The organism is Pseudomonas sp. TYF_14, assembly GCF_043105275.1.
In the GTDB taxonomy this organism is placed as follows: domain Bacteria; phylum Pseudomonadota; class Gammaproteobacteria; order Pseudomonadales; family Pseudomonadaceae; genus Aquipseudomonas; species Aquipseudomonas alloputida.
Map to the genome: position 1 here is coordinate 57,672 of NZ_JBICLK010000027.1, position 57,671 is coordinate 115,342.

At 61.8% G+C, this 57,671-nt stretch carries 40 protein-coding genes and 1 pseudogene (1 of these 41 only partly in view); 18 read left to right on the top strand and 23 right to left on the bottom strand.

Features of this window, described 5'->3' with window-relative positions; all coding sequences use genetic code 11:
* Positions 1-231 carry the beginning of a histidine utilization repressor gene (gene hutC / locus ACF8O8_RS07235; protein WP_172830964.1) on the bottom strand. The gene continues 480 nt to the left of window position 1, outside the view, so the window shows 231 of its 711 coding nt (coding positions 1-231); the start codon lies at positions 229-231; its stop codon lies off the left edge, out of view.
* Between the two features lie 144 nt (positions 232-375).
* On the opposite strand from hutC, the gene ACF8O8_RS07240 reads away from it, so the two are divergent.
* The gene (locus ACF8O8_RS07240) at positions 376-1,740 is read left to right on the top strand and encodes a formimidoylglutamate deiminase (protein ID WP_392509443.1); all 1,365 of its coding nucleotides are present in this window, start codon (positions 376-378) and stop codon (positions 1,738-1,740) included.
* A 70-nt stretch (positions 1,741-1,810) separates the two neighbouring features.
* Here the strand turns inward: ACF8O8_RS07240 and ACF8O8_RS07245 are convergent, their stop codons facing one another.
* The 5 genes from ACF8O8_RS07245 to ACF8O8_RS07265 form a co-directional block, all read right to left on the bottom strand.
* On the bottom strand, positions 1,811-2,383 hold the full coding sequence (locus ACF8O8_RS07245) for a lipocalin family protein (protein ID WP_004576931.1): 573 nt from the start codon (positions 2,381-2,383) through the stop codon (positions 1,811-1,813).
* Entirely contained in the window at positions 2,380-2,634 is a 255-nt protein-coding gene (bamE, locus tag ACF8O8_RS07250; RefSeq protein WP_003249234.1) for an outer membrane protein assembly factor BamE, read from the bottom strand. The genes ACF8O8_RS07245 and bamE overlap by 4 nt, the downstream gene beginning before the upstream one ends.
* Before the next feature lie 227 nt (positions 2,635-2,861).
* Entirely contained in the window at positions 2,862-3,458 is a 597-nt protein-coding gene (locus tag ACF8O8_RS07255; protein ID WP_104886960.1) for a DUF924 family protein, read from the bottom strand.
* A gap of 3 nt (positions 3,459-3,461) precedes the next feature.
* Positions 3,462-4,472: a class 1 fructose-bisphosphatase gene (locus ACF8O8_RS07260; RefSeq protein WP_010955595.1), complete on the bottom strand. Its 1,011-nt coding sequence runs from the start codon at positions 4,470-4,472 to the stop codon at positions 3,462-3,464.
* 246 nt (positions 4,473-4,718) lie between these two features.
* Entirely contained in the window at positions 4,719-7,169 is a 2,451-nt protein-coding gene (locus tag ACF8O8_RS07265; protein ID WP_392509444.1) for a glycogen/starch/alpha-glucan phosphorylase, read from the bottom strand.
* 184 nt (positions 7,170-7,353) lie between these two features.
* Between ACF8O8_RS07265 and ACF8O8_RS07270 the strand changes: the two genes are divergently transcribed.
* The gene (locus ACF8O8_RS07270) at positions 7,354-7,758 is read left to right on the top strand and encodes a YkgJ family cysteine cluster protein (RefSeq protein ID WP_003249225.1); all 405 of its coding nucleotides are present in this window, start codon (positions 7,354-7,356) and stop codon (positions 7,756-7,758) included.
* Positions 7,759-7,856: 98 nt separating this feature from the next.
* Here the strand turns inward: ACF8O8_RS07270 and ACF8O8_RS07275 are convergent, their stop codons facing one another.
* The 3 genes from ACF8O8_RS07275 to thiI all read right to left on the bottom strand — a co-directional run bounded on the left by ACF8O8_RS07275 (position 7,857) and on the right by thiI (position 12,867).
* Complete coding sequence (locus ACF8O8_RS07275) at positions 7,857-9,278, bottom strand: PhoPQ-activated pathogenicity-related family protein (RefSeq protein ID WP_392509445.1); 1,422 nt, start codon at positions 9,276-9,278, stop codon at positions 7,857-7,859.
* A 185-nt stretch (positions 9,279-9,463) separates the two neighbouring features.
* On the bottom strand, positions 9,464-11,284 hold the full coding sequence (gene typA / locus ACF8O8_RS07280) for a translational GTPase TypA (RefSeq protein WP_010955599.1): 1,821 nt from the start codon (positions 11,282-11,284) through the stop codon (positions 9,464-9,466).
* A 128-nt stretch (positions 11,285-11,412) separates the two neighbouring features.
* Complete coding sequence (gene thiI, locus ACF8O8_RS07285) at positions 11,413-12,867, bottom strand: tRNA uracil 4-sulfurtransferase ThiI (protein WP_003249221.1); 1,455 nt, start codon at positions 12,865-12,867, stop codon at positions 11,413-11,415.
* A gap of 616 nt (positions 12,868-13,483) precedes the next feature.
* Between thiI and glnA the strand changes: the two genes are divergently transcribed.
* The 3 genes from glnA (at position 13,484) to ntrC (ending at position 17,774) form a co-directional block, all read left to right on the top strand.
* Entirely contained in the window at positions 13,484-14,890 is a 1,407-nt protein-coding gene (gene glnA / locus ACF8O8_RS07290) for a type I glutamate--ammonia ligase (RefSeq protein ID WP_003249219.1), read from the top strand.
* A 365-nt stretch (positions 14,891-15,255) separates the two neighbouring features.
* Positions 15,256-16,341, top strand: coding sequence for a nitrogen regulation protein NR(II) (gene glnL, locus ACF8O8_RS07295; protein WP_010955600.1), 1,086 nt, complete (start codon positions 15,256-15,258; stop codon positions 16,339-16,341).
* Positions 16,338-17,774, top strand: a complete 1,437-nt coding sequence (gene ntrC / locus ACF8O8_RS07300; RefSeq protein ID WP_010955601.1) for a nitrogen regulation protein NR(I) — start codon at positions 16,338-16,340, stop codon at positions 17,772-17,774. The genes glnL and ntrC overlap by 4 nt, the downstream gene beginning before the upstream one ends.
* Positions 17,775-18,232: 458 nt before the next feature.
* On the opposite strand, the gene ACF8O8_RS07305 is transcribed toward ntrC, so the two are convergent.
* The gene (locus ACF8O8_RS07305; protein WP_010955603.1) at positions 18,233-18,670 is read right to left on the bottom strand and encodes a hypothetical protein; all 438 of its coding nucleotides are present in this window, start codon (positions 18,668-18,670) and stop codon (positions 18,233-18,235) included.
* Here ACF8O8_RS07305 and trmL point away from each other — a divergent pair.
* Positions 18,669-19,130, top strand: a complete 462-nt coding sequence (gene trmL / locus ACF8O8_RS07310; RefSeq protein WP_392509446.1) for a tRNA (uridine(34)/cytosine(34)/5-carboxymethylaminomethyluridine(34)-2'-O)-methyltransferase TrmL — start codon at positions 18,669-18,671, stop codon at positions 19,128-19,130. The two genes, ACF8O8_RS07305 and trmL, sit on opposite strands and share 2 nt — an antisense overlap.
* 155 nt (positions 19,131-19,285) lie before the next feature.
* Here the strand turns inward: trmL and secB are convergent, their stop codons facing one another.
* Genes secB through ACF8O8_RS07325 form a run of 3 tightly spaced genes read right to left on the bottom strand, consistent with a single transcriptional unit; the run spans position 19,286 to position 20,480 of the window.
* Positions 19,286-19,771 carry a protein-export chaperone SecB gene (gene secB, locus ACF8O8_RS07315; protein ID WP_003249206.1) on the bottom strand — a complete coding sequence of 162 codons (486 nt, stop codon included), beginning with the start codon at positions 19,769-19,771 and terminating at the stop codon, positions 19,286-19,288.
* Between the two features lie 39 nt (positions 19,772-19,810).
* The gene (grxC, locus tag ACF8O8_RS07320) at positions 19,811-20,065 is read right to left on the bottom strand and encodes a glutaredoxin 3 (protein ID WP_003249204.1); all 255 of its coding nucleotides are present in this window, start codon (positions 20,063-20,065) and stop codon (positions 19,811-19,813) included.
* A gap of 1 nt (position 20,066) precedes the next feature.
* Complete coding sequence (locus ACF8O8_RS07325) at positions 20,067-20,480, bottom strand: rhodanese-like domain-containing protein (protein ID WP_010955605.1); 414 nt, start codon at positions 20,478-20,480, stop codon at positions 20,067-20,069.
* A gap of 207 nt (positions 20,481-20,687) precedes the next feature.
* Here ACF8O8_RS07325 and gpmI point away from each other — a divergent pair, with 207 nt between their 5' ends.
* The 4 genes from gpmI (at position 20,688) to ACF8O8_RS07345 (ending at position 25,851) form a co-directional block, all read left to right on the top strand.
* Entirely contained in the window at positions 20,688-22,223 is a 1,536-nt protein-coding gene (gene gpmI, locus ACF8O8_RS07330) for a 2,3-bisphosphoglycerate-independent phosphoglycerate mutase (protein WP_010955606.1), read from the top strand.
* 140 nt (positions 22,224-22,363) lie between these two features.
* A complete protein-coding gene (locus ACF8O8_RS07335) occupies positions 22,364-23,680 on the top strand; it encodes a murein hydrolase activator EnvC (RefSeq protein WP_014592693.1) in 1,317 nt (438 codons plus the stop codon).
* Positions 23,681-23,758: 78 nt separating this feature from the next.
* The gene (locus ACF8O8_RS07340) at positions 23,759-25,075 is read left to right on the top strand and encodes a S41 family peptidase (RefSeq protein WP_004576741.1); all 1,317 of its coding nucleotides are present in this window, start codon (positions 23,759-23,761) and stop codon (positions 25,073-25,075) included.
* 8 nt (positions 25,076-25,083) lie between these two features.
* On the top strand, positions 25,084-25,851 hold the full coding sequence (locus ACF8O8_RS07345; RefSeq protein ID WP_392509447.1) for a divergent polysaccharide deacetylase family protein: 768 nt from the start codon (positions 25,084-25,086) through the stop codon (positions 25,849-25,851).
* Positions 25,852-25,890: 39 nt separating this feature from the next.
* Here the strand turns inward: ACF8O8_RS07345 and ACF8O8_RS07350 are convergent, their stop codons facing one another.
* The 3 genes and pseudogenes from ACF8O8_RS07350 to ACF8O8_RS07360 all read right to left on the bottom strand — a co-directional run bounded on the left by ACF8O8_RS07350 (position 25,891) and on the right by ACF8O8_RS07360 (position 32,640).
* Complete coding sequence (locus ACF8O8_RS07350) at positions 25,891-30,576, bottom strand: dermonecrotic toxin domain-containing protein (RefSeq protein WP_392509448.1); 4,686 nt, start codon at positions 30,574-30,576, stop codon at positions 25,891-25,893.
* Between the two features lie 117 nt (positions 30,577-30,693).
* The gene (locus tag ACF8O8_RS07355; RefSeq protein WP_172830944.1) at positions 30,694-31,158 is read right to left on the bottom strand and encodes a hypothetical protein; all 465 of its coding nucleotides are present in this window, start codon (positions 31,156-31,158) and stop codon (positions 30,694-30,696) included.
* Positions 31,106-32,640 (bottom strand): annotated as a pseudogene (locus ACF8O8_RS07360) (BCCT family transporter). The gene ACF8O8_RS07355 and the pseudogene ACF8O8_RS07360 overlap by 53 nt, the downstream one beginning before the upstream one ends.
* Positions 32,641-33,172: 532 nt before the next feature.
* Here ACF8O8_RS07360 and betI point away from each other — a divergent pair.
* The 3 genes from betI (at position 33,173) to betA (ending at position 37,116) form a co-directional block, all read left to right on the top strand.
* Positions 33,173-33,829, top strand: a complete 657-nt coding sequence (gene betI, locus ACF8O8_RS07365) for a transcriptional regulator BetI (RefSeq protein WP_014859113.1) — start codon at positions 33,173-33,175, stop codon at positions 33,827-33,829.
* A gap of 39 nt (positions 33,830-33,868) precedes the next feature.
* Positions 33,869-35,341, top strand: a complete 1,473-nt coding sequence (gene betB, locus ACF8O8_RS07370; RefSeq protein WP_003249182.1) for a betaine-aldehyde dehydrogenase — start codon at positions 33,869-33,871, stop codon at positions 35,339-35,341.
* Positions 35,342-35,418: 77 nt separating this feature from the next.
* A complete protein-coding gene (gene betA, locus ACF8O8_RS07375; protein WP_010955611.1) occupies positions 35,419-37,116 on the top strand; it encodes a choline dehydrogenase in 1,698 nt (565 codons plus the stop codon).
* A 42-nt stretch (positions 37,117-37,158) separates the two neighbouring features.
* Here the strand turns inward: betA and ACF8O8_RS07380 are convergent, their stop codons facing one another.
* Complete coding sequence (locus ACF8O8_RS07380; RefSeq protein ID WP_392509449.1) at positions 37,159-39,309, bottom strand: dermonecrotic toxin domain-containing protein; 2,151 nt, start codon at positions 39,307-39,309, stop codon at positions 37,159-37,161.
* A gap of 177 nt (positions 39,310-39,486) precedes the next feature.
* Between ACF8O8_RS07380 and ACF8O8_RS07385 the strand changes: the two genes are divergently transcribed.
* From ACF8O8_RS07385 to trxC, 4 genes are all read left to right on the top strand, one after another.
* Positions 39,487-41,229, top strand: a complete 1,743-nt coding sequence (locus tag ACF8O8_RS07385) for a potassium/proton antiporter (RefSeq protein ID WP_003249176.1) — start codon at positions 39,487-39,489, stop codon at positions 41,227-41,229.
* 35 nt (positions 41,230-41,264) lie between these two features.
* Positions 41,265-44,573, top strand: a complete 3,309-nt coding sequence (gene mscK / locus ACF8O8_RS07390) for a mechanosensitive channel MscK (protein ID WP_392509450.1) — start codon at positions 41,265-41,267, stop codon at positions 44,571-44,573.
* Positions 44,574-44,735: 162 nt separating this feature from the next.
* Positions 44,736-46,196: a protein adenylyltransferase SelO gene (selO, locus tag ACF8O8_RS07395; protein WP_392509451.1), complete on the top strand. Its 1,461-nt coding sequence runs from the start codon at positions 44,736-44,738 to the stop codon at positions 46,194-46,196.
* A gap of 130 nt (positions 46,197-46,326) precedes the next feature.
* Positions 46,327-46,761: a thioredoxin TrxC gene (trxC, locus tag ACF8O8_RS07400; RefSeq protein WP_392509452.1), complete on the top strand. Its 435-nt coding sequence runs from the start codon at positions 46,327-46,329 to the stop codon at positions 46,759-46,761.
* On the opposite strand, the gene ACF8O8_RS07405 is transcribed toward trxC, so the two are convergent.
* Together ACF8O8_RS07405 and ACF8O8_RS07410 are read right to left on the bottom strand one after the other, a co-directional pair.
* Positions 46,758-47,531, bottom strand: coding sequence for a ParA family protein (locus ACF8O8_RS07405; protein WP_010955617.1), 774 nt, complete (start codon positions 47,529-47,531; stop codon positions 46,758-46,760). The genes trxC and ACF8O8_RS07405 overlap by 4 nt on opposite strands.
* A gap of 76 nt (positions 47,532-47,607) precedes the next feature.
* Entirely contained in the window at positions 47,608-48,507 is a 900-nt protein-coding gene (locus ACF8O8_RS07410) for a LysR family transcriptional regulator (protein WP_010955618.1), read from the bottom strand.
* Positions 48,508-48,672: 165 nt separating this feature from the next.
* On the opposite strand from ACF8O8_RS07410, the gene ACF8O8_RS07415 reads away from it, so the two are divergent.
* Complete coding sequence (locus ACF8O8_RS07415) at positions 48,673-49,860, top strand: MFS transporter (RefSeq protein ID WP_232014165.1); 1,188 nt, start codon at positions 48,673-48,675, stop codon at positions 49,858-49,860.
* A 67-nt stretch (positions 49,861-49,927) separates the two neighbouring features.
* Here the strand turns inward: ACF8O8_RS07415 and ACF8O8_RS07420 are convergent, their stop codons facing one another.
* The 4 genes from ACF8O8_RS07420 to gltB form a co-directional block, all read right to left on the bottom strand.
* A complete protein-coding gene (locus tag ACF8O8_RS07420) occupies positions 49,928-50,275 on the bottom strand; it encodes a YgiW/YdeI family stress tolerance OB fold protein (protein ID WP_014859120.1) in 348 nt (115 codons plus the stop codon).
* Positions 50,276-50,391: 116 nt separating this feature from the next.
* The gene (gene hemE / locus ACF8O8_RS07425; RefSeq protein ID WP_010955621.1) at positions 50,392-51,456 is read right to left on the bottom strand and encodes a uroporphyrinogen decarboxylase; all 1,065 of its coding nucleotides are present in this window, start codon (positions 51,454-51,456) and stop codon (positions 50,392-50,394) included.
* A gap of 194 nt (positions 51,457-51,650) precedes the next feature.
* A complete protein-coding gene (locus tag ACF8O8_RS07430; protein WP_392509453.1) occupies positions 51,651-53,069 on the bottom strand; it encodes an FAD-dependent oxidoreductase in 1,419 nt (472 codons plus the stop codon).
* A gap of 123 nt (positions 53,070-53,192) precedes the next feature.
* Positions 53,193-57,638 (bottom strand): glutamate synthase large subunit, encoded by a 4,446-nt coding sequence (gltB, locus tag ACF8O8_RS07435; protein ID WP_392509454.1) that lies wholly within the window; start codon positions 57,636-57,638, stop codon positions 53,193-53,195.
* Positions 57,639-57,671: the final 33 nt, after the last annotated feature.

Here is a 57,671-nt window from a genome sequence, read left to right on the forward strand (position 1 = left end):
ACGGCCCTTGGGCTCGGCCACGAAGGTGCCGACCCCTTGCATGCGCACCAGCAGGCCTTCTGCGGTGAGTTCACGCAGGGCGCGGTTGATGGTCATGCGGCTGAAGCCCAGCTCGTTGACCAGCTCGCTCTCGGAGGGTACCCGGTGATGCGGTGGCCAGCTGCCGTTGTCGATCTGCTGGATGATCATCTGTTTGACCCGGGCGTAGAGCGGCGCCGGGCCCTCGCCCATCTGGGCAACCAGCACGGAGACAGGAGGTGTCGGCACGGCGATGGATCCTTGTGCAAATGAAATGAGCGGTAGCTTGCCGCAGTTTACCCGGCAGGCAAACGCCTGTATATGTATATACAAGTTAACAATAACAGGATTCCACCGATGTCAGCCTACTTCGCCGAACGCGCCCTGCTACCTACGGGTTGGGCCAGCCATGTGCGTATCGAGGTCGCCAGCGATGGCCGTGTGGCCAGCATCGAGCCTGGCGCTTCGGCCGAAGACGCCGAGCGCCTGGCCGGCCCGCTGCTGCCCGGCATGCCCAACCTGCACTCGCATGCCTTCCAGCGCGCCATGGCAGGCCTGGCGGAAGTCGCCGGCAACCCCAACGACAGTTTCTGGACCTGGCGAGACCTGATGTACCGCCTGGTCGGGCAGATCAGCCCAGAGCAGCTTCAGGTCATCGCCCGCCAGCTGTACATCGAGATGCTCAAGGCCGGCTACACCTCAGTGGCCGAATTCCATTACGTGCACCACGACCAGGCCGGCAAGCCTTACGCCGACCCGGCCGAGCTGTCGCGACGCATTAGCGCGGCTGCAGCCGACAGCGGCATCGGCCTGACCTTGCTACCGGTGCTGTACAGCCATGCAGGCTTTGGCGGCCAGGCGCCGAACGACGGGCAGCGGCGCTTCATCAACTCCACTGAACAGTACCTGCAACTGCAAGCGCAACTCTTCCCGTTGCTGGCCGCGCAACCCGCGCAGCACCTGGGCCTGTGCTTCCACTCGCTGCGGGCGGTGAGGCCTGGGCAGATCGCCGAAGTGCTGGCGGCCAGCGACAGGCAGTGCCCGGTGCATATCCACATCGCCGAACAGCAGAAGGAAGTCGACGACTGCCTGGCCTGGAGCGGCCTGCGCCCGCTGCAGTGGCTGTACGAGCACGTGGACGTGGACCGCCGCTGGTGCCTGGTACACGCTACCCATGCCGAACCGGACGAAGTGACTGCCATGGCCCGCAGCGGCGCGGTCGCCGGGTTGTGCCTGACCACCGAAGCCAACCTGGGCGATGGGATCTTCCCGGCAGTGGATTTCCTGGCACAGGGCGGGCGCATGGGCATTGGTTCGGACAGCCATGTGTCGTTAAGCGTGGTGGAGGAGCTGCGCTGGCTGGAATATGGCCAGCGCCTGCGGGACCAGCGACGCAACCGCCTGTATCGCGGCGACCAGCCGATGGTCGGGCGCACGCTGTATGACGCGGCGCTGAGCGGTGGTGCGCAGGCGCTGGGGCAGGCGATCGGCGAGTTGGCGGTGGGCAAGCGTGCCGACTGGCTGGTGCTCGATGGGCAGGACCCCTACATCGCCATGGCGGAGGGTGATGCCATTCTCAACCGTTGGCTGTTTGCCGGTGGCGATCGCCAGGTGCGCGATGTGATGGTGAATGGGCAATGGGTGGTGCGCCAGGGGCGGCATGCCCAGGAAGAAGAAAGCGGGCGGGCGTTTGCCAAGGTGTTGCGCCAGCTTTTGGGCTGAGCGTACCGGGGCTGCGTTGCAGCCCTTCGCGTGCAAGCCCGCGAAGGGTTGCAACGCAACCCCAAAAAACTCAGTGCATTTTTACTATTTGCTGATCGGACGCCCGCCAGATCAAGCGGCTGGTGTCATACCCCTGCTGCCGCGCCCTGGACAGCAGGTTCTCACGCTCCCAGGCCGGCAGTGTCGGTGTGCGCGACAGAATCCAAAGGTACTTGCGGTCCGGGCTGCCGACGATGGCCGTGCGGTAGTGGTCGTCCACATAAAGAATCCAGTACTCACCCCGCGCCACGCCTGGCACCAGCCTGGTGAACCAGTTATCGAACTCGACCCACAGCTTGTCGGTGTGCCCCGGCTCCTGGATATTCGCATGCCCTTCGGCGCGAAGCCATTCATCACCCATGGTGCGGCAGCGGTTGAGCACGCCATAACTGCCATCAGGCCTGAGGTTGTAATGGGCCTCGGACTGCTCGCAGCCTTCCTGGAAGCGCATGGGCAGGCGCGCCAGCTCGTACCATTTGCCCTGGTAGCGCTTGAGGTCGACATGGCCGGCGGTTTTCGGCGCCAGCGGGTCGTGCACGGAACCTGCACAACCGCCCAGCAGCAACGCCAGGCATACCCCCATCAGCAGGTACGCACGCCTCATTTGAGGCCCTGCCCGGAATACATCAGCACCTTGTCAGCTGCGTACTGCACGCTGATGAAGCTCTTCTCGTCCCCCCAGGTGCAGCTGCTCATGCCCAACGCGCCAGAACACTCGGTCGGCGTGCCGAGCAACTGCTCGACCTCGGCCTTGTTCATACCGGCCTTGATCTTGGAATAGTTTTCCTGATTGATCTTGCTGCAGGCAGTCAGCACGACGCACAGCGACAACAGGGCGAGGGAACGCAACGACATGAAGGGACACTCCTGAAAGATGATACAGGCGAGTGGCCTGCAGTGACCTTCGACGTGAAAATCCCTCCCAGGTTCCCTGCCCCACCCCCTATGTCCCTACACCATTGGTCGGATGGCCACTACTGTGCGATTAATCACAAAGCATTAATCATGCGCCCAATAAAAAAGGCCGCCCCCAATGGGAGCGGCCTTGCGTCGCGATGCCTGCACAGCAGGCCCCTTGGGCCTCAGAACCGGGACCCAGGCTCCAGCAAAAAGTCCATCTCTTCGCTGGTGCTCGGCCGCTCCAGCACCAGGTTGCGGTGCGGGAAGCGCCCGAAGCGGGCAATTACCCGCTGGTGCTGCTCGGCATAGTCGAGGAAGCCTTCGAACAGCCGGCGGTTGGCCTCGGGCTGTTCGTCCAGCAGCATTCGATAACGCTCCACGCACAGGTTCTGCCAGTCCAGCACTTCGGCATGCTCCAGTACCAGCAGCACGAACACGCGCTGGATCGGCAGCAGCTGGTAGTCCCAGCCCTTCTGCAGCCCCTGCATGGCGACTACCTGGGCACGCCGGTCGCCGTCGAAGGCACGCGGCGTGTCGCGGTAGATCATGCGTGGCAGCTGGTCGAGCAAAATCAGCAGGCCCAGCCAGCCCTGCGGGGTTTGCTGCCACTCTTCGAGCCCACCCGCCAGGGCGTGCTCGACCAGGTCGCCAAACAGCGCATGGGCGTCGGCATCGTAATGCTTGCCGAACCACAGCGTGCTCTTCTCGTCAGCCACGGCCTGGGCACTGGTGCCCCAACCGAACCACCATTCCAGCAACGGCTGCCAAGGTGCGAGCATGACTTACTCCTTGTGGTAAGCGGTGACGCGCTCGACCTCTTCCTTCGAGCCGAGAATCACCGACACGCGCTGGTGCAGGCTTTCTGGCTTGATGTCGAGGATGCGATCGTAACCGTTGGTGGAAGCGCCACCGGCCTGTTCGATGATGAACGACATCGGGTTGGCTTCGTACATCAGGCGCAGCTTGCCCGGCTTGCTTGGTTCGCGGGCGTCACGTGGGTACATGAACAGGCCGCCACGGGTCAGGATGCGGTGCACGTCGGCCACCATCGAGGCGATCCAGCGCATGTTGTAGTTCTTCTTCAGCGGGCCGGTCTCGCCTGCCAGCAGTTCGCCCACATAGCGCTGTACCGGGGCTTCCCAGTGACGCTGGTTGGACATGTTGATGGCGAACTCGGCGGTGGTCTCCGGTACGCGGATGTTTTCGTGGGTCAGCACGAAGCTGCCCAGTTCGCGATCCAGGGTGAAGCCCTTGACGCCGTTGCCCAGGGTCAGGATCAGCATGGTCTGCGGGCCGTAGATGGCATAACCGGCAGCAACCTGCTCGGTACCTGGCTGCAGGAACGCTTCTTCGTTGAGGCTTTCGTTCTGGCTCAGGTACTGGTTAGGGCAACGCAGAACCGAGAAGATGGTACCGACCGACACGTTGACGTCGATGTTCGACGAACCGTCCAGCGGGTCGAAGACCAGCAGGTAGGCGCCTTTCGGGTACCTGCCCGGGATCTGGTACGCGTTGTCCATTTCTTCGGAAGCCATGCCAGCCAGGTGACCGCCCCACTCGTTGGCTTCCAGCAGGATATCGTTGGAAATCACGTCCAGTTTCTTCTGGACCTCGCCCTGCACGTTTTCAGTGCCCATGCTGCCCAGCACACCACCGAGGGCGCCTTTGGACACGTGGTGGCTGATTTCCTTGCACGCACGCGCTACCACTTCGATCAGGAAGCGCAGATCGGCAGGGGTATTGTTGCTGCGGGTCTGCTCAATCAGATAGCGACTCAGGGTAACGCGGGACATGTATGGCTCCGAACGGATTGGGGGGATGAAAAACCCACGCAGTTTACAGGGAGAGTGACGGGCTAGCGAGTGATGAGACTCGCCACGGCTCTCAGACGGCACAATAGGTCGGTAGTTCAGCCTTCGCCAGGCCGGTGGTCTGGTTGTGTGTCCATTCGCGGGCGCGCTCGCTCCCACAGGTACAGCGCAAGCCTTGAAGCTTGCGAGACACCTGTGGGAGCGGGCGTGCCCGCGAACGGCCTCACCTCAATCCAATGCCTTCCAGATCTCGGTGGCATATTCGCGAATGGTGCGGTCCGACGAGAACCAGCCCATCCGCGCGGTATTGAGCACCGCCTTGCGCCACCACTCCTGCGGTGTGTGCCACAGATCCTCGACCCGGCGCTGAGCATCCCAGTAGTCATCGAAATCGGCACACACCAGGAAGCGATCATAGGCCACCAGGCCGTCGATCAACCCGGTGTACCGGGAAGGGTCGTCTGGCGAGAACACACCACTACGAATGGCCTGCAACACATCGGTCAAGCGGTTGGAAGCGGCTATGGCAGCATTTGCGCCAAAATCACCGGCACGCTTGCGCGCTTCAACCTGCTGCGAGGTCAGGCCAAAGATGAACATGTTGTCGGCCCCCACCTGTTCGCACATCTCCACGTTGGCGCCATCCAGGGTGCCAATGGTCAACGCACCATTGAGGCCGAACTTCATGTTGCTGGTACCGGAAGCTTCGTAACCCGCGGTGGATATCTGCTCGGAAAGGTCCGCCGCCGGGATGATGCTCTCGGCCAGGCTGACGTTGTAGTTGGGCAGGAACACCACCTTCAGCAGGCCGCGCACTGTCGGGTCGTTGTTCACCACCCGGGCGATGTCGTTGGCCAGTTTGATGATCAGTTTGGCCTGATGGTAACTGGCCGCAGCCTTGCCAGCGAAGATCTTCACCCGCGGCACCCAGTTGGTGCCAGGTTCGTTGCGTATGGCCTGGTACAGTGCAACGGTGTGCATCAGGTTGAGCAACTGGCGCTTGTATTCGTGAATACGTTTAACCTGAACGTCGAATAGCGCCTCGGGGTTGACCGTGACGCCGATGCGATCCTGAATGATGCTGGCCAGGGCACGCTTGCTGTGCAGCCGCTGGGCAGCGAACTGCTTGCGGAAACCGGGTTTGTCGGCGAACGGCACCAGGCCCGCCAGAAGCGTCTGCGGGTCGTCCTTGAGTTCCGGCCCAAGCGCCTCGACCAGCATCTCGGTCAGCTGAGGGTTGGACTGGTACAACCAGCGGCGGAAGGTAATGCCGTTGGTCTTGTTGTTGATCCGTTGCGGGTAGAGCTTGTGCAGCTCGGAGAACACCGTGCTCTTCATCAACTTGCTGTGCAGCGCCGACACGCCGTTGACGCTGTGCGAGCCGAGAAACGCCAGATTGCCCATGCGCACCCGTCGGCCGTTGTCTTCCTCGATCAGCGAAACTGCGCGCAGCACGTCGAAATCGTGCAGGCCTTTGGCCCGCAACGCATCGATATGGTAGGCATTGATCAGGTAGATGATCTGCATGTGCCGCGGCAGCATGCGCTCCATCAGCGCTACCGGCCAGGTTTCCAGGGCTTCTGGCAACAGAGTATGGTTGGTGTAGGCGAGCGTGCCGACGGTCAGCTCCCATGCCTTTTCCCAAGGCACTTCGTGCTGATCCACCAGCAACCGCATCAGCTCCGCCACCGCAATCGAAGGGTGGGTGTCGTTTAGCTGGATCGCCGCTGCATCAGGCAGGTTGAGCAGGTCCTTGTGCATGTTCAGGTGGCGCCGCAGCAAGTCCTGCAGCGAAGCCGAGACGAAAAAGTACTCCTGGCGAAGGCGCAGTTCCTGGCCGGCCTCGGTACTGTCGGCGGGGTAAAGCACACGCGAAATGCTCTCGGCACGCGCCACTTCAGCCACAGCCCCCAAATGGTCACCGGCGTTGAAGCGCTCCAGGTGCAGCTCTTCCAGCGCCCGCGCGCGCCACAGGCGCAGGGTGTTGACGCTGGATCCACGCCAGCCGACTACCGGCGTGTCGTAGGCCACCGCCCGCACCGTCTCGCCCGGCCACCATACCTGGCGCTGGGTACCGCTTGCATCGTGCACCGTTTCGACACTGCCGCCAAAGCTGATCGGGTAGATCACCTCGGCGCGCTCGAACTCCCAGGGGTTGCCGAAATCCAGCCAGTTCTCGGTCTGTTCCTGCTGCCAGCCATCGACCACGGCCTGACGGAACAGCCCGTGCTCGTAGCGGATGCCGTAACCATGGGCAGCGATACCCAGGGTAGACATGCTCTCCATGAAGCACGCCGCCAGACGGCCAAGGCCACCATTGCCCAGCGCGGCGTCCGGTTCGAGCAGGCGAATGCGTTCGAGGTCCACATTCAGCCCTTCCAGGGCATCGCGGGCGACGTCCAGCAGGCCCAGGTTGCTCAGGCTGTCGTACAGCAAGCGGCCGATGAGAAACTCCAGGGAAAGGTAGTAGACACGCTTCTGGCTGCGCCGATAGGCCTGCCGGGTGTGATCCATCCAGTGGTCGACCATGTGATCGCGCGCGGCCAGGGCAATGGCTTCGAACCAGTCATGGTCGAAGGCGTGCTCGGGGTCCTTGCCGACCGCATAGGTCAGCTTGTTCAGTACAGCAGCGCGAAAATCCGCGACTTCGGCGTCACGTGCTTTAGGTTCCTGGGACATGCGGCATCCTCGGGCAAGTTGACGAAAGCGGAGGGAGAGTGTTGAGACTAGACCCTTCGACAGAGAGCGACAGTTACGGTTCGCAGTTTTCATGCCCACTCTGCGATTCCGGCAAAAGGTTGTTCATAAATTGAACAATTCCGGTATCATCGCGCGCCCCAAGACCGTGATCCACCCTATAAAGATGAAAACGACCCTGATCGCCGCGGCCGAAGTCGACCGCCTGGAGACCTGGCAGCGCTACACCAGCAACATGTGCCATGGCTGCCATTCGACCTGCTGCACCCTGCCGGTGGAGGTGAAGATCAAGGATCTGATCCGTATCGGCGTGGTCGACGAGTTCGAAAAAGACGAACCACCCAAGAACGTGGCCAAGCGCCTGCAAAAAGAAGGCATCATCGAGCGCTTCAACCAGAAGTCCGGGATCTTCACCCTGACCCGGATGAGCAACGACGACTGCATGTACCTGGATCGTAAAAGCCGGCTGTGCACCATTTATGACAAGCGCCCGGATACCTGCCGCAACCACCCCAAGGTCGGGCCACGGCCGGGGTATTGCGCCTACAAGCCCAAGGTGGTTGGGCGTTGAGTCTTGCGCCGGGGCATAAATCGAGCGCCGCGCGGGCGGCGCTCGATTCTGTGGCGATGCCGAGCTGGGCATGAAGCACTGAACCCACCGCTCCCATTTCAGCCAGCGGGGAAGCTCCGGCAAGCACCCCCCTGATCCGCTGGTGGATGCTCAGGATAAGTCTGCGGCAAAACGCTGACCGGGCTGGTGACAACGAAACCATCAGCAAACCGCGCCTCTACGAACCGCGCCTGCCAGCCTTGCGCCGGCGGCGCCCAGTCAAGGCTGAACGCCTCACTGGGGATGATCGTCTGCGATGTGTAGCGTACCCCGCAGGCATGGCGGAAGTCCCGATCCAAGGGGTTAGCCGCAGTCCATACCTTCACTGCTACAGGCATTTCCGAAAGCCGTACCAGCACATGCGCAGCTCCTTCGCCCGGAGCCACTTGCACGCGAGGCATCGGCAGGCTGGCCTGGATACGCTGAACCATCGGCACGAGGGTAGTGACAACATGCGCACGCACGCCCCCATGGTCCGAGTTCGGCAGCACCCTGAGGCTGGTCTGGCCAGGCAGGCGCTGCAGGTAGTCCGTGGCGTGATCAGGGGCGAAGAAATCATCCCCGCTGGCGGACACCAGGTATTTCGGTATCTTCAGGCGAGCACCCGGCTCATCCAGGTACTGCATCGGGTCCATCAGTGCCATCAACCGAGCGAAGGCCGGGCTGCCCAACTGCTGCAATACCTCCGCAGCCTGATAGGGCCAAAGCGCCAATGGCCATGAACCACCGTACCGCTTGCGCAAGCCCTCCAGCATGCTGGAAGTGTCGGCAACATCGATGACGCTGGGCACGATGGCAATTACCCGATCATCGGCCATGGCCGTCAGCCATGCACTCCAACCGCGTTTCGAGGCACCGGTGATGATGAACTGCTCGAGGCGTAGCTCGGGCAACGCGTCAGCCATGAGGTCCATGCCCCTGCTGGCGACAGCGGCCATTGGCACATGCAGCGGCAGCTCCGGGGCAGCCGCTTCGTTACGCAGCCAATGCGCCCAGGTGTGGGCCACGGCATCATCCTCGCGCATCGGCGCTTGTGCATCACGGAAGGTCACATACTGGTTGGGCACATCGCTGATCGACGCCACAACAGTCTGTGTCTGCACGGCAATGGCACTCAACGCCTCGGACGAGTAGTCAGGGATTTGTTGTTCCTCACCAAACCTCACACCGTTATTGACTACTACCAACGCTTTCTCCGCCAATGCCACGTCTGGCACGAACAGTTCGACGCGGTGCTCCCACAGGCGGGGCTCAACAACGGGCTCAGGCGACCAGGTCTGTGAGGTCATCCGGTATTGATACAGCGTATAGCCCTGTGCGGGTGTCTTCTGCTCCAACTGGTACTGCAAGGGTGCCTGTCTCACCTTCTCGACATGACAGCGGGCTATTTCCTGCGGTCGCAACGCGCTACACGCCTGCTGGGCACTGGCCTGAAAACTGACGGCGAGACACGGAATAAACAACAGGTAACGACAATTCATGTTCCAAGCTCCAAAGCAAGAGCCAGCCAACCTAAGCACGGCTTCTGATTGTCACAAGGCTCCTCGGTTTGCCGTCGAACAAGCACCTGCAAAACACAGTCGCTTCCTACTGGAGCTTTCCACAAGGCACACAAAAACGCCCCCGGCCTTTCGACCGGGGGCGTTTTCATTCAGCCTGAGCTAACTCAGTTCTTGGCTTTCTTGGCTGCGCGGGTACGCTCGCCTTCGTCCAGGATCTTCTTGCGCAGACGGATCGACTTAGGAGTCACTTCGCACAGCTCGTCGTCCTGGATGAATTCCAGGGCCTGCTCGAGGGTGTGGCGAACTGGCGGTACCAGGGCGATGACTTCGTCTTTGCCCGAAGCACGCATGTTGTCGAGCTTCTTGCCTTTGGTCGGGTTCACGCCCAGGTCGTTGTCACGGCTGTTCAGGCCGATGATCTGACCGTTGTAGATCTCCTGGCCGTGTTCAACGAACAGCTTGCCGCGAGCCTGCAGGGTTTCCAGCGAGTAGGTCAGTGCCTTGCCGGTCTCGACCGAAACCAGTACGCCGTTGAGGCGGCCGGACATCTGGCCCGACTTCATGGTGTCGTAGCGATCGAAGATCGAGGTCAGGATGCCTGCACCGTTGGTCAGGGTCAGGAACTGGTTACGGAAACCGATCAGACCACGGGCTGGAATGTTGTACTCCAGACGAACACGGCCCTTGCCATCCGGAACCATGTTGGTCAGGTCGCCTTTACGCAGACCCATCTCTTCCATGACCTTGCCCTGGGATTCTTCAGGGATGTCGATGGTGACGTTCTCGAACGGTTCCTGCTTCACGCCGTCGACTTCGCGGATGATCACTTCAGGACGGCCCACGGCCATTTCGAAGCCTTCACGACGCATGGTTTCGATCAGCACCGACAGGTGCAGCTCACCACGGCCCGAAACCTTGAACTTGTCAGGGGAGTCGGTCTCCTGAACGCGCAGAGCAACGTTGTACAGCAGCTCCTTGTCCAGACGGTCCTTGATGTTACGGCTGGTGACGAACTTGCCTTCTTTACCGCAGAACGGCGAGTCGTTGACCTGGAAGGTCATCGAAACGGTCGGCTCGTCAACGGTCAGCGGCTTCATCGCTTCTACCGCATCCGGGGCGCACAGGGTGTCGGAGATGAACAGCTCATCGAAACCGCTGATGCAGACGATATCGCCAGCCTGGGCTTCTTCGACGTCAACGCGGTGCAGACCGTGGTGACCCATCAGCTTCAGGATACGGCCGTTACGCTTCTTGCCGTTGGTGTCGATGGCGACAACCGGGGTGTTCGGCTTGACGCGGCCACGGGCGATGCGGCCAACACCGATAACGCCGAGGAAGCTGTTGTAGTCCAGTGCCGAGATCTGCATCTGGAACGGGCCGTCGCGGTCAACAGACGGTGCTGGTACGTTGTCGACGATCGACTGGTACAGCGGGGTCATGTCTTCGGCCATGGCAGTGTGGTCCAGGCCGGCAATGCCGTTCAGGGCCGAGGCGTAGACCACTTTGAAGTCCAGCTGTTCGTCGGTGGCACCGAGGTTGTCGAACAGGTCGAAGATCTGGTCCAGAACCCAGTCAGGACGTGCGCCCGGACGGTCAACCTTGTTGATCACGACGATTGGCTTCAGGCCGGCTTCGAAAGCCTTCTTGGTCACGAAGCGGGTTTGCGGCATCGGGCCGTCCTGGGCGTCGACCAGCAGCAGCACGGAGTCGACCATCGACATTACACGCTCAACCTCGCCACCGAAGTCGGCGTGGCCGGGGGTGTCGACGATGTTGATGTGGTAGCCGTTCCAGTTGATGGCGGTGTTTTTCGCCAGAATGGTAATACCGCGCTCTTTTTCCTGGTCGTTGGAGTCCATGACGCGCTCGTCGTTGAGCTCGTTACGCTCCAGAGTGCCGGACTGACGCAGGAGTTTGTCGACCAGAGTGGTTTTACCATGGTCAACGTGGGCGATGATGGCGATGTTACGCAGATTTTCGATCACAAGTGTATCTCGATCAGAGGATTCGGTTGCCGCCCAGTGTAGGCGGCCAATATGTACCGTTTAAGGCTCAGCGGGCCCGGCGGTCGGGAGGGCGATGGCGAATACTGCCGCCATACAGCCCCGGCGTCTTATGTCGGACGATAAACACGCACATTGGCATGTCCCTCACTGAGCAGATGGTGTGCGTGCAAACGGCTCATCACACCCTTGTCGCAATACAGCAAGTACTGGCGCGTGGGGTCCAGGTGCTTGAACTTGCTGTTGATGGCGTAGAACGGCATGGCCTGGACTTCGATACCTTCCAGCACCAGAGGTTCGTCTTCCTGGGCATCGGGGTGGCGAATGTCGATGACGATCTGGCCTGGCAGCGCCTCGGCCACTTCCTCGATTTCGATGTCCTTGCCCAGCTCATCGATCACATGATCGATGGAAATGAACTTGGCGCGCTCAAGAGCGCGCTCCAGCACGGCCATGTCGAACTGCTTTTCTTCGTGCTCCATGCGGTGACGCTTGGCATGGGTGGTCGGGTTTACCGAGATCACGCCGCAGTATTCCGGCATGTGCTTGGCAAAGTCCGCGGTGCCGATTTCGGTGGCCTGGTCGATGATGTCCTGCTTGTGGCTGGCCAGCAGCGGGCGCAGCACCAGCTTGTCGGTGGCCGAGTCGATGATCGACAGGTTCGGCAGGGTCTGGCTGGACACCTGGGAAATCGCTTCGCCGGTCACCAGCGCGTCAATCTGCAGGCGGTCGGCCATATGGGCGGCGCCGCGCAGCATCATGCGCTTGAGGGTCACGCCCATGTAGCTGTTGTCGACCTTGTTGAGGATCTCGCCAACCACTTCTTCGAACGGCACGCTGATGAACAGTACGCGCTGGCTGCTGCCGTATTTTTTCCACAGGTAATGGGCCACTTCCATTACGCCCAGCTCGTGGGCACGGCCGCCGAGGTTGAAGAAGCAGAAGTGGGTCATCAGGCCGCGGCGCATCATCTGGTAGGCCGCAACGGTGGAGTCGAAACCACCGGACATCAGCACCAGAGTCTGCTCCAGGGCACCCAGCGGATAACCGCCGATGCCATTGTGCTGGTTGTGGATCACGTACAGGCGCTGGTCGCGGATTTCGATGCGCACCAGCACTTCAGGCTTTTTCAGCTCGATCCCGGCGGCGCCACACTGCTGGCGCAACTGGCTGCCGACGTAACGGTCGACGTCCATCGAGGTGAAATCATGGTGGCCACCGCGTTTGCAGCGCACGGCGAAGTGCTTGCCGGCCAGCAGGTGGCCGAAGTGGTGCTTGCACTTGGCGACGATGTCGTCGAAGTCACCCAGCGGGTATTCCTCTACCTGCAGGAAGTGGGTGATACCCGGGGTGCAGGTGAGGCGTTCGATCATCTCGCGCTGGACTTTTTCGTCTTCGACGCGGGTGACCACCTCGAGATTGTCCCAGACACCATCGACCGCGAGCTCAGGGTCGAGATCCTTGAGCACGTTGCGGATGTTCTTGCCAAGCTGGCGGATGAAGCGCTTGCGCACCGGCCGGCTTTTGATGGTGATTTCTGGGAAGACTTTGACGATAAGTTTCATTGGTTAACAGCGCGCGCAGGGCCTGCCGAAAATGAGGGGCGCGAATTATATCGGAAATTGCTCAGGATTTGACCAACTTTTGATCAGAAGCTTTGAGATAAATGTCAGAGCCGGATTTTTTGGTGCCCGTTAGATCGAGCGCCGCCCGCGCGGCGCATCGCGAGCAAGCTCGCTCCTACGTCTGTTTCGGGCCTATATGCCTGTGGGATTTGCGCGCGAACGCCTTGGCGCATGGCGCAATATATTGCGTCGTACAAACAAGGCGGTCGCGCGCGCCTGTCACAGGCGTAACTGGCCCGAAACAGACGTAGGAGCGAGCTTGCTCGCGATGCGCCGCGCGGGCGGCGCTCGGTCTCACGGGCACCACAAAAACCAAGGCGTGCACCCTTATGGTGCGCCACCTCCAAAATTCGCATCTTAAGAGTGCACTTTCCCTGCCTGCCCCAACGCCAAATGCCCGCAAACGCCCCCTTTTATCCCACCCTCGCCATTTTCGGGCACTGGCATGCAATTTGCTCCCTTGTGAGGCAGGTAAGCTTGGCCGACTATCCGCGCCCGGCAACACCCTTTTTCCAGGGCAGCGGCCCACCGCGCTCTAGACCATCCGGAGGACAACATGTCGAAGTCGGTTCAACTCATCAAAGATCATGACGTCAAGTGGATTGATCTGCGTTTCACGGACACCAAAGGCATTCAGCACCACGTGACCATGCCGTCGCGTGATGCGCTGGACGAAGACTTCTTCGAAGTCGGCAAGATGTTCGACGGTTCCTCCATCGCTGGCTGGAAAGGCATCGAAGCTTCCGACATGATCCTGATGCCGGTCGACGAAACCGCCGTTCTGGACCCGTTCACCGAAGAACCAACCCTGATCATCACCTGCGACATCGTCGACCCGTCGAGCATGCAGGGCTACGACCGCGACCCACGTGCCATCGCCAAGCGTGCTGAAGAGTACCTGAAGAGCACCGGCATCGGTGACACCGTATTCGCCGGCCCAGAGCCTGAGTTCTTCATCTTCGACGAAGTGAAGTTCCACTCGGACATCTCCGGTTCGATGTTCAAGATCTTCTCCGAGCAGGGCTCGTGGATGACCGGCGCTGACGTGGAAGGCGGCAACAAAGGCCACCGTCCAGGCGTGAAAGGCGGCTACTTCCCGGTTCCGCCGTTCGACCACGACCACGAAATCCGTACTGCCATGTGCAACGCCCTGGAAGAAATGGGCCAGACCGTTGAAGTTCACCACCACGAAGTGGCGACTGCCGGCCAGAACGAAATCGGCGTCAAGTTCAACACCCTGGTGAAGAAGGCTGACGAAGTACAGGCGCTGAAATACGTCGTGCACAACGTTGCCGACGCTTACGGCCGTACCGCCACCTTCATGCCGAAGCCACTGTACGGCGACAACGGCTCGGGCATGCACGTGCACATGTCGATCTGGAAAGACGGCAAGAACACCTTCTCGGGTGAAGGCTATGCCGGCCTGTCCGACACCGCCCTGTACTTCATCGGCGGTATCATCAAGCACGGTAAGGCCCTGAACGGCTTCACCAACCCGTCGACCAACTCGTACAAGCGTCTGGTCCCAGGCTTCGAAGCCCCGGTAATGCTGGCCTACTCGGCTCGCAACCGTTCCGCCTCGATCCGTATTCCTTACGTTGGCAGCCCGAAAGCCCGCCGTATCGAAGCACGCTTCCCGGACCCATCGGCCAACCCGTACCTGGCGTTCGCGGCCCTGCTGATGGCTGGCCTGGACGGCATCCAGAACAAGATTCACCCAGGCGACGCGGCCGACAAGAACCTGTACGACCTGCCACCAGAAGAAGCCAAGAACATCCCGCAAGTGTGCGGCAGCCTGAAAGAAGCTCTGGAAGAGCTGGATAAAGGCCGTGCGTTCCTGACCAAGGGCGGCGTGTTCTCCGACGACTTCATCGATGCCTTCATCGAGCTGAAGAGCGAAGAAGAAATCAAGGTCCGTACCTTCGTACACCCGCTGGAATACGAGCTGTACTACAGCTGCTGATCTGATTGGCGCCTCGCGCCGATGACATGATCAAAACGGCCTCCCTCGGGAGGCCGTTTTTGTTTCTGCGCACCTTGCAGAAGCACCACTGATTCGCCTGCCACGCTATGCTCTATCTTGGTGCACTAATTCATGCCATGCCCTCAATTGCTCCCCAATCTGGTTCAGATTAAACGTTTCATCAAGACTTTCTGATCCGAATTTGCGCAGATTCAGGCCTTTATCGGTAAATCCCGCTTCTTTTCGGAGCTTTGGTTTGTTTCTTGCATTTTCTTATTCAGAGTCTCGCATCAGTGGATCCACCCCGCGTCCGGCCCTGACCAAAGCAGTGCCAGGCAAGCGCCAAACGAGGTCAACGACGCCTTATGACCATCAGCGATGCACAGCACCGTCTGCTTCTGGACAACCTGACCACCGCCACGTTGCTGCTCAACGCCGAGCTGCGCCTGGAGTACATGAACCCGGCCGCAGAAATGCTGCTGGCCGTCAGTGGCCAGCGCAGCCATGGGCAGTTCATCAGCGAGCTGTTCACCGAATCGACCGAGGCGCTCAGTTCGCTGCGCCAGGCGGTCGAGCAGGCGCACCCGTTCACCAAGCGTGAAGCGCAGCTTACATCGCTGACCGGGCAGACCATCACCGTCGACTACGCGGTAACGCCGATACTGCATCAAGGCCAGACCCTGCTGTTGCTCGAGGTGCACCCGCGTGACCGGTTGCTGCGCATCACCAAGGAAGAGGCCCAACTGAGCAAGCAGGAAACCACCAAGATGCTGGTGCGCGGCCTGGCCCACGAAATCAAGAACCCCCTTGGCGGCATCCGCGGAGCGGCCCAGCTACTGGCCCGCGAACTGCCCGAGGAAGGGCTGCGCGACTACACCAATGTGATCATCGAGGAGGCCGACCGCTTGCGTAACCTGGTCGACCGCATGCTCGGCTCGAACAAGCTGCCGTCGCTGGCCATGACCAATATTCACGAAGTGCTGGAGCGGGTGTGCAGCCTGGTCGATGCCGAAAGCCAGGGGTGCATCACTTTGGTGCGCGATTACGACCCAAGCCTGCCGGACGTGCTGATCGACCGAGAACAGATGATTCAGGCCGTACTCAACATCGTGCGCAACGCCATGCAGGCGATCAGCTCGCAGAATGAACTGCGCCTGGGTCGCATCACCTTGCGCAGCCGCGCCCTGCGCCAGTTCACCATCGGCCACGTGCGTCACCGCCTGGTAGCGCGGGTAGAGATCATCGACAACGGCCCGGGCATCCCGCCGGAACTGCAGGAAACCCTCTTCTATCCCATGGTCAGTGGCCGCCCGGACGGTACCGGGCTGGGCCTGGCCATTACCCAGAACATCATCAGCCAGCACCAGGGCCTGATCGAGTGTGAAAGCCACGCTGGCCATACCGCCTTCTCGATTTACCTGCCTCTGGAACAAGGAGCCACCGCCTCATGAGCCGAAGTGAAACCGTATGGATCGTCGACGATGATCGCTCCATCCGCTGGGTCCTGGAAAAAGCCCTGCAACAGGAAGGCATGACCACCCAGAGCTTCGACAGCGCAGACGGTGTCATGGGGCGCCTGGCACGTCAGCAACCCGACGTGATCATTTCCGACATTCGCATGCCTGGCACCAGCGGCCTCGACCTGCTGGCGCAGATCCGCGAGCAGCACCCGCGCCTGCCGGTCATCATCATGACCGCCCACTCCGACCTGGACAGCGCCGTGGCCTCGTACCAAGGCGGTGCCTTCGAGTACCTGCCCAAGCCATTCGACGTCGACGAAGCGGTATCGCTGGTCAAGCGCGCCAACCAGCACGCCCAGGAGCAGCAAGGCCTGGATGTGCCACAGAACCTGGCGCGCACCCCGGAAATCATTGGTGAAGCCCCGGCGATGCAGGAGGTGTTCCGCGCCATCGGCCGCCTCAGCCACTCCAACATCACCGTGCTGATCAACGGCGAGTCCGGCACCGGCAAAGAACTGGTGGCCCACGCCCTGCACCGGCACAGCCCACGCGCAGCATCCCCGTTCATTGCCCTGAACATGGCCGCCATCCCCAAGGACTTGATGGAGTCGGAGCTGTTCGGCCATGAGAAAGGCGCCTTCACAGGTGCTGCCAACTTGCGTCGCGGCCGTTTCGAGCAGGCCGATGGTGGCACGCTGTTTCTCGACGAAATCGGGGACATGCCTGCCGACACCCAGACCCGCCTGCTGCGTGTGCTGGCCGATGGCGAGTTCTACCGCGTGGGCGGCCATGTGCCGGTCAAGGTCGACGTGCGCATCATCGCCGCCACCCACCAGAACCTGGAGTCACTGGTGCAGGCCGGCAAGTTCCGTGAGGACTTGTTCCACCGCCTGAACGTGATCCGTATCCATATTCCGCGCCTGGCCGACCGCCGCGAGGATATCCCCGCCCTCGCCCGCCACTTCCTTGCCCGGGCGGCCCAGGAGCTGGCAGTCGAGCCGAAGATCCTCAAGCCGGAGACTGAAGAGTTCATCCGCAACCTGCCATGGCCGGGCAATGTGCGACAGATGGAGAACACCTGCCGCTGGATCACCGTGATGGCCTCCAGCCGCGAAGTGCTGATCGGCGACCTGCCACCAGAACTGCTGAACCTGCCACACGATGCCGCGCCGGTAACCAACTGGGAGCAGGCCCTGCGCCAGTGGGCCGACCAGGCCTTGGCGCGCGGGCAGACCAGCCTGCTGGACAGCGCAGTGCCGAGCTTTGAACGGATCATGATCGAGACGGCACTCAAGCACACCGCCGGCCGCCGTCGCGATGCTGCGCTGTTGCTGGGTTGGGGGCGCAATACCCTGACGCGCAAGATCAAGGAGCTGGGGATGAATGTGGCCGGGGGGGATGATGAGGAAGGTGATGACCACTGAGCTCTGAATTAGCTTTTTAGATTGCTGGGGCTGCTTTGCAGCCCATCGCGACACAAGGCCGCTCCCACAGGATCACCTCTGCCCCCTGGCTGATGCGATCCTGTGGGAGCGGCCTTGTGTCGCGATGGGGCGCAAAGCGGCCCCAGTCATTTCAGCCTTCTGAATGCACCGTTCCTGTGCCCGCTGCACCTCTGAAAGGCACAAATCCCCTCAAAATCCGGCCAAATCACCCGAAAAGCCCAGTATTCACGGCTTTTGCAAAACTGGCACGCCCCCTGCAATAAGCAATACATCTCCAGTTTCGGGGGCCCTGGTACAGGCAGGCCGGGTGAACCCCTCTTTTATTTGCAGCACCGCCGCTTTTGGGGACCTCGGTACAGGCAGGCCGGGTATCCCCCCTTTATACGCAGTACCCCTTTTGGGGACCCTGGTACAGGCAGGCCGGGATATCCCCTCTTTTATTCGTGCAGTTTCACTTGCACCCGCCAGCGCCCAGCGTCCTCTGCACCGGCCCATTCGCCGTGCAGGGGGCGCGCGGCCACCACCGTCAGCAACAAACCTTCCTTGCTGTGCTGTACCCGCCAGCTCACCGGCTTGCCCTGCAGGCTGAGCTGCCCTTGCTGAGCCTTGCCCTGGGCCTGGAACAGCAACGCCACCGTCCCTTCCACGTTCTCGCCATGCAGCTTGGGCTCTTCGTTGAACCACAGCTCCAGGCCATCCTGCATCACTTGCACCTGCTGCAGTTCACGCTCGTCCGGCGTAGTCAGGCGACCGATCATCAGCCCTACCATCAAGCCGACGATCGCCAACGACAGCATCACCCGTGGGAAGGCCTTCGAACGCACGTCCGGTTCAGGGGTAGAATGCCCGTCATCTTCACGTTTGGAGCCGTGCATGTTTCACGTCATCCTTTTTCAACCAGAAATTCCGCCGAATACCGGCAACATCATTCGTCTATGCGCCAACAGCGGCTGTGCCCTGCACCTGATCGAACCCATCAGCTTCGAACTGGATGACAAGCGCCTGCGCCGCGCAGGGCTGGACTACCACGAGTATGCCACGCTCAAGCGCCACGATAGCCTAGCCGGATGCCTGGAAAGCCTTGGCAACCCACGGTTGTTCGCCTTTACCACCAAGGGCTCGCACCCGTTCCACGAAGTGGCCTTCCAGCCGGGCGACGCCTTCCTGTTCGGGCCAGAGAGCCGCGGGTTGCCGGCCGAGGTGCTGGATAGCCTGCCGGCCGAGCATCGCCTGCGCCTGCCGATGCGGCCGGGGTGCCGTAGCCTGAACCTGTCCAATACCGTGGCGGTGACGGTGTATGAGGCGTGGCGGCAGAACGGGTTTGCCGGGAGCTGATGTGTTGCCTGTGCGGGCCTCTTCGCGGGTAAACCCGCTCCTACGCAGGCCGAGGGAACGGCGCAATCCCCTGTAGGAGCGGGTTTACCCGCGAAGAGGCCCGCGCCGGCAACAAAAAAGCGCCCCGAGAGGCGCTTTCTTGAAACCGGCAGTAATTACTGCACAGTAGGCGCTTCACCCGCTTCCTGCATACGCTGCATTTCTTGCGCGTACAGGGCGTCGAAGTTGACCGGCGACAGCATCAGCGCCGGGAACGAACCGCGGGTCACCAGGCTGTCCAGGGCCTCACGGGCATAAGGGAACAGGATGTTCGGGCAGAACGCACCCAAGGTGTGGCTCATCGAAGGCGCATCGAGGTTGGCGATCAGGAAGATACCGGCCTGCTGCACTTCAGCAATGAAGGCCACTTCGTCACCGTTCTTGACGGTAACCGACAGGGTCAGCACGACCTCGTGGAAGTCACCTTCCAGGGATTTCTGCTTGGTGTTCAGGTCCAGGGCAACGCTCGGTTCCCAGGTCTGACGGAAGATCTGCGGGCTTTTCGGGGCCTCGAACGACAGGTCACGCACATAGATGCGTTGCAGGGAGAACTGAGGGCTGTTGTCTTCTGCAGCAGCGCCGTTGGTCTGTTGGTCAGTCATGTCAGATCCTTATCCTAATGTTTTTGAATGCAGTGCAAATCAGGCCGCCAGCAACGCGTCGAGCTTGCCCGCGCGCTCCAGGGCATAGAGGTCATCGCATCCACCGACATGGGTGCTGCCGATCCAGATCTGCGGCACCGACGTGCGGCCGGCTTTCTGACTCATCTCGGCGCGAACCTGCGGCTTGCCGTCGACCTTGATTTCCTCGAAGGCCACGCCCTTGCTCTCGAGCAGGTACTTGGCGCGCATGCAGTAGGGGCAGTAGTCGCTGGAGTAGACGATGACAGGCTTCATATCACTTCACCAGGGGCAGGTTATCGGCTTTCCAGCTGGAAACGCCACCGCTCAGTTTGGCGGCGTTGTAACCAGCTTTGAGCAGCTCGCGGCAAATGGTGCCGGACTGCTGGCCCATCGCGTCGACGACGATCAAGGTCTTTTCTTTATGCTTGCCCAGCTCGGTCATGCGGTTGGCCAGCTTGTCCTGCGGGATGTTCACCGCGCCGACGATATGACCGGCGGAGTATTCCTTGGCCGGGCGAATGTCGATCACCAGGGCCTTCTCGGCATTGACCAGGGCTGTCAGTTGGCCGTTGGTCAGGCTTTGGCCACCACGACGGATTTCATTGATGAGCAGCAGGACCAGCAGAATGAGGAAGATCGCAACCAGGATGTAGTGATCTGTCGCGAATTGAATCAGGTGAGCAACCATCAGCGGTGTTCCAGGCGATTGAAAATGCCGGTCAGTATACACAGCCCCTTGGTGCCACCAAAGCCCGAGGGGCCGGCCACAAAACCACCTTCATGTTGCCACCACAGGTGCGCCGGTCGGTGGAATGGGACGAATATTCGCCGCAGGTGGCGTATTTGCCCTAAAATGCGTGTCTTTATCATCTTTGAACAACCGTGAGTTTGATTGATGACGAGCACGCCCAAACCCCTGGTCCTGATTATCCTGGATGGCTTCGGCCATAGCGATATCCCCGAACACAACGCCATCTTTGCCGCCAATAAACCGGTCTATGACCGCCTGTGCGCCACCCAGCCGCATGGCCTCATTTCCGGCTCGGGCATGGATGTCGGCCTGCCGGACGGGCAGATGGGCAACTCCGAAGTCGGTCATATGAACCTCGGCGCAGGTCGCGTCGTGTATCAGGACTTCACGCGGGTGACCAAGGCCATCCGCGACGGCGAGTTCTTCGAAAACCCGGTACTGACCGGTGCTGTGGACAAGGCAGTCGGTGCTGGCAAGGCCGTGCACATCCTGGGCCTGCTGTCCGATGGTGGTGTACACAGCCACCAGGACCACTTGGTGGCCATGGCCGAACTGGCCGCCCAGCGTGGCGCTGAAAAGATCTACCTGCACGCCTTCCTCGATGGCCGCGACACCCCGCCACGCAGCGCGCAGTCGTCCATCGAACTGCTCGACGCCACCTTCGCCAAACTGGGCAAGGGCCGTATCGCCAGCCTGATCGGCCGCTACTACGCCATGGACCGCGATAACCGCTGGGACCGCGTCAGCGCTGCCTACAACCTCATCGTCGACAGCGCTGCCGAGTACACCGCTGACACAGCCCTGGCAGGCCTTGAAGCAGCCTACGCCCGCGACGAAAGCGACGAATTCGTCAAGGCCACGCGCATTGGCGAAGCCGTCAAGGTCGAAGATGGCGATGCCGTGATTTTCATGAACTTCCGCGCCGACCGTGCTCGCGAGCTGTCGCGTGCATTCGTAGAGCCAGACTTCACGGAATTCGCCCGTGCGCGCCTGCCGAAGATGGCGGCGTACATCGGCCTGACCCAGTATTCGGCGAAGATCCCGGCACCAGCAGCCTTCGCTCCGTCCAGCCTGAACAACGTGCTGGGCGAATACCTTGCAAAAAACGGCAAGACCCAGCTGCGCATCGCCGAAACCGAGAAATACGCCCACGTCACCTTCTTCTTCTCGGGTGGCCGCGAAGAGCCGTTCGAAGGCGAAGAACGCATCCTGATCCCGTCGCCGAAGGTCGCCACCTATGACCTGCAACCGGAAATGAGCGCACCAGAGGTGACCGATCGCATCGTCGAAGCCATCGAACAGCAGCGCTTCGACGTCATCGTGGTCAACTACGCCAACGGCGACATGGTCGGCCACACCGGCGTGTTCGAGGCAGCGGTCAAGGCCGTCGAAGCACTGGATACCTGTGTAGGGCGCATTGTCGACGCACTGGACAAGGTCGGCGGCGAAGCGCTGATCACCGCTGACCACGGCAACGTCGAGCAGATGGAAGACGAGTGCACCGGCCAGGCGCACACCGCGCACACGACCGAGCCGGTACCGTTCATCTACGTGGGCAAGCGCAACGTGAAAGTGCGCGAGGGCGGCGTGCTGGCCGACGTGGCGCCAACCATGCTGAAGCTGCTGGGGCTGGAAAAGCCGGTGGAAATGACCGGTACCTCGATTCTGGTCGACGCCTGAATGTCGAAAGGGGCTGCGTTGCAGCCCCAATTGCACATGAATTCCAGACAAACGCCCCCCTGCATCCGCAGCGAGGCGTTTTTTTTGCCTGCCCAGGCGGGCATACTAGGCCAGTCTCCATCCTTGGTACGCCAAACCCCATGCTTCGCGCCCTGATCCTCCTAGCCCTGTCTTGCCTGCTCAGCCCGGCCTTCGCCGATGAGCGTGCGCAGACCCAGCAGCAACTGGATGCCACCCGCCAGGACATTGCCGAGCTCAAGAAAACGCTGAGCAAGCTCCAGGAAGAAAAGGCCGGTGTGCAAAAAGACCTCAAAGCCACCGAAACCGACATCGGCAACCTCGAAAAGCAGGTGGAGGCCCTGCAGCAAGAACTAAAAAAGACTGAAGGCGAGCTGGAGCGCCTTGATACCGAGAAAAAAAAACTCCAGAGCGCCCGCGTTGAACAACAACGACTGATCGCCATTCAGGCCCGTTCGGCCTACCAGAACAATGGTCGCGAGGAATACCTCAAGCTGCTGCTCAACCAGCAGAACCCCGAGAAATTCGCCCGCACCCTCACCTATTACGACTACCTGAGCAAGGCGCGCCTGGAGCAATTGCGCACCTTCAACGAGACCTTGCGCCAACTGGCCAACGTCGAACAGGAAATTTCCAGCCAGCAACAACAACTGCTGGCCCAGCGCACCGACCTCGACAGCCGCCGCCAGGCCCTGGAAACCGAGCGCGCCAAGCGCCAGCAGGTACTGGCAAAGCTCAACAGCGATGTGAAGGACCGCGATCAGAAGCTGCAAGCGCGCGAACAGGACCAGGCCGACCTGGCCAAGGTCTTGAAGACCATCGAGGAAACCCTCGCCCGCCAGGCCCGTGAAGCTGAAGAGGCACGCAAGAAGGCCCTGCTGGCGCAGCAGGAAGCGGAAAAACGCCGCCAGCAGGAAGCGCTGGCCGCCGCCGCTGCCCGCGACCGGGCCCGTGAGCCTGCAGAGCCAGTGGAACCTCCGAAAAAGGCCCGTACCACCCTCGGGCCGATGGTTTCCAGCGATGGCGCCAACTACGGCGGCGCATTTTCTGCTGCGCGGGGCAAACTTCCATGGCCAGTCAATGGTCGATTGCTGGCACGTTTCGGTGATGCCCGCGGTAGCGACGCCCGTGCCAAGTGGGACGGGGTTATGATCAGCGCCAACCCAGGCACCCAGGTACGTGCCGTGCACGGCGGGCGTGTGGTATTCGCGGACTGGTTGCGCGGTGCCGGGCTTCTGGTCATTCTCGACCATGGCAACGGTTACCTGAGCCTGTACGGCCACAACCAGAGCCTGCTCAAGAATGCCGGTGATATCGTCAAGGCCGGTGAAGCCATTTCCACCGTTGGCGACAGCGGTGGTCAGGACGCGGCAGGCTTGTATTTCGCTATCCGCCAGCAGGGCCGGCCTACCGACCCTTCGCAGTGGTGCCGGGGCTAGTCAAATTTCTACGGCGCAGCCTGAGTGCTGCGCCGATGCTCCCCAGGGAGCGCTTACAGGATCAGGAGTTCGTTCGACATGCTGCACTCGCCTCGTCTCACCCAGCTGGCCCTGTCCATCGCCCTGGCGGTCGGCGCGCCCCTGGCCACCGCCGCAGAGCCGGCCAAGGCCGCTGCAGTGCCAGCCACCGAGGTGACCGCCAAGGCGCCACTGCCGCTGGAAGAACTGCGCACCTTTGCCGAGGTCCTGGACCGCATCAAAGCTGCCTACGTCGAACCGGTAGACGACAAGACCCTGCTGGAAAACGCCATCAAGGGCATGCTTAGCAACCTTGACCCGCATTCGGCCTACCTCGGCCCCGAGGACTTCCAGGAGCTGCAGGAAAGCACCAGCGGCGAGTTCGGCGGGCTGGGCATTGAAGTAGGCCAGGAAGACGGCTTCATCAAGGTAGTTTCGCCAATCGACGACACCCCAGCCTCGCGTGCCGGCGTGCAGGCTGGTGACCTGATCGTCAAGATCAACGGCGCCCCGACCCGCGGCCAGACCATGACCGAAGCCGTCGACAAGATGCGCGGCAAGGTCGGCGAGAAAATCACCCTGACCTTGGTGCGCGACGGCGGCAACCCGTTCGACGTGAACCTGACCCGTGCAGTCATTCAGGTCAAGAGCGTGAAGAGCCAGCTACTGGAGAACGACTACGGCTACATCCGTATCACCCAGTTCCAGGTCAAGACCGGTGACGAAGTGGGCAAGGCCCTGGCCAAGCTGCGCAAGGACAACGGCAAGAAGCTGCGCGGGGTGGTGCTGGACCTGCGCAACAACCCAGGCGGCGTGCTGCAATCGGCAGTGGAAGTGGCCGACCACTTCCTGACCAAAGGCCTGATCGTCTACACCAAAGGCCGCATCGCCAACTCCGAGCTGCGTTTCTCGGCCGACCCGGCCGATGCCAGCGCAGGCGTGCCGCTGGTGGTACTGATCAACGGTGGCAGTGCATCGGCATCGGAAATTGTCGCCGGCGCCCTGCAGGACCAGAAGCGTGCCGTGCTGATGGGCACCGACAGCTTCGGCAAAGGCTCGGTGCAGACCGTGCTGCCACTGGCCAACGACCGCGCCCTGAAGCTCACCACTGCGCTGTACTACACCCCCAACGGCCGCTCGATCCAGGCTCAGGGCATTGTCCCGGACATCGAGGTGCGCCCGGCCAAGCTCACCGCCGAAGCCGACACCGAAAACTTCAAGGAAGCCGACCTGCAGGGCCACCTGGGCAACGGCAACGGCGGCGCCGACCGCCCGACCGGCAGCAGCAAGCGCAAGGAGCGCCCGCAGGATGACGACTTCCAGCTGAGCCAGGCACTGAGCCTGCTCAAGGGCCTGAACATCACCAAGGGCGACTGATCCACCCTATGCGTTATCTGCTGTGTCTGTTGTTTTGCCTGATGGCCGGAATCGCGCAAGCGGCGCCGGCCAACAAGGCCTACATGAGCATCATCATCGACGACCTGGGCCAGAGCCCCGAGCGTGACAGCCGTACCCTGGCCCTGCCCGGGCCGGTGACCATGGCGATCATGCCCGACACCCCGCATGCCACCGACTTTGCCCGCCAGGCGCACAAGGCCGGCAAGACGGTGATCCTGCACATGCCCATGGACCCGGCCACCGGACCCTATGCCTGGCACCCGGGCATCGCCATCGAAGAGCTGGCGCGGCGCCTGGACGCAGCATTGGTCAAGGTGCCCTACGCCGCCGGCATCAACAACCACATGGGCAGCCGCATGACCGCACAGCGTGAACCCATGGCGTGGTTGATGGGTGAGCTGCAGCGGCGCCATCTGTTCTTTGTCGACAGCCGCACCAGTGCCGCCACGGTCGCCGCAGCCGAGGCTCAAGCACACGATGTCGCGCATGTGTCACGGGATGTATTTCTGGATGACGTGCGCACGCCGGAAGCCATCGACGCTCAGCTGCAACAGGGTATTGCACTGGCCCGCAAGCAAGGCTCGGCCGTATTGATCGGCCACCCCTACCCGCAGACGCTAGCGGTACTGGAAAGTCAAATTCCACGGCTCAAGCAATTGGGGGTCGAACTGGTCACGCTGCCACAGATGATCGCCACACGTGGCAACCAGGCCATGCCTGCACACGGCAAGCATGGCCGTTACAGCAACCGCTAACATTCGCTGATCGCGGCGCTGGGCCACCCGGGCGAAGGTTCAGAGGTTGAACGGAATGACATCCTTGGCCTGTGCGTAGGTCAGGTTACCCCGATAAATGCTCAGTACCTGCCCCTCGCTCGCCGCCTTCATTTGCTCGCGATACCCCATCTTGCGCTGGCTCCACAGCTTGAGATGGCCTTTGCCAAACGCCGTCGGCGCCGCCTGCGAGTCGGCAAAATGGAAATGTGCGGCCCACAAGGGTTTACCTCGACCCTCACCGGGTGCACGCAACAGGCTGATCCGGTACTCGTCCAGATAGCCATCGGAAACCACCTGCCGAGGCCCGACATATTCCACGGCGAGCAAACCCTGCTGATGGAGAAAATTCAGCCCTCTGGCACCTGGATAGCGCGTCTTGCTGTAAAGCGCTACCAAACAGTCGCGGCGGGCCTGACGCAACTGAATCAACGCATCGTCCATGCCCGCCAGCAGCGCGTGCTCGGCGTCGGCATCGCTGAGCTGTTCACGTAGCTCGGCCACTTCGTTGATCTGGCCGTCCAGCATCGACATCAGGCCCATGTCGTCAGCATCCTTGGCAACCAGGGCTCTGGCTTGAGCGATGACATTTTCGTTCTGTGCCAGCATGGCCTCGGCCAGCTCCCGGTTGTTCCTTTCGGACTCCGGCGTAGAAGTCCGCGATGGCTGTTCCGGTTCGCCCGCGGCTACCTCTTCAACCCAGGTGTTTCCCTGCTTCTGGAAGCGATGCAGCGCGCTCTTGTTGAAAGCCGCTACAACTTGCAGCACAGCCTGCCCGTCGACCACCGCTTCGCTGCCAATGACAATCTGACCAGCCCGCGTATGGGCCACCTGCAGGCTCTTTCGTGAATAGACCGCACGACGTGTGCCACGAACCTGCCCGTCCGCCTGCTCGCGCATGGCCTCGACCAACGCCTCACCGGCTATGGTTTTCAGTTCCACCATCTGTTGCTTGTAGGCCTCAAGGCGCTGGACATCGATGAGCTTGCTGCCGAGTGTCTTGATCCGTTCGGCGTTGAGAATCGCCGCGAGGTATTCGTCCCACGCACTTTGCAGCACCTCGATTCGTTCGGCGACAGGCAAGTCACAGAACATCAGCAGATGATGCGTTTGTGCGGCCACCCGCAGACGCTGACTGGCGAGCGCATGGCGGAAGATCATGTAGTGCTGGGTAGGCGTGCCTTTGTGCCACTGCAGGGCTAGCTCGACCAGACCCATGGCCTGGAAAAACCGGATGTTGATCGTGGTCGTCTTGCGGCTCGCGATAATGCTCGAGACGGTCAGCGTGGTATTGATGTAAGGCACTTGCATGTCGATATCGGTGATGGCCAACAGGCGATCCAGCTGGCTGGAGACATTGATGATCCTGGGCTGCTCTTCAAGCAACTTCTCCAACATCGTCCGGAACCTGGCATACAACTCGGCCTGTTTCTCTGGCGGTGCGTCATTGAGCGCATTGGTAAGTTGGTCGTATTCCCTGAACCCACCCAAGGCCAGGAGCTCATCGATGAAGAACATGCCAAAGCTGATCAGGTTCTTGCGGACCTGGCCCAAGAGTATCCGTTGATCTCTCACGCTGCCGACGTGCGTCGATGCGCTCGACTTGTCAAGCACGTAGGTAATGTTGCGTTCGGCCTCGAGATAATCAAGGAACAATCTCTCGTTCAAGGGCAGGCGCTGGTTGCGCAACTTACTCGTCTGCTCTTGCAACTGCTGGAACTTGAGCTTGAACAACTCGGTAGCCTGCTCGAATTGCGCACGTTCGCCCGGCTCGGTGGGTGGCGCCTTTTGCAACCGTTCCTCGACTTTTCTTACCGGATCACGCAAACCGACAATCTGCTCGCTCAACGCGTTGAAATCCTTCGTGGCATCCTCCGCGGTTAGGATAAGCCGCTCTATCTCGGCCTGAGCCTTGGCGATCGGCCCGCTAAGCTTCTTGCGCAGTCGCTCGCGGGCCAACTCGCCGGAGCGATCATTGCCACCGTGCAAGCGCGAATTATTGAGGTGCCAGACATCGCCGTCGCGCATCAGGTAGGGCCCAACCGTGCCGTCCGGACCGATGATGCGAAACGCTGCGTTATCAAGGCTGACTCGGTAGACATTACCGACCAAAGACACGTAGAAATCATCCCCAATCCGCACCAGCCCCGCAGCCACGCCCTGCGTCTGCGGTTCACGCCCCTCCAGCGAAACGCTGGCCGCCAACGCCCGCATTTGGCCGCGCTGGGCACTCGACAGGCCGTTGAGCCCCCCAGCCCCACGCCAGGAAAAATCGAGGTGGGTGTTGGCCATCGCCTGCAGGCTGTCGACCGAGACGCTGGGCTCCCGCGTCGCGGTGGAAAGGTTCGCCAGCTCGATCCCATCGCCTGCAGCTGGCCCCTGGAGCAGCGATGGCGGCAGGTCGCCAGAGACGGGCGGGGCTGCCAGTTTCGGCGTCTGCAGGTGTATCAGCGCCAGCAAGGTGTTGTTCAGCACATCGACCATCGCCTGGATGCGCTCGTCGAAATGTGAACTGGCCAGGCCATGCACATCGTTGATCAAGCTGCGCATGCCGATATAGAGCCAGGCAACCGAGGTTAGCGGCCCCGGTAACACCGGAAACACAACATTCAGCAGTTCCCAGGAAAATGCCGTGACCAGCCGCCAGCGCACCTCGCTGTTGCTCACGGCGCTGCGATCCGCCAGCTCCAGCAACATCCGGCCCTTGGCTTCGAACATCTGCCGATCCACGTCCCGCGCCCAGAATTGCAGCGCCAACTGAACAGGCTGCGGTTTCTCCGGGAGGGTGTAAGGGTCGAGCAGCCATTGGGGCAGGTGCGGCTCCCGGAAGCCGCCATTATCGTAGACCGCGCGCTGAGCTTGCTCGATCCACAGCAGCACACTGTCCTGCAACGCCCCCGGGCGGCTGATCGCATCCAACAGTGCCTGAGCGCTGCCGAACTGAATCAGCGCCTTTTCGGTGTACAGCGGGCAGTACAACAGATGAACACCCAACTCGATGATTTCGATCACGTAGAAACCATGCGCCACGTCGACCCTCTCTGATGTCGGCGAGCGTTTGAACGCAAGCGGTGCAATCCGCACAGCGGCTGCACCTTCTTGGCCGCTACGGCAGAATTCTGCCAGGGCGCCGTAGGCGAACTTGTCGAGCCGTTTGACGGCACGCGCCCGCGCAGCATCGAACATCAGGGTGATACGCCAGCGTATGGCAAATGCCGAGATGTGTTCGGCCCGGCTCGCCGAGCGATCGATCATCGACTGTACATGACGTGGATAACTGCCGCCGATGTCGACTCGCTGTACCAGCTCACGGACGTAATCAATGGTCATCCACTTCATGATCAGCTGGTTTTCACGGTGCGCGATGTGTGTCACCACCCCTCCTGCGGTGGCATCCAGGCGGCCGATCGCCAACTGCGTCAAAGTCAGCTTCTTGTCGCCGGTCTTCTGGCCGAAGCCCAGCCCGTGACCGTCACTGACAAAGCTCTCGACAGTGAGGATAAGGTCATCAGGAAAGTAATTGGCGTCCACCGGGTGGTCATGCAGCATCTCCTCGCGCAGGCGCGTCGCCGCATAGGTGTGCAAGTCCGGCAGACCGTCCTGAATGCCCTGGGCTGGGGTGCGCTGTTGCAGTAGCGACAAGTCGAGCATGGCTTGTAGGTAGGCGGTCTGGCTATCCGTATCGGCTCGCGACAGGCCCTTGGGAAGCGCCAAGCCCAGCCCACCGGAGCCATAGTCACTGAACTCGGCAAAAAAGGACGCGGGGTCGCAGGCCACATGGCAGTAATGCTCCAGTTGGTCGACGCTGTCGATCGCACTCCAGCGCAGGCGGGCCACGCGCTCGAGCAAGATTTCCAGCAACAAGGCGCTGTACAGGGCGAAAGCGTCGCCCTCCACAGTCAGGCCTTGCCAGTTCAACTCATCAAACCGGTAACGTCCCGCCATCTGCATTTGCAACGCCGAGCCGAATGCACCCTGGGCGTCGAAACTGCGGACCAGGCCTTCGGGAGAACACCAGAGTGTCAGTTCGCGAACTTCACTGGAGGCGGTAATCAGCAAACCGGGCAACAGCTCATGGAACGTGTCTTCGCCCTCACGTAACGCTACCCGCACCAGCTGCACATCGAGCCCGGTACGGTTGCCCATCATCAGGTCACGCAGCAGCTTGCGTTGTTCGTCGTCCAGCGCTTCGTCCTTCAGGCCGTCGAGCAGGTTGGCGCGCAACAACTGCTGCAACCACAGGTCCCGGTCGATCGTGGCGTCGCCGTTCCAATAGTCGATCTGCGCTTGCTGGAAGTGCCAAAGCAGCATCGGCAGCAACGCGTTGAGGCCATCGGTCAGGCGCGCGGGTTCGATCAAATCGCCCTCAGCAGTTTCGAAGCTCGACTCGATGGCGAAAAAGCGCCGGGGCGGGTTCAGGCTAAGGCGGTAGTCACCCGCTGGGGTGAGGTCCAGTGGTTTAGCCTCAAGCAGGGCCTGCAGCACAACATCCACCAGCGGCTGAGGGTGCCAGACACCATCCGGCTGCATGGACATCAGGTACAGCGGTGCAGCCGAGGTCATTTCAGGGCGATGCACGCCAACCAGAGGATAGTGCTTCAGGATCACCTTCATGATCTGTTCACCTGCGACCTGCCGGAATGTAGGACGGCTGGCGAACTGGGCGGCGACTGCGTGATTGAGGTTGTGCGCGTGAGTGGCGGGCATGACCAGGACTCGTTGTGGAATGAACCACAAAGCGTCCTGGAAATGGTATCGAAACAGGTGCTACATATTGCTGCTGGCAAGCCGCGACACCTGGCAGTGCGGCGGCCTGCCGGGAAGTCAGCTATAGACGCGGCCAAGCACCTGGCGATGGCTCTCGAACTGATCGAGCACATCACGCACGATCTGGTCTGGGGCAAAGCCCATCAGGTCGTACTCCTGACTGCCGTCATGCAGGTAGACCTCGGCGCGGTAGAAGCGCTGGCGCAGTTCAGGCTCACCCTCGACCGGCGCCTCGCTCGGCGCGGCCATATAGCCGTCAAGGCTCACTTCGTAGACGAACGGGTTGCCCTCTTCCATCATCACCCGCAAGCCCATCAGGTTGCGCGACTGGCCAACGCGGGTTTCCACCTCGAAGCCCTGCGTCTGCAGCTGTGCAGCGGCTTCTTTCAACGCCGGGCTGACCTGCTTGTCCATGAAGCGCTGCACCACGGCCTGGGTCGGCTGCAGTTCCAGCTGGGTCAGGCGCTCGCTAAAGCCGCGACGGCCACGGGCGGCCAGTTCGGCGCGCTCCTGCTCGATCACCACGTCCTGCTTCATGGCCTTGTACAGGCCGAACATGAACAGCACCAGCACCACCGAGAACGGCAGGCCCGCCAGCACGACCATGGTCTGCATGGCTTCGAAGTTACCGGCAAACAGCAGGCCGATGGTCACCAGGGTGATCACCACGGACCAGAACACCACCATCCAGTGCGGGGCATCTTCGTCGACCTTGCCGCCTGTGCACGACAGGTTGGCCATCATCACCGCGCCGGAGTCGGCCGGCGTGAGGAACAGCACGAACCCGACGAACACTGCCACACCAATGACGATCTTGGCTGCCGGGAAGTATTCCAGCAGCTGGTAGATCGACATCGATGGCTGTTCCAGCGCAGTCTTGCCCAGCTCCACGGCGCCCTGGTTGATCACCAGGTCCAGTGCGGTGTTGCCGAAGATCGACAGCCAGGCCAGGGTGAAGCCCAGCGGGATCAGCAGCACACCCATCACCAGTTGGCGCACGGTGCGGCCCTTGGAAATACGGGCAATGAACATGCCGACGAACGGGCCCCAGGAGATCCACCAGGCCCAGTAGAACACGGTCCACAGGCCCAGCCAGCGCTCCGACTTGCCGGCTTCGCCTTCATACACATAGAGGTCGAAGGTTTTCAGCACGATGCCGTTCAGGTAGTCGCCAACGTTCTGCACGAAGCCGTTGAGCAGGTGCAGGGTTTCGCCGCCCAGCAGCACGAAGATCAACAGGCCACTGAACAGCATGATGTTCAGGTTGGACAGGCGGCGGATGCCGTTCTCCACGCCCGATACCGCTGCCACGGTAGCCACGCCGGCCATGACCAGGATCACCACCAGCAGGTTGGTCTTGCTGTGGTCCATGCCGAACAGGTATTCCAGGCCGGACGATACTTGCATCGCGCCGATGCCCAGGTTGGTCACCAGGCCCAGCAGGGTGACGAACATGCCGAAGATATCGACGGCGTTGCCGGCAGCGCCCTTGACCCAACGCTCGCCCACCAGCGGGTACAGCGCCGAGCGCAGTGCCAGCGGCTGGTTGTGGCGGTAGGCAAAGTAACCCACAGCCAGGCCGACCAGGGCATAGATCGCCCAGCCGTGCAGGCCCCAGTGCAGGAAGGTCAGCTGCAGGCCCTGGCGCGCGGCCTCGAGGCTGGCAGGAGTGCCTTCCGGTGGGTTGAAGTAGTGGTCCAGGGGCTCGGAGGCGCCGAAGTACAGCAGCGAAATACCGATACCGGACGAGAACAGCATGCCGGCCCAGGCGCCGTAGCTGAAGTCAGGCTGGTCGTCCTTGCCACCCAGCTTGAGGCTGCCGTAGTCGGAGAAAGCCAGGTAGACGACGAACAGCAGGTATCCGCAGATGACCAGCATGTAGTACCAGCCAAAGGTGCGCGTCAGCCACTTCTGGGCCACGCCCAGCACCTGGCCGGCGGTTTCGGGTACAGCGATCAGCAAGGCAGTCAGAACAAGGATCATCAGCGCGGAGGTGAAAAACACCACGCGGTTGACCCGTACCCTCTCGGCGGGGGGCTTGGTAAGTGAGGCAGAACTCATTGCACGAATGCTCCGGGCAGTGCGGCTGTGGAGGCTAATCAGTCTTTCCCGAGCAATTGGTGGAATATCCCCACTGCATCAGGTGTTATAAAAGAACCCTGGAAACCGTGATCCCGAATCGATACGTTGCCAAAAACAGACAGGTGGCCTGCTGAAAATGCCACGCCTCAACGGAGGTGCGCGCATTCGTCACAGGTCACCCCGCCCGCTCCAAGGGCCTGTCGCAGGGCCAATGGCCGTACGGCAGAATCTGCATTTCGCATCGCTCATGCCCGTCAACACCTTGTATTCCGGGGGTTACGCGATTTCCTGGGGTGTCAATCCGTGCCTTCTCGACCGCCTGAAAAACTGTCAATGGCACAAATTGTCGCAGAGCTTATTCTTTATTGATTGAACGTTCAATCAAAACAAAATAGACTGGCCTTCGCCGAGTCAGCCGCCTGTCGTCTGCTCGCAGGCCTGAGGAGATAGCAAGATGCCCAAGGTCGGTATGCAACCCATCCGGCGCCAGCAGTTGATCGAAGCCACATTGCAGGCGGTCGATCAGGTCGGACTGGGGGACGCCAGCATTGCGCTGATTGCCCGTTTGGCCGGTGTGTCGAACGGCATCATCAGTCACTACTTTCGGGACAAGAACGGCCTGATCGCAGCGACGATGGGTTACATCATGAGCATGCTCAACGAAGGCGTCAGAGCACGTCGCCAGGCCCTGAAAGACGACAGCCCGCGCGCTCACCTGAAAGTGATCATCGAGGGCAACTTCGATGCCAGCCAGGTAAACGGCCCGGCAATGAAAACCTGGTTGGCCTTCTGGGCTTCCAGCATGCACCAGCCCGATTTGCACAGGTTGCAGCGGATCAACGACCACCGCTTGTATTCCAACCTGTGCTGCCAGTTCCGCCGCGCCCTGCCGCTCTACCATGCGCGCAAGGCAGCCCGCGGCCTGGCAGCCCTGATCGACGGTTTGTGGCTGCGTGGCGCCCTGTCGGGTGATGCATTCGACACCGACCAGGCGATACGGATTGCTTACGAATACATGGAACTACAACTGGCCAAGCAGCACACCCTGGGCACAAACGACCAGGCTGCTGACAATGCGCGCAGGGCCCTTGCCAACCCGGCAGGAGCATGACGCGCAAGCCAAACCACACACTGCACTTGCGAGGACACTATGGCCCGTTTCGGAACGCAAAAACTCTACATTGATGGCGCTTACGTCGACGCTGGCAGCGATGCCACTTTCGAAGCCATCAACCCGGCCACCGGCGAAGTCCTCGCCCACGTACAGCGTGCTACCGAGGCTGACGTCGAGAAGGCCGTGGAAAGCGCCGAGCGTGGCCAGAAAGTCTGGGCTGCGATGACTGCCATGCAGCGTTCGCGCATCCTGCGCCGCGCCGTCGACATCCTGCGCGAGCGCAACGATGAGCTGGCCATGCTGGAAACCCTGGACACCGGCAAGTCGTACTCCGAAACCCGCTACGTCGACATCGTTACCGGCGCCGACGTGCTGGAATACTACGCAGGCCTGGTACCGGCCATCGAAGGCGAGCAGATCCCGCTGCGCGAATCGTCCTTCGTCTACACCCGCCGCGAGCCGCTGGGCGTGACCGTGGGTATCGGTGCCTGGAACTACCCGATCCAGATCGCCCTGTGGAAATCTGCCCCGGCCCTGGCCGCTGGCAACGCGATGATCTTCAAACCGTCGGAAGTCACCTCGCTGACCACCCTGAAACTGGCCGAGATCTACACCGAAGCCGGCCTGCCGAACGGCGTGTTCAACGTTCTGACCGGCAGCGGCCGCGAAGTCGGCACCTGGCTGACCGAGCACCCGCGCATCGAAAAAGTGTCTTTCACCGGCGGTACCACCACCGGCAAGAAAGTCATGGCCAGCGCCTCCAGCTCTTCGCTGAAGGAAGTGACCATGGAGCTGGGCGGCAAGTCGCCACTGATCATCTGTGCCGACGCCGACCTGGACAAGGCCGCTGACATCGCCATGATGGCCAACTTCTACAGCTCGGGCCAGGTGTGCACCAACGGCACCCGCGTGTTCATCCCGGCTGAAATGAAGGCGGCCTTCGAAGCCAAGATCGCCGAGCGCGTTGCCCGCATCCGCGTTGGCAACCCAGAAGACGAAAACACCAACTTCGGCCCGCTGGTCAGCTTCCAGCACATGGAAAGCGTGCTGGGCTACATCGCCAAAGGCAAGGAAGAAGGTGCCCGCGTGCTGTGCGGCGGCGAGCGTCTGACTGCCGGTGACTTCGCCAAAGGTGCCTTCGTTGCGCCGACGGTGTTCACCGACTGCACCGACGACATGACCATCGTCAAGGAAGAGATCTTCGGCCCGGTGATGAGCATCCTCACCTACGAAACCGAAGAAGAAGTGATCCGCCGTGCCAACGACACCGACTACGGCCTGGCCGCCGGCGTCTGCACCAACGACATCACCCGCGCCCACCGCATCATCCACAAGCTCGAAGCCGGTATCTGCTGGATCAACGCCTGGGGTGAATCGCCGGCCGAAATGCCGGTAGGTGGCTACAAGCAGTCGGGCGTCGGCCGTGAAAACGGCGTCAGCTCGCTGGCTCAATACACTCGCATCAAGTCGGTCCAGGTCGAGCTGGGCGGCTACAACTCGGTTTTCTGAACCCTGTCTAGCCCCGCCCGTGCCACCGCGCACGGGCGTTCCCGCTCCCCGATCACCGCCAACACGAGGGTACTTTCATGTCCCAAGAATTCGATTACATCATCGTCGGTGCCGGCTCGGCCGGTAACACCCTGGCGACCCGCCTGACCGAAGACGCCGGCGTCACCGTATTGCTGCTGGAAGCCGGTGGCCCCGACTACCGCTTCGACTTCCGCACCCAGATGCCAGCCGCCCTGGCCTTCCCGCTGCAAGGCCGCCGCTACAACTGGGCCTACGAGACCGACCCGGAGCCGTACATGGACGGCCGCCGCATGGAATGTGGCCGTGGCAAGGGCCTGGGTGGCTCGTCGCTGATCAACGGCATGTGCTACATCCGCGGCAACGCCATGGACTTCGACGGCTGGGCAGAACTGCCAGGCCTGGAAGACTGGACCTACCTGGACTGCCTGCCGTACTTCCGCAAGGCCGAAACCCGTGACATCGGCCCGAACGACTACCATGGCGGCGAAGGCCCGGTCAGCGTGACCACGCCGAAAGCCGGCAACAACCCGCTGTTCCACGCCATGGTCGAAGCCGGCGTACAGGCCGGTTACCCACGCACAGAAGACCTCAACGGTTACCAGCAGGAAGGCTTCGGTCCGATGGACCGCACCGTGACCAAGAACGGCCGCCGCTCCAGCACTGCCCGTGGTTACCTGGACCAGGCCAAGAAGCGCCCGAACCTGACCATCGTCACCCACGCCCTCACGGATCGCGTTCTGTTCGACGGCAAGCGCGCCATCGGCGTGACCTACCTGGTCGGCGACAGCGAAGAACGCGTCGAAGCCCGCGCCCGCAAGGAAGTGATCGTCAGCTCCGGGGCCATCGCCTCGCCGCAACTGCTGCAGCGCTCCGGCGTCGGCCCGCGCGCCCTGCTGGAAAGCCTCGACATCCCGGTTGTGCACGACCTTCCGGGCGTTGGTGAAAACCTTCAGGACCACCTGGAACTGTACCTGCAGTACGCCTGCACCCAGCCGGTTTCGCTATACCCGTCGCTGCTGTGGTGGAACCAGCCTGCGATCGGTGCCGAGTGGATGTTCAATGGCACCGGTATCGGCGCCAGCAACCAGTTCGAGGCCGGGGGTTTCATCCGGACTCGTCCGGAGTTCAAGTGGCCGAACATCCAGTACCACTTCCTGCCGGTTGCGATTAACTACAACGGCTCCAATGGCGTGAAGGAACATGGCTTCCAGGCGCACATGGGCTCCATGCGCTCGCCTGCCCGTGGCCGCATCCAGGTCAAGTCGAAAGACCCGCGCCAGCACCCGAGCATCCTGTTCAACTACATGTCCACCGAGCAGGACTGGCAGGAATTCCGTGACGGCATTCGTCTGACCCGTGAAATCATGGCCCAGCCGGCGCTGGACCCGTACCGTGGCCGCGAAATCAGCCCGGGCGCTGACGTGCAAACCGACGAGCAGTTGGACAAATTCATCCGCGAGCACGCCGAAACCGCCTTCCACCCGTCCTGCTCGTGCAAGATGGGCACCGACGACATGGCAGTGGTCGATGGTGAAGGCCGCGTGCACGGCATGAAGGGCCTGCGCGTGGTCGATGCCTCGATCATGCCGCTGATCATCACCGGCAACCTCAACGCCACCACGATCATGATCGCCGAGAAGATTTCGGACAAGATCCGTGGTCGCAAGCCACTGCCGCGCAGCACCGCCAAGTACTACGTGGCGGGCGATGCGCCAGTGAAAGGCAAGCCGATGCGTGAAGTGAAGCAGGGCTGAGGCCTTGATCAGGGGCCGCTCAGCGGCCCCTTTCACGTGCGCTCAGGAGGGCAGCGCAAAGAATGTGCGCATCAACGAATCATCCTCCGTGCCCAGCCGCATCGCCAGTGCCTGGCGATCGAACAGCTTGCCTGTGCGCATATCACGCACTGCCTTCCCGCTTGGCGCCTGCGCCAGCGCCTTCAGGCACACCTCGGTAAAGCGATAATTGTGCCCTTGAACGGCCGTCACCTTTTCCACTTGCAGGTAGCGCCCGGGCATCATCAAAGACTCCGCCTCATCCGGTCGCCTTGAGAAGGGCCCGATAGGCGTCGCCTGCATATCCTCGCCCGGCTCCAACACATAAACCAACGCGTTTTCATCAAAAACATCCCTGCCACTGATTTGAGCCTGCGGGTCGTTGAAAACCTCCCAGAGGGCATAGGGGTTTTCAGTGAATGACGTGAAGTCGGTGGTCACCAGCACGTCACCCACTTCAACGGCGCCCTCACCAACTGCCTGAAAACCCGTGCCCCGCAGGCTGGAGGCAGCCCGATACAGCCTCACTTGATTAGTCACGCCGATTTGCCCAAGTGCGTGAGCAAGCGCATGGCTGCGCTGGATATGCGCGGCGCGCGTGCCCTCTAGCGGTATACCCCGCCACAGGTTGTTGTAGCGCTCCGGCGAGCTGGTGTACTCGGCAATGGCGGGCGAGCCAAAGCCATGCTCATCGCGATAGACGGGGTAGGGTTCACTGAAGGCATCCAGATACTCGCCATTGGGCCCCAAGGCATCGAGATCAGCCCACGGTACCGCGCCCAACAGAGCTTGCTGGCGGGCCAGCGCCTGATCCGACAACGCCAGCAATTCATCCGCCGCCGGGGCCATGTAAAGCCCCCAGTCGACCTTGGCGGCAGAGGCTTGCGCCTGGCCAGCCACCCGCGGGGGGACGTGGCCATCGGTAAACAGCTCGCTGGCTCGCAGCATGGCTATATCAAGCAGGATGAACAGGATATCCGTCAGTACTGACCACCATGCTGCTGTGCGCCAGCCCTGCTTGCCATTAATTGCCCGGTCCAGATGCAACGCCAGGCTGGCGGTGCCCAGACCGAGCGATGCCAATATCACTGGCCAGCCAAACGGCGCCATCGGTGCTATCACGAAGCTCGCCGCTTGCACGCCCGCCAGCCACTCCGCCTTACGCAGCTGGGCATTGGTGGTCAGCCGTTCGTGAGCGTCGCGGGTCAGATCATCCATCACCGTATCACGTAGACGAACGAACAGGTCCCCTTCAATGGACTGCGCCAAGATGGCGGTGTCACCTCGCGACTGTGCGAGCAACTTGAAGTAATTGCGTAGTCGCGGGCGTAGCGACTGCGCCAGTACCCCGCCCCCGACGAACAGCCTGACCAGCCGCTCTCGCCCCACCGTCGTGGCGGCCTGGTCAGCCATCCACTCCTGAAACGCATGACGATCGTCGAACACCTGCACCACAGCCTGAACATCGGCAAGGTAGAGGCACAACCTGCCAGTCTTCAGCTTGCGCAAGAACATCAGCTTGGCGCTGATACCGCCGATGACAAGCGCGTTCCACCCAGATTGAGCACTCCCTTCCCGGGCCAGTCGCAAGGCTTTTACGGTAGTCGGCAGTGCGGGTGCAGCGAGCGTCACCCCCATTAGTTCCTGGCGCTCAGGTTCGCTCAACCCAGATTGCCCCACAGCAGCCATGAAGCGGGCGCGGGCCAGGACACAATAGTCTTCGCCATGCCGTGACCGAAACGTGCTCAGCGCCTCGGTGTAGCGCCCTGCAAAGTCCAACCGCCAGAACGCCGTCAGTACTTGCTGAGGGTCGAGCCGCACTTCGTTGCGCTCGTCGTAAACTGCGTGGCTGGCATCCACCCGGTAGAAGCCACCATAAATACTCAACTCGTCAGCACTGGCCTGCTGCTGCGGGCTGAATCGTTGGATGACCAGTTCGGTAAGGCTCAAAGAGCGTCGTGGCGGCCCACTGTGGCGCCAGCCGGTGAAGCTCAAAGAACTGCTGGCCGCCGACTGGAACTCGTGCCAATAGAGCCCGTCCGGATCCAGCCAGTACCCCAGTTGGCGGCGAAGCACATGGCCCGCCGCCTGGCGCGCCAAACTGTGCAAATCAGGAAATTGCCCGAGCAGGCGCTGGGCCACCTGGGCGAGAGAAATGGTTTCTTTGACATTCATGTCACTTGGCTGCCTGAAAGTGGGCAAACCATTACAGCCGCAAGCCGCAGCGACGATGCGGTATCGCTTTACAGCCTGCGTCGGCCTCAGGTTAGAATCGATTGGCACGCGACCTGCTAGCTTTTGCTGGAAAATGCGCTACCACGTCCCTTCCCCGCTGTCTCGGAGTACCTGCCTTTGGATGCAAGCACCATCAACAGCCTGTTCCTGATCGGCGCATTGCTGGTGGGTGCAAGTATTCTGGTCAGCTCGCTATCGTCGCGCCTGGGCATCCCTATTCTGGTCATCATCCTCGCCGTCGGCATGGTCGCCGGTGTCGATGGTGGCGGCATCATCTTCAACAATTACCCAACCGCCTACCTGGTGGGCAACCTGGCACTGGCCGTCATCCTGCTTGACGGTGGCCTGCGTACGCGGGTGGCAAGCTTCCGCGTGGCGCTGTGGCCGGCGCTGTCGCTGGCCACGGTCGGGGTGATGATCACCACCGCCCTCACCGGCCTGGTTGCCGCCTGGCTGTTCAACCTGAGCCTGATTCAGGGCTTGCTGATCGGTGCGATCGTCGGCTCCACCGACGCCGCTGCAGTGTTCTCGCTGCTCGGCGGCAAAGGCCTGAACGAGCGGGTTACGGCTACCCTCGAGATCGAGTCGGGCAGCAACGACCCGATGGCGGTGTTCCTCACTGTCACCTTGATCGACATGATCGCCAGCGGCCAGACCGGGCTGCACTGGGGCCTGCTGGGCCACTTGTTGCGTGAGTTCGGTATCGGCGGGCTGCTGGGCTTGGGCGGTGGCTGGCTGATGCTGCAACTGGTCAACCGCATCAACCTGGCCGGCGGCCTTTACCCCATTCTGGTAGTGGCAGGCGGCCTGGTGGTGTTCTCGCTGACCAACGCCCTGCATGGTAGCGGCTTCCTCGCCGTTTACCTGTGCGGCCTGGTGCTGGGCAACAAGCCTATCCGCAGCCGCCACGGCATCCTGCACATGCTCGACGGCATGGCCTGGCTGGCGCAGATCGGCATGTTCCTGGTGCTGGGGTTGCTGGTCACACCGCACGACCTGCTGCCTATCGCCCTGCCGGCACTGGGCCTGGCGCTGTGGATGATCCTGGTGGCGCGGCCACTGTCGGTGGTCGCGGCCCTTCTGCCGTTCAAGGCTTTCCATGGCCGCGAAAAGGGCTTCATTTCGTGGGTCGGCCTGCGCGGCGCGGTGCCGATCATTCTGGCGGTGTTCCCGCTGATGGCGGGCCTGCCAGACGCCCAGCTGTTCTTCAACCTGGCGTTCTTCATCGTGCTGGTGTCACTGCTGGTGCAGGGCACCAGCCTGCCGTGGATGGCCAAGCTGCTGAAAGTGACCGTACCGCCAGACCCGGCGCCGATTTCCCGCTCCGCCCTTGAGGTGCACATCACCAGCGAGTGGGAGATGTTCGTCTACCGCCTGGGCGCCGAAAAGTGGTGCATCGGTGCCGCCCTGCGCGAGCTGAAAATGCCAGAAGGCACACGGATTGCCGCGCTGTTCCGTGGCGAGCAACTGCTTCACCCCTCTGGCAGCACCGTGCTGGAAGTGGGCGATATGCTCTGCGTGATCGGCCACGAGCACAACCTGCCGGCCCTCGGCAAGTTGTTCAGCCAGGCGCCACAGCGTGGCCTGGACCTGCGTTTCTTCGGCGACTTCGTGCTCGAAGGCGATGCCGAACTGGGGGCGGTGGCAGCGTTGTATGGCCTGAAGCTCGATGGCCTCGACGCGAAAATGCCGCTGGCGCAGTTCATCCGACAGAAGGTCGGAGGCGCTCCAGTAGTGGGGGACCAGGTCGAATGGCATGGCACGATCTGGACCGTGGCGACCATGGACGGGAACAAGATCCAGAAAGTAGGCGTCAGATTCCCCGAAGGAACGCGACCCGGACCAGGATTGTTCCTCTAAACTTCGTTTCAGCCGGATCCACAAGTAGTCTGCCTATGTCCCTGCGCGCGTACCTTCGCACAGCCCTGCTCGGGTTGTGCCTGTCCCTTTCTTTTGCCGCTAGCGCGGCAGAAGCCCCGACCACCGCCAGTATCCAGAACAGCCTCGACAAGATCGCCGAGCGCAAGCTGCCCGAGGCAGACCAGAAGGCGCTGCAGCAGGTGCTCGAACAAACGTTGAGCCTGCTTGCTGCCAAGGAAGACAACGAAAAGAAACTGGCTGCACTCAAGCAGCAGCTGAGCAGTGCCCCCAAGGAGACCAGCGACAGCCAGAAGGAGTTGGCCAAGCTCAAGGAAACCAAGGCACAACCGGTGGCACAGCGCTACGCCACCCTCACCGTGCCACAGCTTGAACAGATGCTCAGCGAACGCAACACGCAGCAGGGCGAGCTGCAAAAGGCGCTGTCTGAAGCCAACAGCCTGATCATCAACTCGCAAACCCGCCCCGAGCGCGCCCAGGCGGAGATCAGCAGCAGCCAGACGCGCACCCAGCAGATCAACAACATCCTCAAAACCGGCAAGGACGGTGGCAAAGCCATCAATGCCGACCAGCGCAACCAGCTCAACGCCGAGTTGGCCTCGCTCAACGCGCTGACCCTGCTGCGCCGCCAGGAACTGGCCGGCAACAGCCTGCTGCAAGACCTCGGCAATGCGCGTCACGAACTGCTGGTCGAGCGCGCTGCGCGCCTGGAGCAGGAAATCCAGGACCTGCAGACGCTGATCAACGCCAAACGCCTGGCCCAGTCCCAGGAAGCCGTCACCCAGCAGTCGATCGAGGCTCAGAAGGCCGGCGGCAGCAGCCTGTTGGCCACTGAAAGCGCGATCAACCTCAAGCTTTCCGACTACCTGCTCAAGAGCACCGATCGCCTTAACGAACTGACCCAGCAGAACCTGCGCACCAAGCAGCAGCTCGACAGCCTGACCCAGGCCGACCAGGCGCTTGACGAGCAGATCAACGTGCTCAAGGGAAGCCTGCTGCTGTCGAAGATTCTCTACAAGCAGAAACAGACCCTGCCGCACCTGAAGGTCGACCGCGACCTGGCCGACCAGATCGCCGACACCCGCCTGTACCAGTTCGAAGTCAACCAGCAGCGCGAGCAGATGAGCAGCCCGGTCACCTACGTCGACAAGCTGCTGGCGGCGCAACCGCAGGAAGATGTGACCCCGCAGCTGCGCAAGGCCCTGCTGGAAGTGGCCATCACCCGCAGCGACCTGTTGGAGCGGCTGAACCGCGAGCTGTCGGCGCTGCTCAACGAATCGATCACCCTGCAGCTCAACCAGAAGCAGCTACTGGGCACCGCGCAGAGCCTGCGCACCACCCTCGACGAGCAAATGTTCTGGATCCCCAGCAACAAGCCGCTGGACTGGGACTGGCTGCAATACGTGCCGGAGCGCCTGGCCGACCAGGTCGCCAACCTGCCGTGGGGCTCCAGCCTGAAAGAGCTGGCCGATGGCCTGAGCCAGCGCCCGTTGCTGTTCCTGCCGCTGCTGTTGGTGATCGGCGCGCTGTTGTGGCGGCGCAAATACCTTTACCAACGGTTAGGCAAAGTGCACCAGGATATCGGCCACTTCCGCCGTGACAGCCAATGGCACACGCCCCAGGCAATCCTAATCAACATTCTGCTGGCGATGCCGGTCAGCCTTGGTCTGGCGCTGTGCAGCTACGCCCTGCAGATCGACGCCCGCGGGCAGAATGCCAACCTGGGCGCCGCACTCTGGCAGCTGGCCCAGGCCTGGCTGGTGTTCTACACCGCCTACCGTATCCTCGCACCCGGTGGCGTGGCGGAAGTCCACTTCCGCTGGCACAAACCGCAGGTCGAGTTCCTGCGCGGCTGGGTTCGCCGCCTGGGCACCGTGGTGCTGGCACTGGTCGGCGTGGTGGCGGTGGCCGAGCACCAGCCTTCGGCATTGGCGGACGACGTGTTGGGCATCGGTGTGGTGCTGACCTGCTATGCGCTGATGGCCTGGCTGCTCAGCCGCCTGCTGCTCAGCAGCCCGGCACACCGTGACACCTCGCTGTTCCGCAGGGCGGTGGGGGTAGCGTTCACCGCCCTGCCCATCGCCCTGTTCGTCGCCGTGTGCTTCGGCTACTACTACACCGCATTGAAGCTTACCGACCGACTCATCTACACCCTGTACCTGCTGCTGTTCTGGTTGGTGATCGAAGCCGCCTTCGTGCGCGGCCTGTCGGTGGCTGCACGGCGCCTGGCCTACCAGCGTGCGTTGACCAAGCGTGCGGCGGCCAAGGAAGGGCTGGATGGCGAAGTCATCACCGAAGAGCCAACGCTGGATATCGAACAGGTCAACCAGCAGTCGCTGCGCCTGATCCGCCTGGCCCTGCTCGGCGGCTTCATCGCCGGCCTGTACTGGGTGTGGGCCGACCTGATCTCGGTGTTCGCCTACCTCAACAATTTCGTCCTCTACGAATACACCAGCGGCACCGGCGCCGCCGCCAGCATGGTACCGATCAGCCTCGGCGACCTGCTCGGCGCGCTGGTGATCGTCGGCATCACCTTCGCTTTGGCCGGCAACTTGCCAGGCTTGCTGGAAGTACTGGTGCTGTCTCGCCTGAACCTGGCCCAGGGCAGTGCCTACGCCACCACCACGCTGTTGTCGTACACCATCGTCGGCATCGGCATCGTCAGCACCCTGTCGACCCTGGGGGTGAGCTGGGACAAGCTGCAATGGCTGGTGGCTGCGCTGTCAGTAGGTCTGGGCTTCGGCATGCAGGAAATCTTCGCCAACTTCATCTCCGGCATCATGATCCTGTTCGAGCGCCCGGTACGGATTGGCGACACCATCACCATCGGCAACCTGTCGGGCACGGTAAGCAAGATCCGCATCCGTGCCACCACCATCACCGACTTCGACCGCAAGGACATCATCGTCCCCAACAAGACCTTCATCACTGGCCAACTGATCAACTGGTCGCTGACCGATACGGTCACCCGGGTGACGCTGAAGCTGGGCATCGACTATGGCTCAGACCTCGACCTGGTGCGCGACCTGCTGCTCAAGGGCGCGCATGAGAACCCACGTGTGCTCAAGGATCCGGAACCGATCGTGTACTTCCTCAACTTCGGCGAGAGCTCGCTGGACCACGAACTGCGCATGCACGTGCGTGACCTGGGCGACCGCAACCCGACGCTGGACGAGATCAACCGCTACATCAACCGCGAGTTCAAGGCCCACAACATCAAGATCTCGGTACGCCAGGTAGAGGTATTCCTGATGGACGCCAAGGGCAGCAAACAGCAATTGATTCCGATGGAACAGCCAAAATCGGATGGCACTGCTTCGGCCTGAATAGGCTCGAATACTTTATTGTGTGCAAAATGGCTGCGAGGGCTTCGCCCTCGTTCGCGGGTAAACCCGCTCCTACATCGGGCGCTGGCCGCTGTGGGGGCGGGTTCACCCGCGAAAGGCCGCCAAGCGGCCCCATTGGCACCGACTCCAAGGAGCAGTCCCGTGAAAGCCCTCGACCAACTCACCTTCGACAACCGCTTCGCCCGCCTGGGCGATGCGTTCTCCACCCAGGTGCTGCCCGAGCCCATTGCAGACCCGCGCCTGGTGGTAGCGAGCGAGTCGGCCATGGCCTTGCTCGACCTCGACCCCGCCCAGGCCGAACTGCCGGTGTTCGCCGAGCTGTTCAGCGGCCACAAACTGTGGGAAGAGGCCGACCCTCGGGCGATGGTTTATTCCGGCCACCAGTTCGGCTCGTACAACCCACGTCTGGGCGACGGCCGTGGCCTGCTGCTGGCCGAAGTGCTCAACCACGCAGGCGAACACTGGGACCTGCACCTCAAGGGCGCCGGCCAGACACCCTACTCCCGCATGGGTGACGGCCGCGCCGTGCTGCGCTCGTCGATTCGCGAGTTTCTCGCCTCCGAAGCCCTGCACGCCCTGGGTATCGCGACCAGCCGGGCACTGTGCGTAATCGGTTCCAGCACCCCGGTGTGGCGCGAAACCCGTGAAAGCGCGGCCATGCTGACGCGTCTGGCGCAGAGCCATGTGCGTTTCGGCCATTTCGAGTACTTCTACTACACCAAGCAGCCCGAGCAGCAGCGCGTGTTGATCGACCACGTGCTGGAACAGCACTATCCCGAATGCCGTGACGCCGAGCAGCCTTACCTGGCCATGTTCCGCACCATCGTCGAGCGCAATGCCGAACTGATCGCCCGCTGGCAGGCGTATGGCTTCTGCCACGGCGTGATGAACACCGACAACATGTCGATCCTCGGCATCACCTTCGATTTCGGCCCCTACGCGTTCCTGGATGACTTCGACGCCAACTTCATCTGCAACCACTCCGACGACCGTGGCCGCTACAGCTACGCCAACCAGGTGCCCATCGCCCACTGGAACCTCAGCGCGCTGGCCCAGGCACTGACCACCGTGATCGAAGTTGAGCCACTGAAGGAAGCGTTGGGCCTGTTCCTGCCGCTGTACCAGGCCCATTACCTGGACCTGATGCGTCGGCGCCTGGGGCTGACCACCGCCGAAGATGATGACATGGTGCTGGTCGAGCGCCTGCTGCAGTGCATGCAACGCGGTGGCGTGGACTACAGCCTGTTCTTCCGCAAACTGGGTGAGCAGCCGGTAGCCGAGGCGCTGAAGGTGGCGCGCGATGACTTTATCGACCTGGCCGGTTTCGATGCCTGGGGCGCAGACTACCTGGCCCGCTGTGGGCGTGAGCCCGGCAATGCCGAAGGCCGCCGCGAGCGGATGCATGCGGTGAACCCGCTGTACGTGCTGCGCAACTACCTGGCGCAGAAAGCCATCGAAGCGGCCGAGGCGGGGGACTACAGTGAAGTTCGACGGCTGCACCAAGTCCTGGCCAGGCCTTTCGAGGAACAGCCCGGGATGCAAGCCTACGCCGAGCGACCGCCGGAGTGGGGCAAGCACCTGGAAATCAGCTGCTCTTCCTGATTAGCGCCGAATCCTGTGGGAGCGGGCGTGCCCGCGAAGCAGGCAACGTGATGGATTGCACCGGCTTCGCCGGTGTTCGCGGGCACGCCCGCTCACACAAGGAAACCGTGAACCCAACACCGGAGATGAAATGACCGACCCACTGGTAATCCCCTGCCCCCACTGCAACGGCCTCAACCGCCTGCCCGCCGAGCGCCTGGGCGATGCGCCGAAATGCGGTCGCTGCAAACAGGACGTGCTGTTGAGCACCCCTTTCGAGCTCACCGAAGCCAGCTATGCCAGCCAGATCAAAGGCGACCTGCCGCTGCTGGTCGACATCTGGGCCAACTGGTGCGGCCCGTGCAAGTCATTTGCCCCCACCTTCGAACAGGCCGCCCGGAACCTTGCTGGCCGCTGCCGCCTGGCCAAGCTCGACAGCGAAGCCAACCGTAACCTCGCAGGGCAACTGGGCATACGCTCGATCCCCAGCCTGCTGCTGTTCAAGAACGGCCGCGAAATCAGCCGCCAGGCCGGGGCGTTTCCACTCCAGTCGCTGCTGGAGTGGCTGCGTAGCCAAGGGGTTTAAGCGTTTTCTTCAAGCAGCGAATGCAGCTCGACAAACTGCTGAGTCAGCTTGTGCCGCGGCTCCAGGTGAATCAGCGGCAGGCTGGCGTGGTGCGATTCGCGCATTTTCACCGAGCTGCCCAAGTACACCGGCAGCACCGGCAACCCTTCGGCCAGCAGTTCGTCGAGCATCTGCTGCGGCAGGCTGGCACGTGACTGGAACTGGTTGACCACGATGCCTTCGACCACCAGGTCTTCGTTGTGGTCTTCCTTGAGGTCTTCGATCTCGGCCAGCAGGCCATACAGGGCCTGGCGCGAAAAGCTGTCGCAGTCGAAGGGGATCAGCACGCGATCGGCAGCGATCAGCGCAGAAACCGCATAGAAATTAAGCGCCGGCGGGGTATCGATGTAGATACGCTCGTAATCCTCGTCCAGCTCGTCGAGCAACTTGCGCAGCTTGTTGATCTTGTGTTTTGCCTCCAGCTTTGGCTGCAGGTCGGCCAACTCGGCAGTGGCGGTGACCACATGCAGGTTGTCGAATGGGGTTTCGTAGATATCGACCTTGTTCTTCTTGCTGAACGGCCCGCTGGAAAGGCTTTGCTTGAAGAAATCGGCGATGCCCATGGGGATGTCCTCGCCGGTCAGGCCGGTGAGGTATTGGGTCGAGTTCGCCTGGGCATCCAGGTCGATCAACAAGGTCCGGTAGCCTTCATTGGCACTGACCGCCGCCAGGTTGCAGGCAATGCTCGACTTGCCCACGCCACCTTTCTGATTGAACACCACGCGCCGCATGATTGACCTCCGTGTATCAACGAATGCCCGAGTATGTGGCGGCAGTGGGGCAATGACCAGTGCCATTTGACCGGCATCACGCCTGACCGACCACCTGCCCTGTCAACAACTCGGCAAATGCCTTGGCCATGACCGAATGACCACGCTCGCGCTGCACCAGCCACACCGCCGTCATCGCCTCTTCATCGAGCAAGGTGCGGTACACCACCCCTTCGATGCGCATGCGCTGGAACGACGCCGGCAACACCGACACCCCCAGCCCCGCCGAGACCAGGCCGATGATGGTCATCGCTTCCCCTGCCTCTTGCGCAAAATGGGGGCTGAAACCCGCATGCCGTGCCAGGCTCAGCAATTGTGCATGCAAGCCGCTGCCATAACTGCGCGGGAAGAACACGAAGGGCTCAGGGGCCAACGCCGCCATGTAGACGCCTTGCTCAGTGCCCTCGGCCAGCGGATGCGAGGCATTGATCACCGCCACCAACGGTTCTCGGAACAACTCGGTGGCCACCAACCCCTCCGGCAGCGGCATCGGCCGCATCAACCCCACCTCGATGGACTCGTCGAATACCCCTTCGGCAACGTCACGGCTGCTCATTTCCTTGAGGTTCAGGTGCACCGCCGGAAAGCGCTGACGGAAGGCGTGAATGGCCTTGGGGATTTTCGAGGTGAACGGGGCCGAGGAGGTGAAACCGATTTTCATCTCCCCCAGCTCGCCCAACTGCGCACGCCGGGCGACATCCGCGGCCTTCTCCACCTGCGCCAATACCTGGCGCGCTTCCTCGAGGAACAATCGCCCGGCCTCGCTCAGTTCGACACGACGATTGGTACGGTCGAACAACCGGGCCCCCAACTCCTGCTCCAGAGCCTGGATCTGCTGACTCAAGGGCGGTTGGGAAATACCCAGCTGCTGGGCGGCGCGGCCAAAGTGCAGCTCTTCGGCCACAGCAATGAAGTAACGCAGATGACGCAGTTCCATGAGCCGCTCCAATCAAGTCGTAAAACATCTCAAATAGGTCGAACAATATATTGGATCTAATCGTTAGCCAGCTATATGCTTTTTCCATTGCGCCAGAGGTACCCGCCCGTGAAAACTGCAGTAGCCCCCCTCCTCCTTGAGCCAAAACCTGCCATCCTGACCGAAATGTGGATCGAAAAAGGCACACCCGCCTTCATGAAAACCGTGCTGGCCTTGTTCAGCGGCGGTTTCGCCACCTTCGCCTTGCTGTACTGCGTACAGCCGATGATGCCTCTGCTGTCCCGGGAGTTTGCCATCAACGCGGCACAGAGCAGCCTGGTGCTGTCGGTGTCCACCGCCATGCTGGCGTTCGGCCTGCTGATCACCGGCCCCATTTCTGACCGCATCGGACGCAAGCCCGTGATGGTGTTCGCGCTGGTCTGCGCCGCCCTGTCCACCTTGGCCAGCGCAGTGATGCCCAGCTGGGAGCTGGTACTGGCCACCCGCGCATTGGTCGGCCTGTCGCTGAGCGGCCTGGCGGCAGTGGCAATGACCTACCTGAGCGAAGAAATCCACCCGCAACACATTGGCCTGGCCATGGGCCTGTACATCGGCGGCAACGCGATTGGCGGCATGAGCGGGCGGCTCATCACGGGCGTACTGATCGACTTCGTCAGCTGGCACACGGCGATGCTGACCATTGGCGGCCTGGCCCTGGTGGCCGCGCTGGTATTCTGGAAGGTGCTGCCGGAGTCACGCAATTTCCGCGCACAGACGATGAACCCACGCAGCCTGCTGGACGGCTTTGTCATGCACTTCAAGGACGCCGGCCTGCCCTGGCTGTTCCTTGAAGCCTTCCTGCTGATGGGCGCCTTCGTCACCCTGTTCAACTACATCGGCTACCGCCTGCTGGCCGAGCCCTACCACATGAACCAGGCGCTGGTCGGCTTGCTGTCGGTGGTTTACCTGTCGGGTATCTACAGTTCTGCACAGGTCGGCGCCCTGGCGGACAAACTGGGCCGGCGCAAGGTGTTCTGGGCCAGTATCGTGGTAATGGCGGTTGGCTTGCTGATGACGCTGGCCAGTCCACTGGTGATGGTGATCGTGGGCATGCTGGTGTTCACCTTCGGCTTCTTTGGTGCGCACTCGGTGGCCAGCAGCTGGATCGGCCGCCGGGCGCTGAAGGCCAAGGGGCAGGCGTCGTCGCTGTACCTGTTCTGCTACTACGCTGGCTCCAGCGTGGCCGGTACGGCGGGCGGGGTGTTCTGGCACCAGTGGGGCTGGAACGGGATCGGGCTGTTCATTGGCAGCTTGCTGGCGGTGGCCTTGATGGTGGCGTTGCACCTGAGCAAGTTGCCACCCAAAACGGTGTGATGCATTCGTGGGCACGCCCGCACCCACAACCTGTGGGAGCGGGTGTGACCACGAAGAGGCCATCAGATCAGTTGATGATCTCGACAATATCCACATCCACTTCCCGGCTCATCAGGTGCTTTTCAACCTCACCGGTCAGCTTCACCTTGGTCTTGTCGTTGAACGGTGTCGGCGGCAGGTCCTCATCGTCGATCTCGACAGTGATGGTGCCGGTGTTGTCCTTGAACTCGTACTTGTCGTCGTTGTTGATCTTCTTGGTCACGAAGCCCTGCAGCACAACCGGGGTGTCGTCGGCGGCGTCGTTCGCGGCGGCAACCGTGGTTACCGACTGGGCGCCAGGGCCGGTGTAGCCAGCCGCAAATGCGCCAGTGCTGAACAAGGGGGCGAGGATGAGGGCGAGATAACGGATTTTCATGATAATCGGGTCCTGTTTCGGTTTCGATGGGACCAGATTAGCGACGATCGCTGAATTCAAACTTAACGTACAAAAAACCCGGCATCGAAGCCGGGTTTACTGTGCAGTGCATCAAGTCACTGGTGGTACTGCGCCGACAGTTCGTGCACGGCGTTGATGAATGCACCCGCATGTTCCGGGTCAACTTCCGGCGTGATGCCGTGGCCAAGGTTGAACACATGGCCAGTGCCGTGGCCATAGCTGGCCAGGATGCGCGCCACTTCCTTGCGAATGGCCTCGGGCTTGGCATACAGCACGGTCGGGTCCATGTTGCCTTGCAGCGCCACCTTGTCACCCACGCGGCGACGGGCGTCGCCGATCTCGCAGGTCCAGTCCAGGCCCAGCGCGTCGGCGCCGGCTTCGGCAATGCTTTCCAGCCACAAGCCACCATTCTTGGTGAACAGGATCACCGGCACCTTGCGCCCCTCGTGCTCGCGGATCAGGCCGCTGACGATCTTGCGCATGTAGGCCAGGGAGAACTCCTGATAGGCCGCCGCCGACAGGTTGCCGCCCCAGGTGTCGAAGATCTGTACGGCCTGGGCGCCGGCCAGGATCTGGCCGTTAAGGTAGCTGGTGACCGACTGGGCCAGCTTGTCCAGCAGCAGGTGCAGGGCTTGCGGGTTGTCGTAGGCCATGGCCTTGGTCTTGCGGAAGTCCTTCGACGAGCCGCCTTCGACCATGTAGGTAGCCAGGGTCCACGGGCTGCCGGAGAAGCCGATCAACGGCACACGGCCATTGAGCTCACGGCGAATGGTGCTGACCGCATCCATCACGTAGCCGAGGTCTTTCTGTGGGTCCGGAACTGGCAGCGCCTCGATGTCGGCGGGGGTGCTGATGACCTTCTTGAAACGCGGGCCTTCGCCGGTTTCAAAGTACAGGCCCAGGCCCATGGCATCGGGAATGGTAAGGATGTCCGAGAACAGGATCGCTGCGTCCAGCGGGTAGCGGTCCAGCGGCTGCAGGGTGACCTCGCAGGCGAACTGCGGGTTCATGCACAGGCTCATGAAGTCACCGGCCTTGGCGCGGCTGGCGCGGTACTCCGGCAGGTAGCGGCCGGCCTGGCGCATCATCCACACCGGGGTGACGTCTACGGGTTGCTTGAGCAGTGCACGCAGGAAACGATCGTTCTTCAGGGCAGTCATGTCGGCATCCGGAAAAATAGTGCGGGCATTTTCTCAGACACCAGCGCAAAAGGCACGGCCATGGCCATGTGTTTTGTCTATTGGATGCCACAGATCAAGCGTTTTTGTATACAAAAGCTTCGCGGGCATGCCTGCCCCCACGGGTTCTGCGCTTAACCCTGCGGGAGCGGGCATGCCCGCGAACAGGTCGAACCTCAGACTTCGAGGTAGTCCAGGATACCCTCGGCAGCCGTACGCCCTTCGAAGATCGCAGTCACCACCAGGTCCGAACCGCGCACCATGTCGCCACCGGCAAACACTTTCGGGTTGCTGGTCTGGTGCTTGAACTTGCCCTTCTCCGGGGCAACCACACGACCCTGGCTGTCCAGCTGAATGCCATGCTGTTCAAACCAAGGCGCCGGGCTCGGGCGGAAGCCGAAGGCGATTACCACGGCGTCTGCCGGCAGGATCTCTTCGGAGCCCGGGATTGGCTCAGGGCTGCGGCGGCCACGGGCATCAGGCTCGCCCAGGCGAGTCTCGACCACTTTGACGCCTTCGACCTTGTCCTCGCCCACAATGGCAATGGGCTGACGGTTGTAGAGGAACTTCACGCCCTCTTCCTTGGCGTTCTTAACCTCTTTGCGCGAACCCGGCATGTTGGCTTCGTCACGACGATAAGCACAGGTCACCGCCCTGGCACCCTGACGGATCGAGGTACGGTTGCAGTCCATCGCGGTGTCACCACCACCCAGCACCACCACTTTCTTGCCCTGCATGTCGACGAAGTCTTCCGGCGACTTCTCGAAGCCCAGGTTGCGGTTGACGTTGGCGATCAGGAAGTCCAGTGCGTCATGCACGCCCGGCAGGTCTTCACCCGGGAAGCCGCCCTTCATGTAGGTGTAGGTACCCATGCCCATGAACACCGCGTCGTACTCGGCGAGCAGCTGTTCCATGGTCACATCCTTGCCCACCTCGGTGTTCAGGCGGAACTCGATGCCCATGCCGGTGAACACTTCACGGCGGTTGCTGAGCACGGTCTTTTCCAGCTTGAACTCGGGGATACCGAAGGTCAGCAGGCCACCGATCTCAGGGTTTTTGTCGAACACCACCGGGGTTACCCCGGCGCGCACCAGCACGTCGGCGCAGCCCAGGCCCGCCGGGCCGGCGCCGATGATGGCAACGCGCTTGCCGGTTGGCTTGACCTTGGACATGTCCGGACGCCAGCCCATGGCGAAGGCGGTGTCGGTGATGTACTTCTCCACCGAGCCGATGGTCACCGCGCCGAAACCGTCGTTCAGGGTGCAGGCACCCTCGCACAGGCGGTCTTGCGGGCAAACACGGCCGCATACTTCCGGCAGGGTGTTGGTCTGGTGCGACAGTTCCGCCGCGGCCAGGATGTTGCCTTCGGAGACCAGCTTCAACCAGTTGGGGATGAAGTTGTGTACCGGGCACTTCCACTCGCAATACGGGTTACCGCAGCCCAGGCAGCGGTGCGCCTGCTCCACGGACTGCTGCGGCTTGAACGGTTCGTAGATTTCCACGAACTCCTTCTTGCGCTGGCGCAGCAGCTTTTTTTTCGGGTCCTTTCGGCCCACTTCGATGAACTGGAAGTCGTTGTTCAGACGTTCAGCCATTTTTCAAAACCTCTTTACAGCAGCTGCAAGCTACACGCTGCAAGCCGCAAGACGATCACTTAAGCCGGGCAAACCTCGCACTGCCATTACCTGCAGCTCGAGGCTTGCCACTTGCAGCTGTTTTTACTGCGGGTTGGCACGGGTGCTGGACAACAGCTGCTTCAGGTTGGCTGCCTTCGGCTTGACCAGCCAGAAGCGCCGCACGTAGTCGTCCAGGTTCTCCGAGAGCTCACGCCCCCACTCGCTGCCGGTCTCATCCACATACTCGGCAAGGACACGCGCCAGGTGGCTACGGTAGGCCTCCATCGCTTCGCCACTGATACGCTGGATTTCCACCAGCTCGTGGTTGAGCTTGTCGACGAAGCTATTGTCCATGTCGAGCACGTAGGCAAAGCCGCCAGTCATGCCAGAACCGAAGTTGTAACCGGTCTTGCCCAGAACGCAGACAAAGCCGCCGGTCATGTATTCACAGCAGTGATCGCCAGTGCCCTCGACAACAGCATGGGCGCCGGAGTTACGTACAGCGAAGCGCTCGCCCGCAGTACCTGCGGCAAACAGCTTGCCGCCAGTGGCACCGTACAGGCAGGTGTTGCCGACGATGGCGCTGTGCTGGGTTTCGAACGGGCTGCCGGCTGGCGGCACGATGGTGACCTTGCCACCGGTCATGCCTTTGCCGACGTAATCGTTGGCGTCGCCTTCCAGGTGCAGGTTCAGGCCACCGGCGTTCCACACACCAAAGCTCTGGCCCGCAGTCCCCTTGAAGCGGAAGGTGATCGGCGCCGCGGCCATGCCCTGGTTGCCGTGCAGGCGGGCGATTTCGCCCGACACACGCGCACCAATGGAGCGGTCGCAGTTGCAGATGTCGAGGCTGAACTCGCCACCCGCCTGGTCGCGGATGGCCGGCATGGCCATATCAACCATCTTCTCGGCCAACTCGCCCAGGTCGAACGGCGGGTTCTTGTCGACTTCGCAGAACTGCGGTTTGTCCGCAGGAATGTGCGAGCTGCCCAGCAGCGGCGACAGGTCCAGGTACTGCTGGCGTTCGGTGTCACCTGGCAGCACTTCGAGCAGGTCGGTACGGCCGATCAGCTCGCCAAGGCTGCGCACGCCCAGCTTGGCCAACCACTCGCGGGTTTCTTCGGCGACAAAGGTGAAGAAGTTGATCACCATGTCGACGGTGCCGATGTAGTGGTCCTTGCGCAGCTTGTCGTTCTGGGTGGCCACGCCGGTGGCGCAGTTGTTCAGGTGGCAGATGCGCAGGTACTTGCAGCCCAGGGCAATCATTGGCGCGGTACCAAAGCCGAAGCTTTCGGCGCCGAGGATGGCCGCCTTGATAACGTCCAGGCCGGTTTTCAGGCCGCCGTCGGTCTGCACCCGTACCTTGCCACGCAGGTCATTGCCGCGCAGGGTCTGGTGGGTTTCCGCAAGGCCAAGCTCCCAAGGGGCGCCGGCGTATTTGATCGAGGTCAGCGGCGAAGCACCGGTACCACCGTCGTAACCGGAGATGGTGATCAGGTCGGCATAGGCCTTGGCCACACCTGCGGCGATGGTGCCCACGCCCGCTTCGGCTACCAGCTTGACCGATACCAGCGCCTGCGGGTTGACCTGCTTGAGGTCGTAGATCAGCTGGGCCAGATCTTCGATCGAGTAAATGTCATGGTGTGGCGGTGGCGAGATCAGGGTCACGCCCGGTACCGCATAACGCAGCTTGGCGATCAGGCCGTTGACCTTTCCGCCCGGCAACTGGCCGCCCTCACCCGGCTTGGCGCCCTGGGCAACCTTGATCTGCAGCACTTCGGCGTTGACCAGATACTCCGGGGTCACACCAAAACGGCCGGTGGCCACCTGCTTGATCTTCGAGCTCTTGATGGTGCCATAGCGCGACGGGTCTTCGCCGCCTTCACCCGAGTTGGAGCGTGCGCCCAGGCGGTTCATGGCCTCGGCCAGCGCTTCGTGGGCTTCCGGCGACAGTGCACCCAGCGAGATACCCGCCGAGTCGAAACGCTTGAGAATCGCCTCCAGCGGCTCGACCTGCTCCAGCGCCAGCGGCTGGTCGGCCACTTTCACCTTGAGCAAGTCACGAATCATCGACACCGGGCGCTGGTCCACCAGCGTGGTGTATTCCTTGAACTTGGCGTAGTCGCCCTGCTGCACAGCCGCTTGCAGGGTGTTGACCACGTCCGGGTTGTAGGCGTGGTATTCGCCACCGTGGACGAACTTCAGCAGGCCACCTTGCTGGATCGGCTTGCGCGCGCTCCAGGCTTCGGCCGCCAGCAGCTTCTGGTCGTTTTCCAGGTCTTCGAAGCGCGCACCCTTGATGCGGCTGGACACGCCCTTGAAGCTCAGGCCGACCACTTCCTCGGCCAGGCCAATGGCTTCGAACAGCTGTGCACCGCGGTACGAGGCGATGGTGGAGATACCCATCTTGGACAGGATCTTCAGCAGGCCCTTGGAAATACCTTTGCGGTAGTACTTGAACACTTCGTCCAGGTCGCCCAGCACTTCGCCAGTACGGATCAGGTCAGCCAGTACTTCATACGCCAGGTACGGGTAGACGGCCGAGGCACCGAAGCCCAGCAGCACGGCGAAGTGATGCGGATCACGGGCGGTAGCGGTTTCCACCAGGATGTTGCTGTCGCAACGCAGGCCCTGTTCGGTCAGGCGGTGGTGCACTGCACCAACGGCCAGCGAAGCGTGCACCGGCAGCTTGCCCGGGGCGATATAACGGTCGCTCAGCACCAGCTGGGTCTTGCCCCCACGCACAGCTTCTTCGGCCTGGTCGGCAATGTTGCGGATGGCCGCTTCCAGGCCGACGCTCTGCTCATAGTTGAGGTCGATCAGCTGGCGGTCGAAGCCTTCGCGCTCCAGGTTCATCAGCGAACGCCACTTGGCGGGCGAGATGACCGGCGAGCTGAGGATGACCCGCGAAGCGTGCTCCGGGGACTCCTGGAAGATGTTGCGCTCGGCACCCAGGCAGATTTCCAGCGACATTACGATCGCTTCGCGCAGCGGGTCGATCGGCGGGTTGGTTACCTGAGCGAACTGCTGGCGGAAGAAGTCGTACGGCGAGCGCACGCGCTGCGACAGCACGGCCATCGGCGTGTCGTCACCCATCGAGCCAACGGCTTCCTGGCCCTGCTCACCCAACGGGCGCAGTACCTGGTCACGCTCTTCGAAGGTGACCTGGAACATCTTCATGTATTGCTTGAGCTGGTCAGCGTCGTAGCTGGCCACACCCTGGTCGTCGGTCAGCGTCGCCTGGATGCGGGTGGCGTGCTGACGCAGCCAGCGCTTGTACGGGTGGCGCGACTTCAGGCGGTTGTCGATGGCGTCGGTGTCGAGGATCTGGCCGGTTTCGGTGTCCACGGCAAAGATCTGGCCCGGGCCGACACGGCCCTTGGCCAGCACTTCCTCAGGCTGATAGCCCCATACGCCGATTTCCGAGGCGATGGTGATGTAACCATTGGTGGTGGTCACCCAGCGCGCCGGGCGTAGACCGTTACGGTCGAGCAGGCACACCGCGTGGCGGCCTTCGGTCATGACGATACCGGCCGGGCCATCCCACGGCTCCATGTGCATGGAGTTGTATTCGTAGAAGGCGCGCAGGTCGGCGTCCATGGTCTCGACGTTCTGCCACGCTGGCGGTACCAGCATGCGCACGCCGCGGAACAGGTCGATGCCACCAGTGACCATCAGTTCCAGCATGTTGTCCATGCTGGACGAGTCGGAACCGACGCGGTTGACCAGCGGGCCGAGCTCTTCGAGGTCCGGGATCTGGTCATTGGCGAACTTGGTGCGACGAGCCACGGCCCAGTTGCGGTTGCCGGTGATGGTGTTGATCTCGCCGTTGTGGGCGAGGAAGCGGAACGGCTGCGCCAGCGGCCATTTCGGCAGGGTGTTGGTGGAGAAGCGCTGGTGGAACACGCAGATCGCGGTTTGCAGGCGCTCGTCACCCAGGTCTGGATAAAACGCCGCGAGATCGCGCGGCATCATCAGGCCTTTGTAGATGATGGTCTTGTGCGAGAAGCTGCAGATGTAGTGGTCGGCGTCGTGGGCGTTGGCCACCGACGAACGACGACGGGCACTGAACAGCTTGATGGCGAATTCCTGGTCGCTCAGGCCTTCACCGCCAATGAACACCTGCTCGATCTGCGGCAGGCGCTCCAGGGCCAGGCGGCCGAGGACGCTGGTGTCGATCGGCACCTTGCGCCAGCCGACCAGTTTAAGGCCAGCGGCGAGGATCTCGCGGTCCATGTTGGCGCGGGCAGCTTCGGCTTTGACCGGGTCCTGGTTGAAGAACACCATGCCGACGGCGTACTGCTTGGGCAGCTCGACAGCGAAGTGCTCCTGGGCCATGGCACGCAGGAATTGATCGGGCTTCTGCATGAGCAGACCACAACCGTCACCGGTCTTGCCGTCGGCATTGATGCCGCCGCGGTGGGTCATGCATGTCAGCGCCTGCATAGCAGTTTGCAGAAGGTGGTGGCTCGGCTCACCCGTCATATGGGCGATCAGGCCAAAACCACAGTTGTCCTTGAATTCTTCGGGATGGTACAGACCTGTTTTCATAGACACATTCTCACCAGGTTCACCTCTCAACGG

Bases quoted from the DNA above. Each gene is read 5' to 3' on its own strand.
- ACF8O8_RS07240 (WP_392509443.1), top strand. From the start codon at position 376: ATGTCAGCCTACTTCGCCGAACGCGCCCTGCTACCTACGGGTTGGGCC.
- ACF8O8_RS07245 (WP_004576931.1), bottom strand. From the start codon at position 2,383: ATGAGGCGTGCGTACCTGCTGATGGGGGTATGCCTGGCGTTGCTGCTG.
- bamE (WP_003249234.1), bottom strand. From the start codon at position 2,634: ATGTCGTTGCGTTCCCTCGCCCTGTTGTCGCTGTGCGTCGTGCTGACT.
- ACF8O8_RS07255 (WP_104886960.1), bottom strand. From the start codon at position 3,458: ATGCTCGCACCTTGGCAGCCGTTGCTGGAATGGTGGTTCGGTTGGGGC.
- ACF8O8_RS07260 (WP_010955595.1), bottom strand. From the start codon at position 4,472: ATGTCCCGCGTTACCCTGAGTCGCTATCTGATTGAGCAGACCCGCAGC.
- ACF8O8_RS07265 (WP_392509444.1), bottom strand. From the start codon at position 7,169: ATGTCCCAGGAACCTAAAGCACGTGACGCCGAAGTCGCGGATTTTCGC.
- ACF8O8_RS07270 (WP_003249225.1), top strand. From the start codon at position 7,354: ATGAAAACGACCCTGATCGCCGCGGCCGAAGTCGACCGCCTGGAGACC.
- ACF8O8_RS07275 (WP_392509445.1), bottom strand. From the start codon at position 9,278: ATGAATTGTCGTTACCTGTTGTTTATTCCGTGTCTCGCCGTCAGTTTT.
- thiI (WP_003249221.1), bottom strand. From the start codon at position 12,867: ATGAAACTTATCGTCAAAGTCTTCCCAGAAATCACCATCAAAAGCCGG.
- glnA (WP_003249219.1), top strand. From the start codon at position 13,484: ATGTCGAAGTCGGTTCAACTCATCAAAGATCATGACGTCAAGTGGATT.
- glnL (WP_010955600.1), top strand. From the start codon at position 15,256: ATGACCATCAGCGATGCACAGCACCGTCTGCTTCTGGACAACCTGACC.
- ntrC (WP_010955601.1), top strand. From the start codon at position 16,338: ATGAGCCGAAGTGAAACCGTATGGATCGTCGACGATGATCGCTCCATC.
- trmL (WP_392509446.1), top strand. From the start codon at position 18,669: ATGTTTCACGTCATCCTTTTTCAACCAGAAATTCCGCCGAATACCGGC.
- ACF8O8_RS07305 (WP_010955603.1), bottom strand. From the start codon at position 18,670: ATGCACGGCTCCAAACGTGAAGATGACGGGCATTCTACCCCTGAACCG.
- secB (WP_003249206.1), bottom strand. From the start codon at position 19,771: ATGACTGACCAACAGACCAACGGCGCTGCTGCAGAAGACAACAGCCCT.
- grxC (WP_003249204.1), bottom strand. From the start codon at position 20,065: ATGAAGCCTGTCATCGTCTACTCCAGCGACTACTGCCCCTACTGCATG.
- ACF8O8_RS07325 (WP_010955605.1), bottom strand. From the start codon at position 20,480: ATGGTTGCTCACCTGATTCAATTCGCGACAGATCACTACATCCTGGTT.
- gpmI (WP_010955606.1), top strand. From the start codon at position 20,688: ATGACGAGCACGCCCAAACCCCTGGTCCTGATTATCCTGGATGGCTTC.
- ACF8O8_RS07335 (WP_014592693.1), top strand. From the start codon at position 22,364: ATGCTTCGCGCCCTGATCCTCCTAGCCCTGTCTTGCCTGCTCAGCCCG.
- ACF8O8_RS07340 (WP_004576741.1), top strand. From the start codon at position 23,759: ATGCTGCACTCGCCTCGTCTCACCCAGCTGGCCCTGTCCATCGCCCTG.
- ACF8O8_RS07345 (WP_392509447.1), top strand. From the start codon at position 25,084: ATGCGTTATCTGCTGTGTCTGTTGTTTTGCCTGATGGCCGGAATCGCG.
- ACF8O8_RS07350 (WP_392509448.1), bottom strand. From the start codon at position 30,576: ATGCCCGCCACTCACGCGCACAACCTCAATCACGCAGTCGCCGCCCAG.
- betI (WP_014859113.1), top strand. From the start codon at position 33,173: ATGCCCAAGGTCGGTATGCAACCCATCCGGCGCCAGCAGTTGATCGAA.
- betB (WP_003249182.1), top strand. From the start codon at position 33,869: ATGGCCCGTTTCGGAACGCAAAAACTCTACATTGATGGCGCTTACGTC.
- betA (WP_010955611.1), top strand. From the start codon at position 35,419: ATGTCCCAAGAATTCGATTACATCATCGTCGGTGCCGGCTCGGCCGGT.
- ACF8O8_RS07380 (WP_392509449.1), bottom strand. From the start codon at position 39,309: ATGAATGTCAAAGAAACCATTTCTCTCGCCCAGGTGGCCCAGCGCCTG.
- mscK (WP_392509450.1), top strand. From the start codon at position 41,265: ATGTCCCTGCGCGCGTACCTTCGCACAGCCCTGCTCGGGTTGTGCCTG.
- trxC (WP_392509452.1), top strand. From the start codon at position 46,327: ATGACCGACCCACTGGTAATCCCCTGCCCCCACTGCAACGGCCTCAAC.
- ACF8O8_RS07405 (WP_010955617.1), bottom strand. From the start codon at position 47,531: ATGCGGCGCGTGGTGTTCAATCAGAAAGGTGGCGTGGGCAAGTCGAGC.
- ACF8O8_RS07410 (WP_010955618.1), bottom strand. From the start codon at position 48,507: ATGGAACTGCGTCATCTGCGTTACTTCATTGCTGTGGCCGAAGAGCTG.
- ACF8O8_RS07415 (WP_232014165.1), top strand. From the start codon at position 48,673: ATGTGGATCGAAAAAGGCACACCCGCCTTCATGAAAACCGTGCTGGCC.
- ACF8O8_RS07420 (WP_014859120.1), bottom strand. From the start codon at position 50,275: ATGAAAATCCGTTATCTCGCCCTCATCCTCGCCCCCTTGTTCAGCACT.
- hemE (WP_010955621.1), bottom strand. From the start codon at position 51,456: ATGACTGCCCTGAAGAACGATCGTTTCCTGCGTGCACTGCTCAAGCAA.
- ACF8O8_RS07430 (WP_392509453.1), bottom strand. From the start codon at position 53,069: ATGGCTGAACGTCTGAACAACGACTTCCAGTTCATCGAAGTGGGCCGA.
- gltB (WP_392509454.1), bottom strand. From the start codon at position 57,638: ATGAAAACAGGTCTGTACCATCCCGAAGAATTCAAGGACAACTGTGGT.